This is a genomic window from Pseudarthrobacter sp. C1 (assembly GCF_034720455.1).
Lineage (GTDB): Bacteria > Actinomycetota > Actinomycetes > Actinomycetales > Micrococcaceae > Arthrobacter.
Map to the genome: position 1 here is coordinate 1 of NZ_JAYESK010000015.1, position 55356 is coordinate 55356.

General features: G+C 66.3%; 56 protein-coding genes (1 of these 56 only partly in view). 23 read left to right on the top strand and 33 right to left on the bottom strand.

The features are described 5' to 3' along the window. From U7114_RS18225 to U7114_RS18240, 4 genes are all read left to right on the top strand, one after another. On the top strand, positions 1-588 hold a 588-nt coding region (locus tag U7114_RS18225), incomplete at its 5' end, for a hypothetical protein (RefSeq protein WP_323058139.1). A gap of 140 nt (positions 589-728) precedes the next feature. Continuing rightward, complete coding sequence (locus U7114_RS18230) at positions 729-1928, top strand: YihY/virulence factor BrkB family protein (RefSeq protein ID WP_323058140.1); 1200 nt, start codon at positions 729-731, stop codon at positions 1926-1928. 357 nt (positions 1929-2285) lie between these two features. After that, positions 2286-2543 carry a hypothetical protein gene (locus U7114_RS18235; protein ID WP_323058141.1) on the top strand — a complete coding sequence of 86 codons (258 nt, stop codon included), beginning with the start codon at positions 2286-2288 and terminating at the stop codon, positions 2541-2543. A gap of 134 nt (positions 2544-2677) precedes the next feature. After that, on the top strand, positions 2678-2854 hold the full coding sequence (locus U7114_RS18240) for a CsbD family protein (RefSeq protein WP_157239504.1): 177 nt from the start codon (positions 2678-2680) through the stop codon (positions 2852-2854). A gap of 72 nt (positions 2855-2926) precedes the next feature. Here the strand turns inward: U7114_RS18240 and U7114_RS18245 are convergent, their stop codons facing one another. From U7114_RS18245 to U7114_RS18270, 6 genes are all read right to left on the bottom strand, one after another. Continuing rightward, entirely contained in the window at positions 2927-3646 is a 720-nt protein-coding gene (locus tag U7114_RS18245; RefSeq protein WP_323058142.1) for a glycosyltransferase, read from the bottom strand. A gap of 20 nt (positions 3647-3666) precedes the next feature. Next, a complete protein-coding gene (locus U7114_RS18250; protein ID WP_323058171.1) occupies positions 3667-5079 on the bottom strand; it encodes a bifunctional PIG-L family deacetylase/class I SAM-dependent methyltransferase in 1413 nt (470 codons plus the stop codon). Then, positions 5073-6110 carry an acyl-CoA dehydrogenase family protein gene (locus U7114_RS18255; protein WP_323058143.1) on the bottom strand — a complete coding sequence of 346 codons (1038 nt, stop codon included), beginning with the start codon at positions 6108-6110 and terminating at the stop codon, positions 5073-5075. The genes U7114_RS18250 and U7114_RS18255 overlap by 7 nt, the downstream gene beginning before the upstream one ends. Before the next feature lie 119 nt (positions 6111-6229). Then, a complete protein-coding gene (locus tag U7114_RS18260; protein ID WP_321215176.1) occupies positions 6230-6709 on the bottom strand; it encodes a DNA starvation/stationary phase protection protein in 480 nt (159 codons plus the stop codon). A gap of 105 nt (positions 6710-6814) precedes the next feature. Further along, positions 6815-7492, bottom strand: coding sequence for an O-methyltransferase (locus U7114_RS18265; protein ID WP_157239509.1), 678 nt, complete (start codon positions 7490-7492; stop codon positions 6815-6817). Positions 7493-7563: 71 nt separating this feature from the next. Further along, positions 7564-7887 carry a thiamine-binding protein gene (locus tag U7114_RS18270; RefSeq protein ID WP_157239511.1) on the bottom strand — a complete coding sequence of 108 codons (324 nt, stop codon included), beginning with the start codon at positions 7885-7887 and terminating at the stop codon, positions 7564-7566. 121 nt (positions 7888-8008) lie between these two features. Between U7114_RS18270 and U7114_RS18275 the strand changes: the two genes are divergently transcribed. Both U7114_RS18275 and U7114_RS18280 read left to right on the top strand, forming a co-directional pair. Then, positions 8009-8644: a TetR/AcrR family transcriptional regulator gene (locus tag U7114_RS18275; protein WP_157239512.1), complete on the top strand. Its 636-nt coding sequence runs from the start codon at positions 8009-8011 to the stop codon at positions 8642-8644. A gap of 148 nt (positions 8645-8792) precedes the next feature. Continuing rightward, positions 8793-9017 (top strand): hypothetical protein, encoded by a 225-nt coding sequence (locus U7114_RS18280; protein ID WP_104996592.1) that lies wholly within the window; start codon positions 8793-8795, stop codon positions 9015-9017. Positions 9018-9026: 9 nt separating this feature from the next. Here U7114_RS18280 and U7114_RS18285 read toward each other — a convergent pair whose 3' ends face one another. The 5 genes from U7114_RS18285 to U7114_RS18305 form a co-directional block, all read right to left on the bottom strand. Then, on the bottom strand, positions 9027-9344 hold the full coding sequence (locus U7114_RS18285; RefSeq protein WP_323058144.1) for a hypothetical protein: 318 nt from the start codon (positions 9342-9344) through the stop codon (positions 9027-9029). A gap of 461 nt (positions 9345-9805) precedes the next feature. After that, complete coding sequence (locus U7114_RS18290) at positions 9806-10117, bottom strand: AzlD domain-containing protein (RefSeq protein WP_157239514.1); 312 nt, start codon at positions 10115-10117, stop codon at positions 9806-9808. Next, entirely contained in the window at positions 10114-10914 is an 801-nt protein-coding gene (locus tag U7114_RS18295; RefSeq protein WP_323058145.1) for an AzlC family ABC transporter permease, read from the bottom strand. The genes U7114_RS18290 and U7114_RS18295 overlap by 4 nt, the downstream gene beginning before the upstream one ends. Continuing rightward, positions 10911-11360, bottom strand: a complete 450-nt coding sequence (locus U7114_RS18300; RefSeq protein WP_321215174.1) for a hypothetical protein — start codon at positions 11358-11360, stop codon at positions 10911-10913. Before U7114_RS18300 ends, U7114_RS18295 begins: the two co-directional genes overlap by 4 nt. Positions 11361-11417: 57 nt before the next feature. Continuing rightward, complete coding sequence (locus tag U7114_RS18305; protein WP_157239518.1) at positions 11418-12317, bottom strand: glycerophosphodiester phosphodiesterase; 900 nt, start codon at positions 12315-12317, stop codon at positions 11418-11420. 49 nt (positions 12318-12366) lie between these two features. Here U7114_RS18305 and U7114_RS18310 point away from each other — a divergent pair, with 49 nt between their 5' ends. Then, positions 12367-13725: a DUF445 domain-containing protein gene (locus U7114_RS18310; protein WP_323058146.1), complete on the top strand. Its 1359-nt coding sequence runs from the start codon at positions 12367-12369 to the stop codon at positions 13723-13725. A 97-nt stretch (positions 13726-13822) separates the two neighbouring features. On the opposite strand, the gene U7114_RS18315 is transcribed toward U7114_RS18310, so the two are convergent. Together U7114_RS18315 and U7114_RS18320 are read right to left on the bottom strand one after the other, a co-directional pair. Continuing rightward, complete coding sequence (locus tag U7114_RS18315; protein ID WP_157239522.1) at positions 13823-14572, bottom strand: LamB/YcsF family protein; 750 nt, start codon at positions 14570-14572, stop codon at positions 13823-13825. Further along, complete coding sequence (locus U7114_RS18320) at positions 14556-15368, bottom strand: hypothetical protein (RefSeq protein ID WP_157239524.1); 813 nt, start codon at positions 15366-15368, stop codon at positions 14556-14558. The genes U7114_RS18315 and U7114_RS18320 overlap by 17 nt, the downstream gene beginning before the upstream one ends. A 158-nt stretch (positions 15369-15526) precedes the next feature. Between U7114_RS18320 and U7114_RS18325 the strand changes: the two genes are divergently transcribed. Continuing rightward, the gene (locus tag U7114_RS18325) at positions 15527-16855 is read left to right on the top strand and encodes an MFS transporter (RefSeq protein WP_157239526.1); all 1329 of its coding nucleotides are present in this window, start codon (positions 15527-15529) and stop codon (positions 16853-16855) included. 21 nt (positions 16856-16876) lie between these two features. Here U7114_RS18325 and U7114_RS18330 read toward each other — a convergent pair whose 3' ends face one another. From U7114_RS18330 to U7114_RS18340, 3 genes are all read right to left on the bottom strand, one after another. Next, the gene (locus tag U7114_RS18330; protein WP_323058147.1) at positions 16877-19219 is read right to left on the bottom strand and encodes a glycoside hydrolase family 65 protein; all 2343 of its coding nucleotides are present in this window, start codon (positions 19217-19219) and stop codon (positions 16877-16879) included. Between the two features lie 147 nt (positions 19220-19366). Beyond that, the gene (locus tag U7114_RS18335; protein WP_321215168.1) at positions 19367-20119 is read right to left on the bottom strand and encodes an HAD-IA family hydrolase; all 753 of its coding nucleotides are present in this window, start codon (positions 20117-20119) and stop codon (positions 19367-19369) included. A gap of 394 nt (positions 20120-20513) precedes the next feature. Then, positions 20514-21158, bottom strand: coding sequence for a phospholipase (locus U7114_RS18340; RefSeq protein WP_323058148.1), 645 nt, complete (start codon positions 21156-21158; stop codon positions 20514-20516). Between the two features lie 241 nt (positions 21159-21399). On the opposite strand from U7114_RS18340, the gene U7114_RS18345 reads away from it, so the two are divergent. From U7114_RS18345 to U7114_RS18365, 5 genes are all read left to right on the top strand, one after another. Then, complete coding sequence (locus tag U7114_RS18345; RefSeq protein WP_157239533.1) at positions 21400-21657, top strand: DUF6458 family protein; 258 nt, start codon at positions 21400-21402, stop codon at positions 21655-21657. A 251-nt stretch (positions 21658-21908) separates the two neighbouring features. Continuing rightward, positions 21909-22715, top strand: a complete 807-nt coding sequence (locus U7114_RS18350) for a DeoR/GlpR family DNA-binding transcription regulator (RefSeq protein WP_323058149.1) — start codon at positions 21909-21911, stop codon at positions 22713-22715. Beyond that, a complete protein-coding gene (locus U7114_RS18355) occupies positions 22712-23719 on the top strand; it encodes a hexose kinase (RefSeq protein ID WP_321215165.1) in 1008 nt (335 codons plus the stop codon). Before U7114_RS18350 ends, U7114_RS18355 begins: the two co-directional genes overlap by 4 nt. Before the next feature lie 2 nt (positions 23720-23721). Next, entirely contained in the window at positions 23722-25821 is a 2100-nt protein-coding gene (locus U7114_RS18360) for a fructose-specific PTS transporter subunit EIIC (RefSeq protein ID WP_323058150.1), read from the top strand. 64 nt (positions 25822-25885) lie between these two features. Then, positions 25886-26161: an HPr family phosphocarrier protein gene (locus U7114_RS18365; protein WP_157239538.1), complete on the top strand. Its 276-nt coding sequence runs from the start codon at positions 25886-25888 to the stop codon at positions 26159-26161. Between the two features lie 118 nt (positions 26162-26279). On the opposite strand, the gene U7114_RS18370 is transcribed toward U7114_RS18365, so the two are convergent. The 3 genes from U7114_RS18370 to U7114_RS18380 all read right to left on the bottom strand — a co-directional run bounded on the left by U7114_RS18370 (position 26280) and on the right by U7114_RS18380 (position 28902). Continuing rightward, positions 26280-26708, bottom strand: a complete 429-nt coding sequence (locus tag U7114_RS18370) for an SRPBCC family protein (RefSeq protein WP_321215163.1) — start codon at positions 26706-26708, stop codon at positions 26280-26282. Beyond that, complete coding sequence (locus tag U7114_RS18375; RefSeq protein WP_323058151.1) at positions 26701-27555, bottom strand: class I SAM-dependent methyltransferase; 855 nt, start codon at positions 27553-27555, stop codon at positions 26701-26703. Before U7114_RS18375 ends, U7114_RS18370 begins: the two co-directional genes overlap by 8 nt. A gap of 201 nt (positions 27556-27756) precedes the next feature. Further along, the gene (locus tag U7114_RS18380; protein ID WP_323058152.1) at positions 27757-28902 is read right to left on the bottom strand and encodes a Ku protein; all 1146 of its coding nucleotides are present in this window, start codon (positions 28900-28902) and stop codon (positions 27757-27759) included. 40 nt (positions 28903-28942) lie between these two features. Between U7114_RS18380 and U7114_RS18385 the strand changes: the two genes are divergently transcribed. Further along, a complete protein-coding gene (locus U7114_RS18385; protein ID WP_321215160.1) occupies positions 28943-31351 on the top strand; it encodes an ATP-dependent DNA ligase in 2409 nt (802 codons plus the stop codon). 130 nt (positions 31352-31481) lie between these two features. On the opposite strand, the gene U7114_RS18390 is transcribed toward U7114_RS18385, so the two are convergent. Next, positions 31482-31742: a hypothetical protein gene (locus U7114_RS18390; protein WP_157239545.1), complete on the bottom strand. Its 261-nt coding sequence runs from the start codon at positions 31740-31742 to the stop codon at positions 31482-31484. Between the two features lie 519 nt (positions 31743-32261). Here U7114_RS18390 and U7114_RS18395 point away from each other — a divergent pair. Together U7114_RS18395 and U7114_RS18400 are read left to right on the top strand one after the other, a co-directional pair. Further along, positions 32262-33893, top strand: coding sequence for an MFS transporter (locus tag U7114_RS18395; protein WP_157239547.1), 1632 nt, complete (start codon positions 32262-32264; stop codon positions 33891-33893). 226 nt (positions 33894-34119) lie between these two features. Then, the gene (locus tag U7114_RS18400) at positions 34120-35229 is read left to right on the top strand and encodes an FUSC family protein (RefSeq protein ID WP_323058153.1); all 1110 of its coding nucleotides are present in this window, start codon (positions 34120-34122) and stop codon (positions 35227-35229) included. On the opposite strand, the gene U7114_RS18405 is transcribed toward U7114_RS18400, so the two are convergent. The 5 genes from U7114_RS18405 to U7114_RS18425 all read right to left on the bottom strand — a co-directional run bounded on the left by U7114_RS18405 (position 35179) and on the right by U7114_RS18425 (position 41528). Continuing rightward, the gene (locus tag U7114_RS18405) at positions 35179-35985 is read right to left on the bottom strand and encodes an SDR family NAD(P)-dependent oxidoreductase (RefSeq protein ID WP_157239551.1); all 807 of its coding nucleotides are present in this window, start codon (positions 35983-35985) and stop codon (positions 35179-35181) included. The two genes, U7114_RS18400 and U7114_RS18405, sit on opposite strands and share 51 nt — an antisense overlap. A gap of 68 nt (positions 35986-36053) precedes the next feature. Beyond that, the gene (locus U7114_RS18410; protein WP_323058154.1) at positions 36054-37943 is read right to left on the bottom strand and encodes an IucA/IucC family siderophore biosynthesis protein; all 1890 of its coding nucleotides are present in this window, start codon (positions 37941-37943) and stop codon (positions 36054-36056) included. Next, the gene (locus tag U7114_RS18415; RefSeq protein ID WP_323058155.1) at positions 37940-38509 is read right to left on the bottom strand and encodes a GNAT family N-acetyltransferase; all 570 of its coding nucleotides are present in this window, start codon (positions 38507-38509) and stop codon (positions 37940-37942) included. The genes U7114_RS18410 and U7114_RS18415 overlap by 4 nt, the downstream gene beginning before the upstream one ends. Beyond that, complete coding sequence (locus U7114_RS18420) at positions 38506-39876, bottom strand: lysine N(6)-hydroxylase/L-ornithine N(5)-oxygenase family protein (protein WP_323058156.1); 1371 nt, start codon at positions 39874-39876, stop codon at positions 38506-38508. Before U7114_RS18420 ends, U7114_RS18415 begins: the two co-directional genes overlap by 4 nt. Then, complete coding sequence (locus U7114_RS18425; RefSeq protein WP_323058157.1) at positions 39873-41528, bottom strand: aspartate aminotransferase family protein; 1656 nt, start codon at positions 41526-41528, stop codon at positions 39873-39875. Before U7114_RS18425 ends, U7114_RS18420 begins: the two co-directional genes overlap by 4 nt. Positions 41529-41859: 331 nt before the next feature. Between U7114_RS18425 and U7114_RS18430 the strand changes: the two genes are divergently transcribed. Beyond that, positions 41860-42177 carry a hypothetical protein gene (locus tag U7114_RS18430; RefSeq protein WP_321215154.1) on the top strand — a complete coding sequence of 106 codons (318 nt, stop codon included), beginning with the start codon at positions 41860-41862 and terminating at the stop codon, positions 42175-42177. 89 nt (positions 42178-42266) lie between these two features. On the opposite strand, the gene U7114_RS18435 is transcribed toward U7114_RS18430, so the two are convergent. From U7114_RS18435 to U7114_RS18460, 6 genes are all read right to left on the bottom strand, one after another. Then, positions 42267-42596, bottom strand: coding sequence for a GNAT family N-acetyltransferase (locus U7114_RS18435; protein ID WP_157239560.1), 330 nt, complete (start codon positions 42594-42596; stop codon positions 42267-42269). 236 nt (positions 42597-42832) lie between these two features. Continuing rightward, positions 42833-44146, bottom strand: coding sequence for an acyltransferase (locus U7114_RS18440; protein WP_323058158.1), 1314 nt, complete (start codon positions 44144-44146; stop codon positions 42833-42835). A gap of 152 nt (positions 44147-44298) precedes the next feature. Beyond that, positions 44299-45150: a class II fructose-bisphosphate aldolase gene (locus tag U7114_RS18445; RefSeq protein WP_157239563.1), complete on the bottom strand. Its 852-nt coding sequence runs from the start codon at positions 45148-45150 to the stop codon at positions 44299-44301. Then, positions 45150-46616 carry a GntP family transporter gene (locus U7114_RS18450; RefSeq protein ID WP_321215152.1) on the bottom strand — a complete coding sequence of 489 codons (1467 nt, stop codon included), beginning with the start codon at positions 46614-46616 and terminating at the stop codon, positions 45150-45152. The genes U7114_RS18445 and U7114_RS18450 overlap by 1 nt, the downstream gene beginning before the upstream one ends. A gap of 70 nt (positions 46617-46686) precedes the next feature. Further along, positions 46687-47586, bottom strand: a complete 900-nt coding sequence (locus U7114_RS18455) for an NAD(P)-dependent oxidoreductase (RefSeq protein WP_323058159.1) — start codon at positions 47584-47586, stop codon at positions 46687-46689. Positions 47587-47630: 44 nt separating this feature from the next. Further along, positions 47631-49109 (bottom strand): four-carbon acid sugar kinase family protein, encoded by a 1479-nt coding sequence (locus U7114_RS18460; protein ID WP_323058160.1) that lies wholly within the window; start codon positions 49107-49109, stop codon positions 47631-47633. Between the two features lie 159 nt (positions 49110-49268). On the opposite strand from U7114_RS18460, the gene U7114_RS18465 reads away from it, so the two are divergent. Beyond that, positions 49269-49991 carry a FadR/GntR family transcriptional regulator gene (locus U7114_RS18465; RefSeq protein WP_323058161.1) on the top strand — a complete coding sequence of 241 codons (723 nt, stop codon included), beginning with the start codon at positions 49269-49271 and terminating at the stop codon, positions 49989-49991. Positions 49992-50096: 105 nt separating this feature from the next. Continuing rightward, positions 50097-50309 (top strand): dodecin, encoded by a 213-nt coding sequence (locus U7114_RS18470; RefSeq protein WP_139027623.1) that lies wholly within the window; start codon positions 50097-50099, stop codon positions 50307-50309. Positions 50310-50393: 84 nt separating this feature from the next. Here the strand turns inward: U7114_RS18470 and U7114_RS18475 are convergent, their stop codons facing one another. Then, entirely contained in the window at positions 50394-50609 is a 216-nt protein-coding gene (locus U7114_RS18475; RefSeq protein ID WP_157239572.1) for a hypothetical protein, read from the bottom strand. Positions 50610-50737: 128 nt separating this feature from the next. Beyond that, positions 50738-51640 carry a helix-turn-helix transcriptional regulator gene (locus U7114_RS18480; RefSeq protein WP_323058162.1) on the bottom strand — a complete coding sequence of 301 codons (903 nt, stop codon included), beginning with the start codon at positions 51638-51640 and terminating at the stop codon, positions 50738-50740. Positions 51641-51833: 193 nt separating this feature from the next. On the opposite strand from U7114_RS18480, the gene U7114_RS18485 reads away from it, so the two are divergent. From U7114_RS18485 to U7114_RS18500, 4 genes are all read left to right on the top strand, one after another. Beyond that, positions 51834-52655, top strand: coding sequence for an aldo/keto reductase (locus U7114_RS18485; protein ID WP_157239574.1), 822 nt, complete (start codon positions 51834-51836; stop codon positions 52653-52655). A 26-nt stretch (positions 52656-52681) separates the two neighbouring features. After that, positions 52682-53653 carry an aldo/keto reductase gene (locus U7114_RS18490; RefSeq protein WP_157239576.1) on the top strand — a complete coding sequence of 324 codons (972 nt, stop codon included), beginning with the start codon at positions 52682-52684 and terminating at the stop codon, positions 53651-53653. Continuing rightward, positions 53647-54675, top strand: coding sequence for an NAD-dependent epimerase/dehydratase family protein (locus U7114_RS18495; RefSeq protein ID WP_323058163.1), 1029 nt, complete (start codon positions 53647-53649; stop codon positions 54673-54675). Before U7114_RS18490 ends, U7114_RS18495 begins: the two co-directional genes overlap by 7 nt. An 81-nt stretch (positions 54676-54756) precedes the next feature. Beyond that, positions 54757-55356 carry the 5' portion of an aldo/keto reductase gene (locus U7114_RS18500; RefSeq protein WP_323058164.1) on the top strand. The gene runs 234 nt beyond the window's last position, so only the first 600 of its 834 coding nucleotides appear in the window; its start codon is at positions 54757-54759; the stop codon falls past the right edge of the window.

Below are 55356 nucleotides of genomic sequence, written 5' to 3' on the forward strand. Positions count from 1 at the left end.
GTCGCCGACAAAGTCACCCCGTCCAACATCGTCCACCGCCAAACCGACAAAGTAAAAGACGCGGTCACCGGCGTGAAGGAGAAAATCATGGGCACAGCAGACTCAGCCACCAACACCGTCAACGACCGGATGCACTCCGGCGCCGGGCACACCAGCAACGCGATGCACTCCACCGGGGACACCCTGCACGGGGCCAGGGACAACGTGGCCTCCACGCTGTCCGACGCCGGCACCGCGATCTCCAACGCCCCGGACCAGGTCAAAACCAAAACCCAGGGCAACCCCCTGGCCGCCGGCCTGATCGCGTTCGGCGCCGGGATGCTCATCTCCTCCCTGATCCCCGCCAGCGACAAGGAACGCGAGGCAGCCCAGCAGCTCAAGACCGCCGCCGAGCCCCTCGCCACCCAGGTCACCGACGCCGCCAAGGACATGGCCCAGGACCTCAAGGAACCCGCCCAGCAAGCCATGGAAAACGTCAAAGCCACCGCCACCGACGCCGCCCAAAACGTCAAAACCGAAGGCCAACACGCCGCCACCGACGTCAAAGACCGCGCCACCGACGCCGCGGGGAACGTCAAAAACACCTAGGCCAAACACCCAACGGCCCGCCGTGGCACCCGCATGGCAATAGGCGCGCCGCAAAGGCACATAAGCACCACTGACAGGCCGGCCCCGCCAACCCGCGGAGCCGGCCTGTCAGGTTCAGGCCCCAATCGAGAGGACACCCCATGGCCACTCACGACTCTTCCGAAACCAGCACCGCCAAGGCGGGCCAGGCACCGGATCCGGACGACTCCAGGAAGCCGGATAGCCCCAAGGAATTAGACAAGCCAAACTGGAAATACATCGCCAGGAAGACGCTGCGCGAGTTCACCAAGGACCAGTGCCCTGACCTCGCCGCAGCCCTGACCTACTACGCGGTCTTGTCGCTGTTTCCGGCCATCCTGGCGCTTGTGTCCCTGATAGGGCTCTTTGGCGACCCGCAGAAGACCACCAATGCGCTCCTGCAAATCGTCAGCGGTTTTGTCCCGGCCGAGACTGTTGACACGGTAGGCGGGGTGGTGCAAGACCTGGCAAACGCCCCAGCGGCAGGATTCACCCTGGTCATCGGCCTTGCCACCGCACTGTGGTCGGCTTCCGGGTACGTGGGCGCGTTCGGCCGGGCAATGAACCGGGTCTACGAGGTGGATGAAGGCAGGCCCTTCATCAAGCTGCGCGGCACAATGCTGGTGGTCACGCTCCTGGCTGTGGTTATTGTTGCCGTCCTGGCCGGCATGCTGGTGCTCAGCGGCCCGGTGGCAGAGGCCGTCGGCGGCCTGATCGGCCTCAGCGGCGTTTTCCTCACCATCTGGGATATTGCCAAATGGCCGGTCATGATCGCGCTCATCATCGTGATCATTGCGGTCCTCTACTACGCGACCCCCAACGTCAAGCAGCCCAAGTTCAGGTGGATGAGCATGGGCTCGGGCATCGCACTGTTCGTCTTCCTGCTGGCCTCCCTTGGCTTCGGGTTCTACGTGGGCAACTTTGGAAACTACAACAAGACCTATGGCGCCCTTGGCGGCGTCATCGTCATGCTCCTGTGGCTGTGGATCCTGAACATGTCCCTGCTGTTCGGCGCGGAGTTCGATGCCGAAATGGAGCGCGGACGGCAGCTGCAGGCCGGCATTGAGGCGGAGGAAACCATTCAACTGCCGCCGCGGGACACGAAGAAGAGCGAAAAGCTGCAGAAACAGGAAGAGGAAGACATTAAGCACGGCCGCGAGCTCCGCGAGAAGTACAGCGCCGGCAACGGCCAGGACGAGGGCTCCGATGGGCGTGAAGGCAGCGGCAGGAACGATGCCCAGCCTACGGAGCCGCACAGGGAAAGGGTCCGGGACAAAGTCCGGGACCGCGCCCACGGCGGAGAAAGCACCGAGGAGAACTAACGGCAACCGGGCCCCGGCAGGAGCGCTGCCAGGGCGCGCCCCCGGGGGCTAGGCAGGACCTCCAAGATAGGGGAAAATTGATAGCGGAGGTCCTGTTATCTTCCCGGGTTTGGCAAGGTGGCCCGGGGGCAGGCGGGGCCGGCGGCGAGATGGCCTCTTCTGAGACCGAGGCCAGTCCCCCCAGTCGCCGTCGGCCCCCTCGATTTAGTACGCAATCCCTGGCCTGGGTGGACAGCCTAACTGGACAAAGTGTGCCGCCTGCCATACCTTCATGATTATTCTGCAAGGCCTTTCTGGGCCGGGCAGGGCCGCTGAAGCAGAAACGGCGGCATCACGGTCGAACCCGAATGAGCGAACATGCCTGCTACACATTTTGAAGAATTTCTTGCCGAAGCAGTTGTCGCGGACAGGGAACCGGGCCTTGGCCTCGGACGCGATGAGCTGTACGGCCTCTACACCAGTTGGTGTCTGCTCCACAAAGCTTCGCTCCAGCCGCCGGAAGCACTGTGGGCGGCATTGCAGACACACGGAATCAACCCGGACAGCAACAACCTTTCCATGACCGGACCCGCGGCCGCGGACTACATCGTGGCCAGCGCCCCGGACCTGGTCTGAGCATCCCCCGGCTTTGCGGCCAGCAACTGCCTGGCGGATCCAGCCAGCGACCTGTTGAACAACACCCCCGGCTGGCTAGCATGGGAGCATGGCATGCGCATTGCCGCAGGCCACAAGCCGAAGGGAGAAATGCCATGGGTTTGGACGACAAGATTGACAATGCTGCCGAGAAGATGGGCGGCAAAGCCAAGGAAGCAGCTGGTAAGGCAACTGATGACGAAAGCCTCCGGACTGAGGGCCAGATGGACCAGACCAAAGCTGACCTGAAGCAGGCCGGCGAAAAGGTCAAGGACGCATTCCGAAAGGACTAGTCCTGCTGGAAAGGGTCCGCTGCGGAAACGCAGCGGACCCTTTCCGTTTAAGCCGTCCAGTCCCGCGCTGGCCTAATTCTCCGGCGCCAGTGCGATGTCCATGCCGAGCGTGCGCAGGTAGGCGCCGAACCCCTGCGGGGCCCGTGCCTGTGTCCGGCCCGAGGTCCGCACCCTGACGGTGTCAGTGGCCCTTACGTCAAACCCCTTCTCCCGCAGCCGCGCCGCCAGCACCCGGTCCTCATGTGCGAGGTGCCGCGGGAACCCGCCGGCCTGAAGGTAGGCCGAGCCGCGGATGCCGAAATTTGCTCCGAACACATGCGGATGGTCTTCCGCGAACGGGTGCATGGACTCCCAGCGGCTTAGCACGTCCGGCGTAACACCCGCAGGATCCACTTCCACGGACCCGAGGACCGCATCGGCCCCCGTCGCAGCTATCTCCAGTTGACCCACCAGCCAGTTGCGCGGAACAACCGAATCGGCATCAGTATTGGCCAGCCACAGTCCTGCCGCGGCCTCAGGACTGTCGTCGCTTAAAGCGCCGAGCACCTGCCAGATCCCGGCACGCCTGCTCCGTCCGACGCTGCGGAAGGCGACCGGCACGGCAGAAAAACAGCTGTTCCTGGCAGTGAAGGTGGCTGCAATGGCAGCAGAACCATCGGTGCAGGAGTCAAGGACCACAAGTACCCGCACGCCAGTTCCAGGCTGGGCCAGCTGCAGTCTCGAAGCGGCGGCCTCCACGCCGGTGAGGGCGGCGTCCAGGTGGTCTTCCTCATTGTGAACCGGGACTACCACGGCCACCCTCTCAACCGGCGTCAAGGGGCAGGCACCGAGGCGTTGGGCGCTATCAGGGTTTCCAGCAGGAAGTCGCGTTCCCGGTACAGGCCGGCAGTGGGCCACGCCAAACGGTCCCGTACCCGCGTGTGGACCCTTTCGCCGTCGAGCTCCCAGCCTGAGATGGGATGCCGCCAGTGGCACAGCACCAGGGCGGCGCCCGGCACAACGGATTCCCTGATCCTTTCGAGCAGCACATCGAGCTCATCGGCGGCGAGGTAATACCCCACCTCGGATATCACCACAAGGTCATAGCTTCCGTCGGGCCACTCACCGGGAAGCGTCAGTTGCCTGGCTGCTACTCCCGGGAAAGGGGCCAGGCGTTCAGCTGCCTGTTCCAGGGCGGCGCCGCTGGCATCGACGGCCAGCAGGTTCGTACACCGTGCAGCAAGATCGGCTGTCAGCATCCCGATGGAGCAGCCGAGCTCCAGCCCGGAGGCATAGTGTTCGGCGGGCAGCGCTGCCAACGTCAGCGCGCGTTTCCGCCGCTCGTACCAGCTGGTGGTGTAGTGCCAGGGGTCCGGTTCCCTGGAGTGGACACCGTCAAAGATGCGTTGGGCGTCCTTGCTGGTATGGGGCGCCTTTCCGGTGCCGGGGGCATCCTTCTTTCCGGCCGGAAACTCCTGCGGAGCAGTCCAGGCGAAAGTCTCAAAGGGCCGGGAGAAATGGCGCAGGAAGGACTCATCCAGGAGGACTTCGTCGCCGGGATGCGGCGAAAGGGGCCTCGTCTGGCTGGTGTGCTCCTGCAGGGCCCGCGCCTTTAAGGACTCTTCGCCCGGTTCTAATGGCAGCCGTACCCAGGACTGCCAGTCGGAGTGCCCGGGCCCGGCCCAGTGCCAGTACCAGATGGGGTACTCCAGCAGGGCATAACCGCCGTCGGCAGCAACAGCAGCGGCGGCGGCGCCCAGGGCATCGTGGTCTCCGTGCCCGTCGGCCCGGTAGGGCGCAACAATGGCGAGCCGGCCCGCAGGGCCGGCCAGCCCCGCCGCCGCCTCACTGACACAGCGGGTGATGGCCCCGGCGTGCTCCGCCAGGCCGCTGTCCGGCAGGCCATGGTAGCGCCAGCGGTCTTTGAGTCCCAGGGATTCGAGGGCAGCTGCGAACTCTGCCAGGCGGATGGCGGTCAGATCTGCCCGGGAGACGGTGGTGGAGGCGGGATGTGAGGCCTCCCCTGCCGTGAACAACAGCACCTCCACCTCTGCGCCGAGTGTTTGCAGCCGTGCCAGCAGGCCGCCTGCTCCGAGCGTCTCGTCGTCCGGGTGGGCGGCCAGGACCAGGAACTTCATGGCGGCCAGCTCCTGCGGACCCAGCGGAAGTTCCGCAAGGACCGCGAGTCCCGCGCCCGCCCAGGCTGACTCGTCGGTCCCCTCGTCCGTGTGCAGGAAGGTCACCACCACGCGTCACCCTTCAGGGCCAAGGTGCCCAGCTGGGCGTCGTCGCGCATGCCATGGTGCTGGCGGACGTACAGTGCCAGGTCGGCCGTCCGCTTGGCATACTTCTCGTCGAAGGCCAGCGGGGCCGGGCCCCGGTTGCTGCCGACCACCGACAAGACGCGTTCGACGGCGGCGGCACAGGTTCCGCGCACCCGCAGCGCATCGCTCCACGCCGATGCCTGCCCGGCAGTACCCTGCCCGGCAGTTCCCTGTTCCAGGGAGTCCCGTTCCCGGCGGTCAATGCGCTCCGCCGTTCCTGCCAAATACTGCAGTGTGGAGGTAAGGAGGCGGTCCAGTTCGCCGAGTGAGGCAAGCGCAATCTGGTCAGGCTCCCGGCCTGAAAGAATTCCGGCATGCAGGGAATCCCGGTAATCCCGGGCAATGCCCACAGCTCCGCCAAGCCAGCACGCGGCCACCCCCATGCCGCCCCAGGCAAACCCGGGCCTGCTGAAATACCAGTTGGTTCCCTGCAACGGCTCAGCGTGGACCCTGTCGAACCGCACCGGCCCGCTGGGAATTTCCCGCAAACCCCGTGCCACCCACGCCGGTTCCCCGCAGGTCACGCCGGGGTGGCGCAGGTCCACTGCAAAGGCCGCCCGGCCGCCGTCGTCCGTGTGGGCCGTGACCACCGCGTGGTCAAGCAGCGGGGCCAAAGAGCACCAGGGCTTGGACCCGGTGAGGAAAACCGAGGAACCCTTGGCTTCCGCCTTGAGCCGGAAGCCTTGACCTTCCGCGGCGAATACACCCCACGTCCCCGTGGCATGGGCAGGATCATGGCCCGCCTGCGCAAGGATGGCCAACGCATCCAGGTGCGGCTCGAAGACGCGGGCAGCAGCGACGTCAATGGCGGCCACCGTTGCCAGGAGCTCCCAGAGAAGCCCGGTATTGCCTTCGCCGGGCCGCGGCCATTCCTTCCCGGCGTCGCGGGCCAAAGCAAGCAACGCGGGGACGTCGCCGACGGCCGAGGAGACGGCCTGGAACAAGGCATCCACGCCGCCAGGCCGTACCCCGTTCGCGGACAGCCGGACCAGTGTGTGTGGGCTGGCCGGCGCGTTACCGGCCGGTGATGGGCTGTGTTCTTCGGAGAGTTCCGGCATCGGGGCGGCGGCGCCTACTTGCCTGCCGGCTCGGTGACGGATGCCGTGGCCGCCATGGTCTCGGCGTTGACCATCCACGCAAGCTGCTCCAGCCGCTCGATGGCCGCGTGGAGCAGGTCCGCGCTGGTGGGATCCTCCTCATCCACTTCATCATGGACATCCCGCATGGTCTGGACCGTACGCTCCAGCCTGGCCGTAATGAGCTTGACCGTCTCTTTCGTGGAGGTCAGCCCTGCGGGAAATTCGTCCAGCCGGCTGCCGGCCGAGACAGTGCTGCTGCGGCCATCCGGAAGGGCGTGCAGGGCGCGCATGCGTTCAGCAGCCTGGTCGGCGAAGAGCCGGGCAGCGGCAATAATCTCGTCAAGCTGCAGGTGCAGGTCACGGAAATTCGTGCCCACAACGTTCCAGTGGGCTTGCTTTCCCTGCAGGTGCAGTTCGATGAGATCGGTAAGCACCGTCTGCAGATTGCCGGCCAGGGTGGGTGACGCTTTCATCAGTTTCCTCCGCTGCTGCTCTCTGTCCGGCCGAACTCCAGCCGAAAATTCATTCTAAGCATACTTAGCAGTTCCAGCATCGAGCGCGGCAAAATGAGCACAGCGCTACCGGATGCGGGCCAGCGCGAATCCGTCCCAGCCTTTCGAGCCCACCGTCTGGATAACAGTGGCATCGAGCCGGGGATGCTCGCCGAGGAGTTTCAGCGCGTCGATGATTCCCGGCGCGTTGACCGGGTCCATCCCGGGGTCAAGGATGGCTCCCTCCCACACGGTATTGTCCAGCACCACCGTGGACCCGGGCCGGCCCAGCCGGACGGCCCAGTCCAGGTAACCGCTGTTGTTCTCCTTGTCCGCATCGATGAAGATGAAATCGAATGGTTCCCGGGCTTCTTCCTCAAGTGCGGCCAGCGTTTCCAGCGCGGGTCCCAGCCGGATTTCGACCTTTTCCCCCAGGCCGGCGGCGTCGATGTTGGCCCAGGCAACCTCTGCATGCTTGGGCAGGAACTCGCAGGTGACCAGGCTGCCGCCGTCGGGAAGGCCCCGGCCCATCCAAATCGTGCTGTAGCCGGCGAGGGTGCCGATTTCGAGCACGCGGCGGGCGCCGGAGATCTGGACCAGGAGCTTGAGCAGCTTTCCGGCGTTGGGAGCCACTTCGATGGCGGGCATGCCGGCCTCTTCGGCGGAGCGAATGGCCTGCTGCAGGGCGGAATCCGGACGGACGACGACGTCGGACAGGTATTCTTCAGCCGCAATCCACTCTGGCCGGGGCTTGTGCTCGAACATTGCCACAGTCTGGCACGGGCCCGCGCCGGGGTCCAGAGCAAAAGGCCGACGGCGGATGCGGCCGCCGCGGGTCAGGAACCGTCAGCGAGCGCTTCTTCCAGTCGGTCCACTTTTGCCGTCAGCTCACCGGTGTAGCCGGGCCGGATATCGGCCTTGATGACCAGGGACACCCTGCTTCCGTACCGTCCCACTGCCTCGGTGGCCCGCTTCACTACGTCAAAAACTTCGTCCCATTCGCCTTCGATGGTGGTGAACATCGAATCCGTCTTGTTGGGAAGCCCCGATTCCCGGACGATCCTGACGGCGGCCGCAACGGCGTCGTGCACTGAAGCATCGGAGGGACGGGAACCTTCGCTGGGCGCGCCGGAGGGGGCAACAGAAAACGCAAGCAACATGGTGCCAGTGTGCCATGCATCCTGCAGGGCTGCAGGGGGAAACGGGTGGCCTGGCGCGTCACATAACCCACTACCCTCCAGTAACAGTGAACGCCGAAAGCTCCATTGCTAACCTTTTCGCATGAGCCTCGCAGTCGTCCGCAAGCCGCTCCGCGCCGACGCAGCGCGGAACGTGGACAAGATCATCACAGCGGCGCGCCAGTGCTTCCGCGAGTATGGCCCCGAAGTACCGCTGCAGACCATCGCGGCAACGGCGGGAGTGGGCCCGGCCACCCTCTTCCGGAACTTCGCTGACAAGGAAGAGCTGGTCCTCGCCGCGCTCAACCGGCAGCTGCGCCTGACAGTGGACCCCGTGATCGACGACGCCCTGGCCAATATCGACGCGACCGCCGGACTGCTGCGGGTCCTCGAGGCCCTGATGGCTGCTGCCAGCGCTGATGCCAACCTGCTGGGCGCCGTCGCGGGCCGTCGTGAGCTCCTGACCGGCATTACGGGCTCACTCATGGAATCAATCAGCGTGTTGCTGGTGCGCGGGCAGGGCCAGGGAAGCCTGCGTGCGGACATCTCCATGACCGACATGTTCCGGCTGCTCGCAATGCTCATTGGCGTAGTGGACACCATGGAGCCAGGGTCCGACGCCTGGCGCCGGCCGCTGGCCCTGATCGAGGATGCCATCCGCACGTCCCGGCCGTCCCGGCCGCTTCCGGCGCATGTGCCAGTCCCGCCGTCTCCCCTGGCGGAGACCCAGCCGGGCTAGCAATCCACTGAACGGCAACCCCATTGTGGGCGTCCTGAGGGTGCCACTAGACTTCAGAAAGGGTTACGCAGCCAGCCCTCTGTGTCTTGATTTTGGAGTGACGCATGCAGCAATCCAAGTACCTCCCCCGGGCAACGGCCGCACTAAGATGAACAGCTCAAAGCTGAACCTTTACCTCAATGATCCCCGCGGGCCGGAGGAAATCCTCCCCACGATGACCGCGGAAGAACTGGCACACCTGCTGGATGCCCTCTACCAGAACCTGGACACGCCCGAGCCCGAATTTGGTGTGGAGACCTGGTATGAGATGGCTGTCGAAGAATGCAGCCGCAGGGCCGGCTCGCCTGACGGCGAAGCCCACGGGGTGGCCTGACCCTATGCCTTAGTGGTGCCCGTGGTGTTCGTTGGGAACATGGTCCTTGGCTTCCATCAGGTGCTGCTGCAGCTTTTCCTCCGCGTCCCTGCGGCGCCGTGCAGTATCGCGCATCTCCCTGGAACCTTCGGAACCGCTTGGATCAAGGTAGCCCTGCCGCGGCTTCCCGTGCCGCTCCGGTGCGTGCACGTCGGGTCCTGGTTTTGCGGCCGTCTTCTTCGCGGCCTCCCGGGCATCGGCCTCCCGGGAATCAGTGTCCCGGGCTGCGCCGCCGTCAGCACCTTGGCCATGCTCCGGACGTGACTGATCGTTCATGTCGTCATTCATGTCGGTTCCTCCTTCATGGCCGCCGCAGTGGAATGCGGCCTGGTTCCAGTCCACCATAGACGGGACCCAGGGATCACGGCCTGCTATTCGCCGGGATCCCCCCTGCCCCGAAGCTCCTGGCGCACCAGTGCCTGCAGTGCCGGAATTTGGGATGCGGGATCAAGCTCAAATGACTTCCACAGGCTCCGGGAGAGGGACTCCAGGTCCTCGGCCGGAACATCCGACAGGCCGGAAAAGCGCGTAAAGAAGCGTTTGGCAGGCAGTCCAGCCCGTCGTCGAACGTTTGCCTGGTGAGGACGCCCGGCTCTTTCCCCGGCCGCGTGCAGCTGATTTTCCATGGCCGCCATTCATCTGAAGATCCCATGGCCAACTGCATAGCCGCTTTTATAGTACAACCGGGAAAGCACAACGTGAGTGATCTTCACCACATCGCAACATGGGCTTCCGGAGGGGGCGCCCGCTCAATTCCAGCCGAGGATCCTCAAGAGCGCAGCCGTGCCCGCTCCGGCCAGCACCACCACCAGGAACGGCGCCCGGAGCGCCAGGGCTACGGCGGCAGCCGCGAGTGCTCCCAGCCTTGCGTCAGCAACCAGCGACTGGCCGGTCGCGAAAGTATTCACCACGGTCAGGGATGCCAGCAATCCGATGGTCATGGTGCCGGCCACACGGGACATCCTCGGATCTTCAAGCAGCCGGGCCGGGACAAAGTAGCCCACCAGCTTCCAGGCGTAGGCCAGGGCGCACGCAATCAGGAGCCAGATCCAGAGACTCATTCGGCTGTCCCCTGTCCTGTCTCCTTCGCGCGGGCCCGGCCTTCATGCGGGCCCGCGAGGGGGCTGCTGCCCCTGCCGCCATGCCGGTGGCGTTCCCGGTAGGGGTCGACATCCGGCTCCAGGCCTTCATCACTGCGGCCGTGGCTGAACCAGCCGATCACGGCAGCCACCACCGCCGCCGCGAGGATTGGGACGCCCGCAGGGACAAAGGGAACGGCGATCACGGTGGCCACGGCGCACACAACGGCGATGGCAACGGGCTCGCGTCCCTTGAGCCGCGGCCACAGCAGGCCAAGGAATGCAGCCACCGCTGCGCCGTCCAGTCCCCACTGTTTTGGATCGCCCAGGCCGCTGCCGGCGAGCGCACCGACGGCGGTGAACAGGTTCCACAGCACGTAGATTCCGATGCCCGCAGCCCAGAACCCGCGGCGCTGTTCAGCGGGGTCCGCCTGGCCGGAGCTTGTGGCCGTGGATTCATCGATGGTCAACTGGGCGGCCACATACTTGCGCCAGCCCGTGGGGTGCAGGAGGGCGTTCAACTGCATGCCGTAGATCCCGTTGCGCATTCCCAGGAGCGTGGCAGCGCTCATGGCCGCGATGCCGGAGCCGCCGCCCGCCACCACACCGATGAAAGCGAACTGCGAGCCGCCGCTGAACAGCAGCAGGCTCAAGGCCATGGTTTGCCAGAAGTTGAGCCCTGACGTGACCGAGAGCGCGCCGAAGGAAACGCCGTACAGGCCGGTGGCGATACTGATGGAGATGCCCATCCGCACTGCCGGGGATGCCAGCAGCGTCACAGGCCCGCCCCCACGGCGGGCTTCCGCAGGCTCCAAGCCCACGCAATGAGCGGCGCCTGAAGCGGAAGCCGCACACTGTGCACCTTCCGCTGCGCCCGGGTTCCCCGCGGCCCGTATGCCCGGCGGAGGGCGTCGACATGCCCCGCGAGGAACGCAGCGAACATCATGGTGGTGGCCGTGGCGGTTGCCTTTCGTGTTCCAGGGACCAGGATTCCGACGGCGGCTGCCAGCTCCAGCAGGCCGCTCACCGCGATCCATTCCTCCCTCGAAAGGAGGGCGAAGGGCCGCGAGGGCGCAGCGCCGTCGTCACGGCACAGGTAATCGGGCACCACCTGGCGGTAGAAGCCGGGGTCGCGGAAGTGCTTCATGGCGCTGGCCAGGAGCAGTGCGCTCATGGCTGCAGCAGAAAGGTGTTGGGCGGCCCGGCCGGAGCGGGGAAGAGGCATGGTTCAACTCAATCACAGCACCGCCGGAAGCGCCGAAACCATCCCGCGGCCGGGAACTTACCTGCCCTGGGGCGAGGCAAGCTCCAGTTGGCTGAGGACACGGGCGGGCACATTGGTGGTGATCTCCTGGATGCCCAGTCCTGTGCACAGCGCCACATCCTGTTCCGTGTCCACCGTCCATACCCGGAAGCGCCGGCCGGCGGCGAGCCAGCGTTGGACGGACGCCGGGTGCCGGCGCACGTACTCGATTCCGGGCCCGGCCATACCCACCTCGCCAAGGTCCAGGATCCGCTCACCTTCCAGCTGGGCGGCCTTCATCAGGTTGGCAATTGCACCGCCGGTTATCACGCCGAAGCCCAGGCCCGCGCGGATTACCCGGATGTCCACATCGTCCACCAGCTGGCAGACGAATTCAGGGGGAACCGAGTGGAGCAACTGCCGCACTGAGTCCGGGCTGAAACTCATGAACGTCACTGACACGTTGTCCAGCGAAGAGGTCAGTGGATCCCAGCCCTCGTCCCGCAGTACTTCCAGGACCCTGTCTTCGAGCTTGAGCTGGTACGGGCTGGGGTGCTTGAGTTCGATGGCCAGCTTCACCGGCCGGCCGGCGCCCCGGAGGATCTCGAGCAGTTCGGGCAGGGTCAGGAACTGCTCGGACAGCGCCCCGTACGTTTCGGGAATACGCACGCCCTTCCATGACGAGAAATCCAGGTGCCTCAGTTCCCGCAGCGTGCGTTCGGCGACGGGCCCGGTTCCGTCCGAGGTGCGGTCCAGGTTGGCGTCGTGCAGGAGGACAACGTGCTGGTCACGCGTGAGGTGGACATCGCACTCCACACCGTCGGCGCCGTCTGCCAGCGCCTGCAGATAGGCGGCACGGGTGTGTTCGGCGAAGGCGGCGCTGGAACCGCGGTGGGCAAAGACCGTGGGCCGCTGCGGCCCGGACTCGTCACTGGTCATGGAGACACGGTAGCCGACCCGGCGCGAACCGCGGGGCTAGGCTTGGCACATGCAGGTGAACTCTGAGCCAACTACCCGGGAAGCACCCACCGGGCCAGCGCCTTCCGCCGTGCCCGACCCGAAGGGCCGCCCGAAGGTGCGTGCCGCCGTCGTCCATCACCTCAGCCCTGGCGACGCCGAAAAGGCGGCAGCGCTGCGGAGGATGAAGCTGGTGGCGCTCGGGCTGCTGGTGGTGATGGCGGTGATTTTTGTCTTCGCTTTCGCGCTGCAGAAGGAGTATCCGTGGCTGCAGTACGTGCGGGCCGCAGCCGAGGGCGGCATGGTGGGCGCGCTGGCTGACTGGTTCGCCGTTACCGCACTGTTCAAGTACCCCATGGGCATCAAGATCCCGCACACCGCCATCATCCCGCGCCGGAAGGACCAGATCGGCGCCTCGCTGGGCGAATTCGTGGAGACAAACTTCCTCTCCGAGCAGGTGGTCCAGGAGAAGCTGGCCAGCGTCAACATTGCCCGCCGGGCCGGGGAATGGCTTGCCACGCCGGCCGGCGCAGACAGGGTAGCCAAGGAGGGCGCCGCCCTGATCCGGGGTATTTTCAAGGTTTTGAACGACGACGACGTCCAGGCGGTCATCGAGGGAATGGTGCGCAAGCACCTGCTGGCTCCGCCGTGGGGACCTCCCGTGGGGAAGATGGCGGAGCGGATTTTCCACGACGGGCACCACCACAAGCTGGTGGACCTGCTGGTGGACCGGGCCGCCGACTGGGTGGATGACAACCACGATACTGTCACCCACCTGGTGTCTGACCGCTCCCCCACATGGGTGCCGCAGTTCGTGGACGGACTGGTGGGCGACAAGGTCTACGTGGAGATCCTGAAGTTCGTGCGCGCGGTGCAGGCCGACCCGAACCACCAGGTAAGGCAGTCCATCGACAAGTACCTCAACGACCTCGCGCAGGACCTGCAGCACGATCCGGCAATGATTGCCCGCGCCGAGGACATCAAGGCCCAGGTCCTGGGCGATCCCGAGGTGCGCGAACTCGCCTCCCGCACGTGGGGCACCGTGAAGAGCGCCCTCCTGGGTGCGGTGGATGATCCCGACAGCGAACTGACCATCAAGTTCAAGGCTGCGGTCCGCGACTTCGGCTCCCGGCTGGTCAGCGACCCCGAGCTCGCCGGGAAGGTGAACACCTGGATCGGCGACGCCGCCGGCTACCTCGTGCGGACGTACCGCTCCGACATCGCCGGAGTGATTACCGATACCGTGGCCCGCTGGGATGCGGAGGAAACCTCGCAAAAGATCGAACTCCAGGTGGGCAAGGACCTGCAGTTCATCCGGATCAACGGCACCGTGGTGGGGTCGCTGGCCGGGCTGGCAATTTTTACTGTGGCGCACCTGATATTTGGGTAGGCCACAGACCGTTTCGAAGCAACGCGAGGTCACTTAGTACCCGATAAACGGCCCCGCACCGGCCAAAAGTGACCCCGCGTTGCTTTTAGGACGCAGGCTAGGCGAACGACTCCAGCTCCACGCCGGCCGCTTCGAGCCCGGCCCGGACTGCGGCAGCCATCCCAACGGCTCCCGGAGTATCACCGTGAATGCACAGGGAATCCGGCCGGACCTGCACAACGCTGCCATCCAGGGCCACTACTTCCCCCTTGGTCGCAAGGCGCACGGCCCGCTCGACGATCGCGTCGACGTCGTGCAGCACGGCACCTTCCTGTGAGCGCGGCACCAGCGTTCCGTCGGCAAGGTAGGCTCGGTCCGCAAAGGCCTCGACAAACACCGGGTGGCCGGCCTCCTTCGCCTGCTTCAGCAGCTCAGATCCCGGCAGCCCAAGGATGGGAAGGCCGGGATCGTAGGCGTTCACGGCGGCCACAACAGCGGAAGCCTGTTCCGCGTCGCGCACCAGCCGGTTGTACAGCGCTCCGTGCGGCTTCACATAGTCCACGGACGCACCCACGGCGTGGGCAACGCCGTCGAGCGCCCCCAACTGGTACAGGACGTCGCCGAACAGCTCGTCGAAGCTCATGTCCAGCGAGCGGCGGCCGAAGCCTGCCAGATCCCGGTACCCCACGTGCGCGCCGACCGTGACATCCAGTTCGTAGGCAGCCCTGCAGCTGTCCAGCATGGTGACGGGGTCTCCGGCGTGGAAACCGCAGGCCACATTGGCGCTGGTGACCAGCTGGAACATGGAGGCGTCGTCCCCCATCTTCCATGAACCGAACGATTCGCCAAGGTCAGCGTTGAGATCCAAAAGTGTTGCCTTCCAGCTTTTTGTTGTCCTGTGCCGCGGCCGCAGCGGTGAGCTCTCCGGGGATGGTGTCCGGCATGGGGCCAAACGCCTCCTTGGCGTTGGCCACCACAGCGCGCCCCATGATGAGGTTACCGGCTCCGCCCACCACAGCACCTATGCCAAACGGCAGGGCCCGGCCGAAGAGCGCGGACCCCTGGCGCTTGAGGAGGTTCTTGAGGAAAGCCTTTTGGATCCTGCTCCGGATGCTGCCGAAGCCCGGCACTGCCATCGACTTGGAAAGGACATTGCCCCAGGCCTTGTTGGCGTTCATTTCCCTTCCGGCCGCCTGGCCGCTGAGCGTCCCAAGCAGGGCAGTCCCCTCCTCGCCCAACATGATGGCCATGACCATGGTGCTGGCCTTCTCGGGGTTGGTCAGCCGGATCCCGTGCAGTTCCGCAAGGGAGGTGGAGTAGAGGGCCGTCGCCTCCAGGAACCCCACGGTGGCGGCGGCAGAGAGCCCAAGGGACGCCACCGTCCCGACACCGGGCACCACGGCGGTTGCGCCCACCAGCGCGCCGCCGCCGGTGACGGCGCGGAGGTAGTCGCGCTCCAGGATGTCAGCCAGCTGCGCGGCCGTGGCCCGGGGGTGCTTCCTCTGCAGCCGGCGGATGTACGCCACCACCAGGGGGCGCTGGATCTCCACCGCCCTGAGGAGCATGTTGTGGACACCGGGCTTGGGCTTGCCGTCGGCATCGAATACCGCGTTGTGGGCAGTTTCCTGCGCGATTCGTACTGCGGGGTTGCTGCGCGTAGCCATGGTCACCTCTGTTTGTCTCGCCGGCGGGCCGATGCCGGAATCGCTAATACTAAGGTTGCTTAACATTAGGCTACCGCCAGTGCCATCCCCACCTGCCGCGGCCGGGAGGGCGGTTTGGGCTGGCTCCCCGGCATACGCCCAAAGCCTAGACTTACCCTATGCCCACCCCAAAAGCCCTGCGGCCCTTTGCGCACCGCGAGTACCGGGTGCTCATCGCAGCGTTGGCCATCTCGATTTTCGGTTCCGGCATGTGGGCCGTGGCCATGGTGTACCAGGTGATCCAGTTGGGCGGCGGCCCGCTGGAACTCTCCCTGGTGGCGGCCGCGGGCAGCGCCGGCCTGGTGGCGTTCGTCCTGGCCGGCGGCATCGCAGCGGACCGGGTCCCCCAGCGCCGGCTGATCATTGCCGTGGAGGGCGCCAACCTTGCGGTGATAGCCACCGTCAGCGGACTCGCCATGACGGGCCTGCTCCAGCTGTGGCACGTCGCAGCGGGTTCCTTTGTCCTCGGCGTCGGCGCGGCGTTCTTCTTTCCCGCCTACTCCGCAATCCTGCCGCGCATCCTCCCCGCGCAGGACCTGCTGGCGGCGAACGGGATGGAAGGTTCCATGCGGCCCGTGCTCCAGCAGGCGGCGGGCCCTGCGGTGGCGGGCATGGTGGTGGCTGCCCTGTCGCCGTCGCACGCTGTCACGGCAGTGGCCGCCTGCCACCTGCTGGCCTTCATCGTCCTGAACTTCCTGGGCCAGCATGCACAGGCCGCGCCCACCAACGGGGCGGAGCGGGACGGACGCGGGGCGGCGGCCGGCGAAGGCGCCGGGGCCCCCGGGACATCCTTCCTCCACGACCTGCGCGAGGGAGTCCGCTACACCCGGCAAACACCTTGGCTGCTGTGGACCCTTATCTGGGCGTGCATCTCCGTGCTGTTCCTGATCGGGCCCATCGAGGTACTCCTGCCGTTCGTGGTGCGCGACCAGCTTGCCGGCGACTCCCGCATGTTCGGCTTCCTCCTGGCCGTCATGGGGGTGGGTGCCGCCCTTGGCTCGCTGTTCACGGCGTCCTTCCGGCTGCCGCGCCGCTACCTGACGGTGATGATGGTGTCCTGGGGTGCCGGCAGCCTGCCCCTGGCCGCAGTCGGCGTCATGGACAGCTTCTGGGCCATCGCCGCCGCGCTGTTCGTTTTCGGCGCCACCGGCAGCGTGGGCATGGTCATCTGGGGCACCCTGCTCCAGCGGCGCGTCCCGCCGCACCTGCTGGGCCGGGTGTCCAGCCTGGACTTCTTCGTTTCGCTCGCCCTGATGCCTGTCTCAATGGCGCTGGCCGGTCCGGCCGCCGAGGTCCTGCCTGTCTGGCTGATCTTCCTGGTGGCCGGCGGCGTATGCCCCGTCATGGCAGTGATTGCCATGGCCGCTGCGCGCATGCCCGACGACGAACTGGCCCACCCGCTGGACCGGTTACCCGAGGCGGAGCGCACGACGGCGGCAGGAGACTAGGCTCCCACCGCCGCACCTCACTCAGCTGTTGGCACGCACCACGGGGATGCTCGCCGTCGGATGTCCGCTGGGGAAAACCGTGGGCTCCGGTTCCGGCACCGGTTCGAGCGCCACCTGGACGGGCTCGGCACCTACGGTGACCAGCTGGCCGCGGACGTCCACGGCCAGGGCTTCCCCTTCACGGACCGTGAGGGTGATGGCCCCTGCACGGAGTTCAACCAGCAACAGGCGCCCCTGGATCTTCAGGTGGAAAGTGAGCCCGTCCCACTCCGACGGCAGCCGCGGGTCGAAGTACGGAATGGGGCCCTGGTCACGCAACCCGGCAAAACCGCAGACCAGGGAGCTCCACACCCCGCCGGTGGAGGCGATGTGCACGCCGTCGATGGTGTTGCCGTGCGTGTCATCGAGGTCGATGAACAAGGCGTTGGTGAAGTGGTCCAGCGCTTGCCGTGAGTACCCCACCTCGGCGGCCATGATGCCCTGGACGCAGGCCGAAAGGGTTGAATCGCCCGTTGTCAGGGGGTCGTAGAAGTCGAAGGCGCGGTGTTTTTCCTCAGGCGTGAAATCCTGCCACTGCAGGAACATTGCCAGGACGGTGTCTGCCTGCTTCAGGACCTGGTGGCGGTAGATCACCAGCGGGTGGAAATGCAGGAGCAGGGGGTACTTGGACCGGGGCGTGGTCCAGTCCCACGGTTCCAGGTGCATGAAGTCGTTGTCCTGCGAATGCACCTGCATGCGCTCATCGAACGGCAGTTGCATCCGGTTGGCGGCCGCCTCCCACAGCTCCCGCTCTTCCTGCGTGATGCCCGCATGCTCCAGGGCCGCGGCAGCACGCAGGTTAAAGCGGGCCATCACGTTGGTGTAGAGGTTGTCGTTGACCACGGCGGTGTACTCGTCGGGACCTGTGACGCCGTGGATGTGGAAGAGCCCGTCCTTGCCGAAGAAGCCCAGCGAGATCCACATCCGCGCCGTTTCAATCAGCAGTTCGGCGCCCAACCCGTCGCGGAACGCGGTGTCCCCGGTGGCCCAGAAATACCGGTTGGTGGCAAAGGCGATGGCAGCGGCGATGTGGAACTGTGCCGTGCCGGCGGCGTAGTACGCGCTGGCTTCGAGCCCGTTGATGGTGCGCCACGGGAACAGGGCGCCGTCAACGCTCAGTTCCTTGGCCCGGATCTTGGCCACGGGGAGCATGCCATGGCGGAATTCGAGGACCTGCCGGGCACCGGCGGGGTTTGTGTACGTCAAGTACGGCAGGAGGTACACCTCCTGGTCCCAGAAGTAGTGGCCTTCGTAGCCGGATCCCGTCACGCCCTTGGCGGGGATGCCGGCGACGCCGGCACGCGCCGTCGCCTGGGCGAGCTGGAACAGGTTCCAGCGGATGGCCTGCTGCAGCACGGACTGGCTGTCAACCACAATGTCGGAGGTGGCCCAGTAGCCGCGGTAGTGCGCTTCGCTCTCGGCAAAGATGTCCTCCACCGGGCGGAGGCCTTCCTCCGCGGCCGCGGCGGGGTCGAGCGAAGGGTCCTGGATCGCCGGGCCTGCCGCGTAGCTGACGCTCTTTTCGAGGCGGAACGGCTCTCCCGGGCTGACGGCCAGGACGTAGCGCACGCTGCTGTCGTCCTGGTCCACCAGCGTGTCGAACGGCTGGTGCCCTGCGGAGGTCCAGTGGTCAACCGCAACGCCCACGCGCTGCTTGGATTCGGCAGCCTCCCACGCCAGCCGGAGTGATCCGTCGCCGCCTTCGAGGCGCAGGGGCAGCAGCACGCGTCCGGCGTGCCGGCCCGCCCGCCGGGGATCGTGGACAGAGTGGTCCTCAACGGGCTGGTCCTGGCGGTTAATCACCGACGAGGTGACATCCACGGAAACCTCACGGTCCGTCACCACATCCAGGGAGATCCCCAAGGCTCCGCGGGAGGCGAAACCTACGGCGCGGCGTTCGGTTGTGGTGACGACGGCGCCGGAGCGGCACTGCCAGGTGACGCGGCATTCGTACACTCCGGTGGAGAAGTCCACGGAGCGCCGGTAATCCAGCACCTCGGACTCGGCCAGGCTGAGGGACTCGCCGTCGATAACCACGGTGAAGTTGTTGGCATCTGGAATGTAGAGGATGCGCTGGCCGGTCCGGGCAAACCCGAAGGCGTTTTCCGCATGCTTGATATCCCAGATTTCGTGCAGCCCGTTGATGAAACTGCCGGGCAGGTCGGAGTCGGCGGCGGCCCAGTGGGCGCCGCGGATCCCCAGATGTCCGTTGCCGAGGGCAAAGAGTGTTTCCAGCGTCCCTTCACTGCCCGCTTCGTGGCGTGTTTCCACGAGCTGCCAGGGTGTGTTGGGGAATCTTTCGCGGTCCGCTGAGATCAGGGCCATGGTGTTGGGTCCTTAGGCGTTTGGCCGGGCAACCGGTTTGCTGCCGGCCTGGGGATACTTTTCGGGGGGTGATGCGTTCAGGGGTAATGCGTACTCACGGGAGCTGCCTGGGGTAGCAGCGGGCGGCCTCGGGGAAGGCTGCCGTCTCTAGGGCAGAAGTTCCTTGAGGTCATTGACCACCAGGGTGGCTCCGGCGTCGAGCAACGTTTGCCGCCCGGCGCCGCGGTCCACGCCGATGACCGAGTAGAAGGTTCCGGCCTCGCCGGCCTGGACGCCGGACACGGCATCCTCCACCACCACGCACTCCCCGCTGGGGAGGCCCAGCAGGCGGGCGGCGTACTCGTAGGTGGCGGGACTGGGCTTGCCGGGCAGGCCTTCGCTTGCCGCGACCACGCCATCCACCACCACCGGGAAACGGGCGCTGAGTCCGGCTGCCGCGAGGACGGCCGGAGCGTTTCGGGAGGAAGAGACGACGGCGACCTTCAGTCCGCGTTCCAGCGCGGCTTCGAGGAAGCGCACCGACCCGGGGAAGGGCTCCACCCCCGCGCTCACGATGTCGTTGAAAATCCTGTTCTTCCGGTTGCCCAGGCCCTGCACGGTGGTGTTGGCGGGATCGTCGTCAGTGGGGCCCTCGGGGAGCACAATCCCCCGCGAGGCCAGGAAATCGCGGACACCGTCGAAGCGCGGCTTGCCGTCGATATGGTCGAAGTAGTCACTCTCGCTGTATCCGGGAACCTGGGGCTGCGCCGCCAGGTAGTCCTCGAACAGTTCCTGCCATGCCCGCTCATGGACGGTTGCCGTGGGGGTCAGCACCCCGTCCAGGTCGAAAAGGATGGCAGAGGCACCAGCCCAGGCGGACACCTCGGCTGCTGCGTTGTCTGCTGCGGTGTTTTCAGTCATCAGCGGTGCGTTGTCCTTTCAGGACGGCGGGCAGCCTTGAAGGCTGGATGCTTGGAGTTGGGGAGGCATCGGTGCCCGAACGATCTGCGGCCACGGGCGGCGGTCTGTATGGGGAGCGCCTCGGCTCTGGCATTGCTGATCGGTGTATCCCTACCATGATGGACGCGGCGCCCGTCGTCGGACAAACCGGCGGCACCTCCAGCATCGCTGGCCGGATAAAGGGCATGGGACAGTATCCGGCTGCAGTAAACCCTCGACACCGCGCTGATCTCCTTGTCCGCCCAGTTCAGGGCCGCGATAACGGCCGAAGATGAGTGTAAGCGCTTACAAATTTAGCTGGCAACTGTTTTTTCTAGCGGGCCTTGCGGGAGGCACGTCTCAGCAGGGGAGAGCCTCACGCGTCGATTTTTCCGGACCCGTCCGGGCGGAGCACATAGTGTCGCAGGAAGACGCTCACGTCCACCATCTCCGTCTTCGACATCGCATGGCCCATGCCGGGGTAGGTCCTGGCGGTCAGGAGCGTGTTCTGCTGGAGCCATTCCTCGGTGTAGGCGATCGCGTCCTCGTTGATGACCAGGTCTGCCTTGTCCCGGCCCCAGAAGAAGGGCGGCCTGGTGTCGAAGGATTCCGTGAGGGACAGCAGTTCATTCCGGAGCACAAAACCGGAAAGTCCCACCACCGCCTCATAGTCCTTAGGGTGGAGGCGCAGCAGAGTGCTCGCCATTGCCATGCCTTGCGAGTAGCCGAGCAGGCTTACGCAGCTGTGCCGGGCCTTGACGCTGTTGATCCAGGCCTGGACGGCACTCGAGGCTTTAATGACATCCGCGAAGTCATTGGCCAGGAAGTAGTCCAGCATGAACCAGCCGTAATGGTCACCAATCGGCATCGGCGCGCGGAGCGCCGCACACGTGAACTCGGGCGGCAGGTACTCAAAAAGGCGCACCATGCGGGACTCGTCCGTGCCATAACCGTGCATCATCACAAGTAGTGGGGTGCCCGCCCGCTCGCCTTCAGGTTTGGACCACACAACTGTTTCCATCGGATCAGCCTAGCCAGCAAGCGTGGCTTGATGCCCGAGCCGTGCCGGTCCGCGGGCAACGTCATCGAGTCGCATCAGCCTCTTCCTTCACAGGCGCCACAGCACAACGAATGGGTTACGCGCCGGCCCCCGCCATTGAATACAGCCACCCCGGGCTGTAGCGTGACGCTTAACGGACAGCATGCTTACCAAAAGTCCGCGGCCCAAGAAGGCTTCCATCCGTGACAACAAGGAGCAAAGCATGAGAATCGGATCCTCCATCTTCCTTATCGCCCTCGGCGCCATCCTTGCCTGGGCGGTCGCTCCGGGCCTCATCCCCTTCGTGGACCAGGTGCTCATCGGCTACATCCTGATGGCGGTTGGCGTCATTGGACTCATCGCCTCCCTCATCCTCGCTTCCCCGGGCCGCAGCCGGCGCATCAGCGAGACCCGCTCCGTGGTTGACCCGAATACCGGGGAACGCATTACGCGGAACGAAAGCCGCGACGGCGGGCTGTAGCACCACCGGGGTCCGCGCCGCAGCGCAGGACACGACGTTGACCCGAGGAGCCGGGCCGGACCATCCATGGTCCGGCCCGGCTTTTTGCCGTCCCCGAAAGTGCCATTTTGTTTCATGTGGGTTTCCATTGACAAACCAACACAAGCAAAGATAAAGTCAAGTAACTCAACATCATGTGATGCCAGTCACGCAGGGACGGCAGCCACAGTGAACAATCCACACCACCAGAAGACCTACGCAACGGAGGGTACGTGTTCGCCGAGGAGCGCCAGCAAAAGATTGCCGAGCTTGTTGCCGGCAGCGGCCGGGTCAGCGTGACCCTCCTGGCCGAGCGCTTCCGCATCACCACCGAAACCGTCCGCCGCGACCTTGCCGCCCTCGAGAATGCCGGCACCGTCCGCCGCGTCCACGGCGGAGCCGTTGCCGCAGACCGGTTCAGCACCACCGAGGAAAGCGTGAACGAGCGCGCCATCCAGCGGCCGGACCAGAAAATCCGGATTGCCGAAGCCGCGCTGGCCCTCATTCCACGCAACTCCACCGGCAGCGTCCTGATCGACGGCGGCACCACCACGGAAGTCCTGGCGGACATGCTCTCGCGGCGCGCCGCCGTCGAACCTTCCGACCCAACCGGACCGCGGGCGGAACTGGTGGCCATCACCCACGCCGTTCCCATCGCAGGCAAACTCTCCAGCGTTCCCGGCATCGCCCTCGAGGTACTCGGCGGCCGGGTCCGCGGAATCACCCAGGTTGCCGTGGGTCAGTCAACCGTGGAGGCCGCCGGCAAACTGCGGCCGGACATCGCTTTCATCGGCACCAACGGAATCCACGCAAGCTTTGGGCTGAGCACGCCCGACCCCGAGGAAGCCGCGGTTAAGGCAGCTTTCGTCCACTCGGCCCGCCGGATTGTTGTGCTGGCCGATTCCTCCAAGCTGGACACGGAAACCCTGGTCCAGTTCGCCTCCCTGAAAGATCTGGACACCTTGATTACAGACAGCGAGCCCGGCCCGGAACTGGCGGCCGCCCTTGAAGAAGCCGGCGTTGACGTGGTGATCGCATGATCGTCACTTTCACCGCCAACCCCAGCCTTGACCGGACCGTGGCACTGCCGGGCCCTTTGGTTCGGGGCGAAGTGCAGCGTGCCGTTTCCGTCAGCCAGGAGTCGGGCGGCAAGGGCGTCAACGTGTCCCGTGCACTGGTTGCCTCCGGCCTGGACTCCGTTGCCGTCCTCCCCGGCGCGGACAGCGATCCCGTCCTGGCCGGGCTGCGGGAAAGCGCGGTGCCGTTTGTTTCCCTGCCCATCAGCGAACCGCTCCGCACCAATGTGGCCCTCACGGAACCCGGTGGCGTGACCACCAAGATCAATGAGCCCGGTCCGGTCATGGATGCGGACCAGCAGGAAGCCCTGATCAAACTGCTGCTGGAGAGCTCCCGCGGAGCCAGCTGGGTGGTCCTTGCAGGTTCGCTGCCGCCGGGATTCCCTGCTGATTTCTACGCGACGGCGGCCCGCCGGATCCGCGCAGCCGGAAACGGCAGCGCACCGCTCATTGCCGTGGACTCCTCCGGTGCGCCGCTCGCGGCGGCAATGTCCGGAGGCGATGCCGGTGCTGAACCGGCCGTCAACGGTTCCGGGAAACCGGACCTCCTCAAACCCAACGCCGAAGAACTGGCGGAACTGGCTGCTGCAGCCGGCTTCGCCGCGGCTACCGCTGACGAACTGGAAGCGGATCCGGTGGCGGCCGCGGCCGCCGCGGCCGCCGTCGTACGTTCCGGCGTGGGTGCTGTGCTGGCAACTCTCGGATCCAAGGGAGCTGTCCTGGTAACGGCCGACGGCGCGTGGCTGGCCACGCATCCGCCGGTCGCCGCGGTCAGTACGGTGGGCGCGGGCGATTCCGCGCTGGCCGGCTACCTGCTCGCCCATGGCCGGGGCGCCGCCCCGGCCGACTGCCTTCGCCAGGCTGTGGCCCACGGTGCCGCAGCCGCCTCCCTGCCCGGTTCAACGGTTCCGGCAGTACACCAAACCACCCCGGATGCCGTAACCATCACGGCCCTTCGAAAGGATTGACAGTGACCCAGCTCATCACCACGGACCTGGTCGAGCTCGACCAGAACCTGGGCAACGCGCCCGAGGCGGTGATCCGGCACCTGGCAAGCAAAGTAGCTGCCGCCGGACGCGCAACAGAAGTTGAAGGCCTCTTCGCTGACGCCTTCGCCCGCGAGCAGAAGACCGCCACCGGCATTCCGGGCGGCATCGCCATCCCGCACTGCCGCTCGGCCGCCGTCACGGAACCCACCCTGGCCATGGCCCGCCTCAATCCCAAGGTGGACTTCGGAGCCAAGGACGGCCCGGCGGACCTGGTCTTCTTCATCGCAGCCCCGGACGGAGCCGACCAGGAGCACCTGAAGCTGCTCTCGAAGCTGGCCAGGTCCCTGATCAAAAAGGACTTCACCACGGCCCTGCGCAACGCCTCATCCCGCGAGGAGATCGTGGAACTGGTGGACGGTGCGCTGGCCGACAAGCCTGCAGCCCATGCAGCCGCGGTACCCGCTGAGGCTGTTGCTTCCGGCGCGTCCGCCGGGGCGTCGGCAGGCGCTGCTTCGGCGGGCTCTGGCGCCGCTGCTTCCGGCACGGCTCCGGCCGGCGCGGCTACGGCCGGACCAGCCCCGGCCGGTCCCAAGCGCCTCGTGGCCGTGACCGCCTGCCCCACCGGCATCGCACACACCTACATGGCAGCCGATTCCCTGGTGGCCGCTGCCCAGGAGGCCGGCGTCGACCTGCAGGTGGAAACCCAGGGTTCCTCCGGCGCCAAGCCGCTGGATCCCGCCGTCATTGCCGCCGCCGACGCCGTAATTTTCGCGGTGGACGTGGACGTACGCGGCAAGGAGCGCTTCGCCGGCAAACCGGTCATCAACGCCCCTGTGAAGCGGGGCATCGACGAACCCGCCAAGATGGTCCAGGAGGCGCTGGCCGCAGCCTCGGACCCGAACGCGCGGCGCGTCCCGCACTTCGGTGCCGAGGAACAGGCTGAGCAGGCCGCCGCCGAAAAGGGCGAGCACATCGGCCAGAAGCTGAAGAGGGCCCTGCTCACCGGCGTGAGCTACATGATCCCGTTCGTGGCCGGCGGTGGCCTCCTGATCGCCCTGGGCTTCCTCCTGGGTGGTTACGACATCACCGAAGTCGCGGACAAGGTGGTTGTGGAGAACAACTTCGGCAACCTTCCCGAGGGCGGACTCGCCGCTTACCTGGGCGCAGTCCTGTTCAAGATCGGCGCCCTGTCCATGGGCTTCCTGGTCCCGGCGCTGGCCGGCTACATCGCCTACGCCATTGCTGACAGGCCCGGCATCGCCCCCGGCTTCGTGGCCGGTGCAGTCTCCGGTTTCATGGGTGCCGGCTTCCTCGGCGGCATCGTGGGCGGCCTCCTGGCCGGCTACGTTGCCCACGTGATCGGCACCTGGCAGGTTCCCCGCTGGCTGCGCGGCCTCATGCCCGTGGTCATCATCCCGCTGCTCGCCTCCATCGCGGCGTCCGGACTCATGTTCCTGCTGCTCGGCGGCCCCATCGCCGGCCTCACCACCGCCCTTAACGGCTGGCTCTCCGGCATGACCGGCGCTTCCGCCGTGGTCCTGGGCATCATCCTTGGCCTCATGATGTGCTTCGACCTGGGCGGTCCCGTCAACAAGGTGGCCTACGCCTTCGCCGTTGCGGGACTCAGCGCCGGCAGCGCGGATAACCAGGCGCCGTGGCAGATCATGGCAACGGTCATGGCCGCCGGCATGGTGCCCCCTCTGGCAATGGCCCTGGCCACCGTCCTGGACCGCAAGCTCTTCAGCCTGGCTGAGCGCGAAAACGGCAAGGCTGCCTGGCTGCTGGGTGCATCCTTCATCTCCGAAGGCGCTATCCCGTTCGCTGCTGCTGATCCGCTCCGCGTCATTCCTGCCAGCATGCTGGGCGGCGCGCTGACCGGCGCGCTGACCATGGCCTTCGGGGTCACCTCGCAGGCTCCCCATGGCGGCATCTTCGTGTTCTTCGCGATCGGCAACGTGCTGATGTTCGTCCTCTCGATCGTCGCCGGTGCCATCGTGACCGCCCTGGCCGTGATCGGCCTCAAGCGCTGGGCCGCCCCCAAGAGCGCTGCTACGGTGGAAACCGTCCCAGCAACCGTCTGACCTGCCTCACCCACTACCTCTACCCCGGCATTTCAACCAGCCGCCGGAAGACAAAGGAGCAACAATGCCAGAACGCACAGCAACCGTCGCCAGCCGCGTGGGCCTGCACGCCCGCCCCGCCGCCATCTTTGCCGAGGCAGCAGGAGAGTACGACCTGGACATCACCATCGCCCGCGAGGGCGAGCCGGTGGACGAGGCGATGGACGCTGCCAGCATCCTGTCCCTCATGAGCCTGGGCGCCTCGCACGGCGACGTGGTGGTCCTTCGCGCCGAAGGTGACGGCGCGGACACCGCGCTGGACCGCCTCGTCCAGATCCTGGAAACGGACCACGACGCCTAGCAGCTGACAGGCTGCCCCGGCGGCCAAGCCGCACGGCCGTCGTCGGGCCTTCCCTCCCCGGGAAACGCCCGACGACGGCCGCTTGCGTTAATCCCCCGCCCCATCCCAACCAGGCGGGTTAACTGCCCTCGGAAATCCTCTTCACGTCCGCCACGAGCTTGTCCCACATGCCTTTTGAGTGGTCAGCCGCCTCCGCCGTGGTGTTGTTGTCCTGGGTCAGCGTCAAAAGCGTCCGGCCGCCCTTGTCCTGAAGCGTCCAGGTGAGGGTGTGATAGTTCTCCGGTTTGTCTTCCTGCCCGGCGAGGGGGCTGAAATGCGTGTAGACCAGTTTCCTGGCGGGCACCACCTCGAGGATCGTGCCCCTGTCCTCGTAGTCCTTGCCGTCCCAGTTGCCGCTCCAGGTGATGGGTCCGCCCACGGTCCAGTCCGTGGAGAGCTCGGTGCCAAACATGAACTCCTTCGTGGCCGCCGGGTCCGTGATGACATCCCACACGCGGGTGGGAGGGGCATCAACCGTGACCGAGGACGTGGCCACGTAATCAGGCACTTTCCTTGGCCTTCTTCGCAGTGAACAGCAAGTACTCCCACTCCATCTGGAACGGGGTGTCGCCGTGGGCATCGCCGAAGGAGTCAGCCAGTTCCGTCAGGGCCTGGTCCAGGGCTTTGACCTTGTCCCCGTCCTCCCCGATGTATTTGTAGACGGAGATGGTGGGGCCGTAGTGGGACTTGAAGTAGCGGACGAAGTCGCCGGGTTGATGGAAGCTCCGCACGGCCAGGGTCTGCTTGCGCGCAGCGGTATCCGTGATCCTGTCCCCCAGCAGTTCACGCACGTGCTCCTCGCTTCCCCACAGCGGCGCCGGCTGTGCTCCCGGCGGTGGCGGCGGGGCGAAGGGCTTCATGGTGTCGAACATCCTGCCGATGAACCCCTCCGGGGTCCAGCTCAACAGTCCTATGTTTCCACCCGGTTTGCACACCCTCAGGAGTTCGTCCGCCGCCGCCTGGTGGTGGGGGGCAAACATGACGCCGAGGCAGGACATGACGACGTCGAACTCGGCGTCGGCGAAGGGCAGGGCCTCCGCGTCGGCTTCCTTCCAGTCCAGGCTGACTCCCCGGTTCGCGGCCTCACGGCGGCCGGCCTCGAAAAGCTCGGGGGTGAGGTCGCTGGCCACCACCTTGGCTCCCATCATGGCCGCGGGAATGGCCGCGTTGCCTGATCCGGCGGCGATATCCAGCACATTGTGGCGGGAGGTAATGCCGCAGGCTTCAACCAGGATGGCGCCGAGGTCCAGGAGCATCTCGTCAGCGAGGGCCGGATAATCACCGGATGCCCACATGGCCCGGTGTTTCTGTTTGAGTTCCCGGTCCGCCTCGGCTGCATCTGTCTGATCGTTCATGTTCAGCGCTCCTCACAGGGCCGTTGGAGTGTCAGCACGCTGTGGGCACAGCGGTGGCTGCGATGCGACTCATTGTGGACGCACCTGACCCGGCTGTAAAGAGCACCCCGCTACCGGAACGCAAGCAAGCTTAGTAGTTTCATGTACATGGCATCGGGCACCGGATCAGGATCCGCAGGCGGCAGGCCATCACAGGGGCCGTCACGCAGGCTTGCGCGCCCGGGTTCCCGTCGCCTTGCTGGTGGACGCCTTGGCGGCGGGTTTTTCGGCGGACTTGGCCGCTGTCGACTTGGCGGCGGCGGATTTTGCCGGGGTGGACTTGGCCGTGCCGGATTTGGCTGCGCCGGACTTGGCCGTGCCGGATGTGGCTGCGCCGGACTGCGTTCCCGTGGACTTTGCTGCCGCGGACCTCGCCGTGGTGCCGGTCTTTTCGGCACTGGTCTTAGCCGCGGTAGACCGCTTGCGCGCCGGTTTGGCGGCTGCTTCGTCTTCGCCGGCTTCGCTGCCGGAGTCCCCGCCGGCTTCGCCACCCGCCCGTCCTGCCGCGGCATCGGACCCGCCGCCCCGTTTCCGGTCCAGGCTTCGCTTCAGCGCCTCCATCAGGTCGATGACTTCACCCTTGCTGCCCTCGCCGGCCTCCACGCCGAAGGTTTCCTCGGTGTCCAGCGATTCACCCTGCTCCAGCTTGGCCTCAATAAGCTGGCGGAGCTGGACCTGGTAGTCGTCCGTGAAGGAAGCGGGATCGAAATCGGCCGCCATGGACTCCACCAGGGCCGCGGACATATCGCGCTCCTGCGGGGAGATCTTGACGGATGCATCAAGGGAAGGGAATTTCGCTTCCCGCACCTCGTCCGGCCACAGGAGGGACTGGAGCACCAGGACATCGTCCTTGATCCGCAAAGCGCCCAGCCGGGTCTTCTCCCGCAGCGCGAACTGGACAATGGCCACCCTGTCCGTGTCTTCCAGCGCACTGCGCAGCAGCACGTAGGCCTTGGGAGTCTTGGAGTCCGGCTCAAGGTAGTAGCTCTTCTCGAACATCATGGGCTCAAGCTGCTCGGACGGGACGAACTGCACCACTTCGATCTCATGGTTGTTCTCCGCCGGAATGGCCTTGAGTTCGTCCTTGGACAGGACCACCGTCCGGCCGTCCTCCTCGTAGGCCTTCTCGATGTCCGAATAATCGATGACCTGGCTGCAGACCTCGCACCGCCGCTGGTAGCGGATCCGGCCGCCGTCGGCGTTGTGGACCTGGTGCAGACTGATGTCATGATCCTCAGTGGCGCTGTAGACCTTCACGGGCACGTTGACCAGGCCGAACGCGATGGCACCTTTCCAGATGGCTCTCATTCCTCAAGTGAACATCACGCAACGCCGGAGGTGAAGCCCCGTGCCCGCCGCTAAGGAGCGTGTCAGGGTGGCAGGGCGGGAACTGACCCTCACCAACCTGGACAAGATCATCTATCCGGAGACGGGCACCACCAAGGCGGACGTCCTGGCCTACTACGCCGCTGTGGCCCACGTCCTGATCCCGGCGGCGTACAACAGGCCGGCCACCAGGAAGCGTTGGGTGAACGGCGTCGGGACCGCCGATAAGCCCGGCGAGGTGTTCTTCCAGAAGAACCTTGAGGACTCGGCTCCGGGCTGGCTCCCCCGGGCAGCCATCACCCACAAGGACCGCACCATCTACTACCCGATGGTCAACGACCCCGCCACCCTTACCTGGTTCGGGCAGATCAATTCCCTGGAAATCCACGTTCCGCAGTGGCAGGTGGACTCCCACGGCAACCAACTGAACCCCGACCGGCTGGTCCTGGACCTGGACCCCGGCGAAGGCGCCGGCCTGGAGGCGTGCGTTGAAGTAGCCCTCCTGGCGCGCGCCATCCTCCAGGACGTGGGCCTGGACCCCGTCCCAGTGACCAGCGGCAGCAAGGGCATCCACCTGTACGCCGCCCTGGACCGGAGCCAGACCTCTGACCAGGTCTCCGGCTTCGCCCGCGAACTTGCCAGGGCCCTTGAGGCCGACCACCCGGTCCTGGCCGTCAGCGACATGAAAAAGACCCTGCGCAAGGGCAAGGTCCTGGTGGACTGGAGCCAGAACAATGCAGCCAAGACGACTATCGTGCCGTACTCGCTGCGTGGCCGCCCCACCCCCATGGTGGCTGCGCCCCGGACCTGGGAGGAGCTCGGCTCCCCCGGCCTCAGCCACCTGGACCATAAGGCGGTGATCCGGCGCGTGCAGGAAGGCAAGGACCCGTTCGCCGCCGTCGATAACGCCGGCAACGACCCCCGGCTGGAGAAGTACCGCTCCATGCGTGATCCCGGGAAGACTCCGGAACCCTTCACGGGCACGGCCGGCAGGGGGAATACCTTTGTGATCCAGGAGCACCACGCCAGCCGCCTGCACTATGACTTCCGCCTGGAGCATGAAGGAGTGCTGGTGTCCTGGGCACTGCCGAAGGGGGTGCCTGAGTCCGGCGGCAAGAACCACCTGGCAGTGCAGACCGAGGACCATCCCCTGGACTACGCGGGCTTCGAGGGGACTATTCCCAAAGGGGAATACGGCGCCGGCGAGGTAACCATCTGGGACCACGGGACGTATGAGCTGGACAAGTGGATCAACGGCAGGGAAGTCATTGCCACCCTCACCGGTTCGGAAGGAGGAGGGCTGGGCGGGACCAGGAAGTTCGCGCTTATCCACACAGGGCGGGGGCAGGGAAGGGATTCCGAGGGCCAGTGGCTTATCCACCTCATGGAGCCCGGGCGGCCTGGCGGACGACGGCGGCACGCACCGCCGCGGGAAGGACAGGAGGAGGCACGGGATAAAGACGTTGCGGTGCGGCCCGGGGACTACAGGCCCATGATGGCCACCTCCGGAGACGCCGCCGACCTGCAGGGCAGCAACTGGCAGTTCGAACTCAAGTGGGACGGGGTCCGCGCCATCCTCGTGGGAGACGAAAGGACGGTACGGATATTCAGCCGCAACGGCAACGATGTCACCAGCACCTACCCCGAGCTCGTGGACCGGGCCTGCTGGCCGGCCCGGCCGTTCGTTGCCGATGGTGAGATCGTGGCCATCGGCGCGGCGGGAAGGCCCGACTTCGGGCTCCTGCAGGGAAGGATGAAGCTCACCCGGCCCGCCGACGTCGCACGGGCCCGGGTTGCCATTCCCGTGCAGCTGATGCTTTTCGACCTGCTGCACGACGACGGAACGGACCTCCGGAGGCTGCCGCTCGCCGAGCGCCGGCAACGGCTGGAGGACTTCTTCACCGCATCGGGCTGCCCCGCGGGGCTTTCTCCGGTCCTCGAGGACCGGGTGGACCACATCCTGGAGAGTGCCCGGGAGCTGGGCCTCGAAGGGGTGATGGCCAAGCGGACCGACAGCCGGTACGTGAGCGGGCAGCGGACCCGTACCTGGATCAAGCTGAAGGTGGAACAGACGCAGGAGGTTGTGGTGGGCGGCTGGCGCCCGGGCAAAGGCGGGCGGGAAGACACCGTGGGCTCACTGCTGGTGGGCATTCCGGACGGGACGAAGCTGCAGTACGCGGGGCGGGTGGGCAGCGGTTTCAGCGGGAGGGAACTTGCCGAACTGCGGCAAACCGTGGAACGGCTGGCCCGGAAGACTTCGCCGTTCCTGGACGTTCCGCGCCCGGATGCCGCCGACGCGCATTGGATTGCCCCCGAACTTGTCGGCGAAGTGACCTACAGCGAGTGGACGGGAACCGGGAGGCTGCGGCATCCCGTGTGGCGGGGCTGGCGGCTGGACAAGGACCCGGCGGAGGTTGTGCGCGAAGGCTGAGCCGGCCGGCCACTCGCAGAGAAGGCCAGATTGATCCGGGACACGCAAAAGGCCTGGCGCACCGGATTTCGGTGTCGCCAGGCCATGTACGCGTTGCCAGGCAGGATGCGCGTCCTAAAGTGTCCGGGGCCTAGGACGAGTGCGGCATCTGCGGCCGGCTGGTGCGGTGGATCGCCGTCACTGCGGCTCCCTGCCCTATCCGGCCGTGGCCCGCATCCCGCTCTTTCGGGTGCCGGCGCTTTCCGTATCCATCCGGCCAGGTGCGCTGCCCGGTTCCCCCCAGGGGGGCAAGGGGCGCTTCGGCACCCGGCATGTCCGGAGTGTCCATTGCCGCGGCGAGGTGGTCCGCAACCTCCGGATTGATGGGGAATTCACGCTTTTCGTCAGCCATTTGTTCTTCCCTTCCACAGATGAAGTGCTATCGAGAGTGGCCAAAACCGGGCCCCGGCAAAAACTTTCGAAGCGGCCCGCGGTGGCTTGGCCGCAGGCGTCCCCTACCTGAAAGAAAGTGTTTCCATGGAACAACCTTAGGGACGCACACGGCACCTGTGAACCCCCTCCGCCTGGGCCGGCAAAAGTGCCCCTGGACCGCGGCCCGGTGTGCGCCCGGGAGGTCCGGCCCGGCGTGGTCCCGGTCACTTTCAGCGCCATCTTGGGACAGATTCACGGGGGTGTGGCGCATAAAACGAAAAAGATTGGGTAACGATGGGCCTGGTCCCGCCGCATGCCAGTGATGGCGCGGGAAAAGCCGGGAAAAGAATTCGGGTAAACCTGCCGGATACGGCTGCCAAACGGGTGATCCTACGGCATAAACCACGCAGGCGCTACGGCATTCGCGTAAAATTGAAGGCCTGCCCGGAGCGGCGCAGCTACAAGTCGCAAGCAAATGACCTCCACAGGAGTTGCCCAAATGCCCACAGACCGAAGCACGACAGACTCTTCCGCAGGCGTCAACAGCGCCTCTGGAACCAACCCAGCTACACCCCCTGGCGCCCCGTCGTCGGCTCTTACCAAAAGCCCGCGCAAGCCTAAGCTGCTCGCGCGGCGCCGGCTCAAGGAATCGGACGTCAACGTCGTCAACCAGCCCATGCTGAAGAAAGCCCTCGGCGGCACCATCGTGGGCAACACCATGGAATGGTACGACGTCGGCGTGTTCGGCTACCTCATCACCACCATGGGTCCGGTCTTCCTGCCGGAGTCGGACCCCACCACCCAGACGCTGTTCCTGCTGGGCACCTTCGCCGCCACGTTCATTGCCCGCCCCCTGGGCGGTGTGATCTTCGGCTGGATGGGCGACAAGATGGGCCGGCAGAAGATCCTCGCCGCCACGCTGATGCTGATGGCAGCGAGCACGTTCGCCATCGGCCTCCTGCCCGGCTACGCCCAGATCGGGCTGTGGGCCGCAGGCCTGCTGGTGCTGCTGAAGATCGTCCAGGGCTTCTCCACCGGCGGTGAATACGCCGGTGCCACCACGTTCGTCAGCGAATACGCCCCGGACAAGCGCCGCGGGTTCTTCGCCAGCTTCCTGGACCTGGGCAGCTACATGGGCTTCGCCATCGGGGCCGCCCTGGTCTCGGTCCTGCAGCTGACGCTCGGCCAGGCAGCCATGGAGGAGTGGGGCTGGCGTATTCCGTTCCTGGTGGCCGGGCCCCTGGGCCTGATCGCGGTCTACTTCCGGAGCAAGATCGAGGAGTCCCCCCAGTTCCAGGCCACCCTGGATGCCCAGGAGGATCTCGCGAAGCATGCGGCGTCATCCGACCAGGCAACGGCGAAGGGCCCGGTGGGCATCGTCAAGGCCTACTGGCGCTCCATCATTGTTGCCATGATCCTGGTGGCCGCAGCAAACACCGCCGGCTACGCGCTGACGTCCTACATGCCCACCTACCTCACGGAGTCCAAGGGTTACGATCCGGTGCACGGCACCCTCCTGACCATCCCCGTGCTGGTGGTCATGAGCCTCTGCATTCCGCTGACCGGAAAGTTGTCGGACCGAATCGGCCGCCGGCCCGTCCTGTGGATCGGCGCAGTCAGCACAGTGGTCCTGGCCACTCCGGCTTTCCTGCTGATCGGCATCGGCGAGATCTGGTCCACCCTGGCCGGCCTGGCGCTGATCGCATTCCCGGTGACGTTCTACGTCGCCAACCTGGCCTCCGCCCTCCCGGCGCAGTTCCCCACCTCCAGCCGGTACGGGGCGATGGGCATCGCGTACAACTTCTCGGTGGCCATTTTCGGCGGCACCACTCCGTTCATCGTGGCAGCCCTCATCAGCGCCACAGGCAACGACATGATGCCCGCGTACTACCTGATGGGAACCTCCCTGGTGGGTGCCGTGGCCATCTACTTCCTCAAGGAGTCGGCCCAGCGCCCGCTGCCAGGGTCCATGCCCAGCGTGGATACCCAGGCCGAGGCACGCGAACTGGTTGCCACGCAGGACGAGAACCCGCTGCTCAACCTGGACGAACTCCCGTTCGAGACCCAGGACATCACCGATGCGCGCGACGCCGATGCACGCGAGGCCGACAAGGTTCCTGCCGGCGCCTAGTCGCACTCCGGCGGAACCGGTCCTGCCGGTCCGGAGCCCCGTCTTGCGGCCCACGCCCAGAAGGCCCGCCCTCGTGTTTCCTTGGAGGAAGCACGAAGGGGCGGGCCTTTGGCGTACCGGCCGGAATGACGTTCCGAGTCCTGCGCCGGGCAGTGGAAATGACGGGCCCTGCCCCACGGTGATAACTTCCAAAAGGCCGTACTGGAACAGCAAGAGGTGATAAGTCATGGAACGCGTCCTCGTGCAGGTGCGCGCGCTCCATCGGCTGGAACCGGCCAACAATGACCATTTGGCGGCGTTGCGCGTTGCCCTCAGCGTTGCGGTTCCGTCACTCCTGCTCCTGGCCACAGGTCGTTCAGACCTCATGATTTATGCCGTCTTTGGTGCCCTGATCGGCATGTACGGGCGCTCAGAGCCGCACCAGCTCCGGCTCCGGCACCAGTCCCAGGCCGCCGTCGTCCTGCTGGGCGGTGTGGCGGTGGGCGTGTTCCTGTCCGTCAACCATCTCCACTCATGGTGGCTCGTGGGAGTGGAGGCTGTCCTCGCCGGCGTCGGATCCCACTTCGCGGACCGCGTGCGGCTCAAGCCCAACGGACCGTTCTTTGGGATCCTCGCGCTGGGAGCCTGCGCCTCAGTGCCCACTGTGGTTCCGTGGCAGGTGGCCATGCTGATCGCCGCAGGGTCTGCCGCGTTCTCCATGCTGGTGGGCTTCGGCGGCTGGATCCGCCGCAGGTCCTGGCAGCGCGGCGCCGTCCGGGCTGCTCCGGCCGTGAGCCCCGCCGGGCACCGGGAGATGCTGGTGCATGCCTCCCGGTACGTCCTGGCAGTGGGTGCGGCCGGCACTGTGGGCGTCCTGACGGGCAGCGGGCATCCGCACTGGGCCATGGCCGCGGCTGCGGTGCCGCTGGCCGGGGCCGACCTTCCGAGCAGCGTCCGGCGGGGCATCCACCGGATCGTGGGGACGTTCGTGGGACTGGGGGTCACCGCCGCCGCCATTCTTCCGGTGCCATGGTCCTTGGCGGGCCTGTTCCCGGGCCGGCAGGCCGTGGTGCTGGCGCTCCTGGTGATCCTCTTCCAGTTCACCACCGAGCTGTTCATGACCCGCCACTACGGCCTGGCCATGGTTTCCTTCACGCCGGTCATTTTGCTGATGACCCAGCTCGCAGCCCCCGCCGACCCGGCGGTCCTGATCCTGGAGCGCGCTGTGGAGACCATGGTGGGGGCGCTGGTGGGAATCGGCGTGGTGGTGGCTGTCCGGCGGGCGGGGTCGCGCCCGCCGTCAGCATTATTCGGGTTTCCGTCCCTGTTTCGGCTTCCGCGGCGGCCCCGCCATTAGCTTTGCCGGCGCCACCCGGGCAACGGCCGCCACCACCTTGTACCTCTTGGAGGGGATGGACACCGCCTTGCCCCGGGCATTGTCCGCCAGGCCTTCCCGCACCACCCGCTCGGCATGCAGCCAGGCCCAGGACGGCGCCACCGACTTGTCCATGCCCATCCGGTCGTGGAACTCCGTGTGGGTGAAGCCCGGGCACACCGCGGTGACCTTGATGCCCTGTTTGCCGTAGGCCAGGTTTGCCCAGCGGCTGAAACTCACCAGCCAGGCCTTCGCCGCGGAGTAGGTGCCCCGCGGCAGAAAAGCGGCGATGCTGGCCACGTTGATGATCCGGCCCTCGCCCCGCTCCAGCATGCCTTTGAGCGCGGCATGGGTAAGCTCCATGGCGGTTTCCCCGTGCAGCTTGAGGTGTTTCTTCTCCTCCGAGATGTGGTTGTCCTCGAAGTTGTGCAGCAGGCCGATTCCGGCGTTGTTGACAAGGATCCCCACCGGACGCCGCGCATCGGACAGACGTTCGACGACGGCGGCCACGCCGGCGTCGTCCGTCAGGTCTGCGGGAAGCACCTCGGCAGTGGTTCCGTAGCGCCGTTCCAGGCCCGCCGCTGCTTCCTCGAGGCGGGCCCGGTTCCGCGCAACCAGCACCAGGTTGCAGCCCTGGGCGGCCAGCTGGCGCGCGAACTCGGACCCCAGCCCCGCGCTGGCCCCCGTGACGAGGGCTGTTGTCCCGGAAAGATCCTGCTGGGGGTGCGGCGTGGTCATACTGCAAGCCTAGCGAGGCGCCGATCTCCCGTCCCGGTCCACTGTCCGTGTGGTGCCAGGCGTGGTCCTCAGGCGAACCTCGCCAGCGGATTGGCCAGGCGTCCTGCCATCTGCAGCCCGCCGGACGGGTCTGCCAGGTCCAGCATCTGCTGGTTGTTGCGCAGCTGCAGCCGGTTCAGGCAGGACAGCTCGAAGTCGGCGGCAAAGAGGTCATGCCGGGCGAACTGGCCGGCAAGTTCCGGGTGCTGCCCCTGGTAGTCCTTGACCGCAGCGGCGGCAATCCGCCAGAAGTCGTCCTGGCCCAGCCTTCCGTCCCCGTCCAGGAGCGCGGCCAGGAAACGGAAAATGCAGTCGAAGATGTCCGTGAAGACGGCCAGCACCTTCTGGCCGTCCGGGATCTCCGCCCGGATCCGGGATACATCCTCCGGCAGGTCCAGCCGGTCCCCCATCACCACGATTTCCTCGGCGATGTCCTTCATGACGGCCCTGACGGGTACGCCGTTTTCCAGCACCAGGATCACGTTCTCGCCGTGCGGCATGAACGCCATCTCATACCGGAAGAGGCAATGAACCAGTGGAACCAGGTAGGCCTCGAAATACCGCCGCAGCCAGTCCCCTGCCGGCAGGCCGGAGCGCTCGATGAGCGCCGAAACCATGGGCCTACCGCTCGCGTCAACGTGCAGGAGCGAGGCCATGGTGGCCAGCTGCTGCCCGTCCTGCAGCAGCGGCAGGGGGCTTTCGCGCCATAGGGCGGAGAGCATCTTCCGGTACGGCGAACCGCCCGCAGCGCCTGCCTCGTAGTAGCCGTTGTGGTAGCCGATGGCGGCGACCTCGCCGATCATGGTGAACCCGCGGCGCTGAAGTGCATCGTCCGCCTCGATCAGGTTCCGCAGCCAGTCGTTGATGGCCGGGGTGGCCTTCATGTACTCCGGCGACAGCCCGCGCATGAAGCCCATGTTCAGCACGGACATGGCCGTCTTGACGTAGTGGCGGACGGGGTCGCTGGTGTTGAAGAAGGTCCGGATCGACTGCTGCGCCTGGTAGCTGTCCGTCCCGGCGCCCAGGTGGACGATGCGCTGCCGGGCGATGTCCGCCGCGAACGTGACCGTGAGCTTGTTCTCCCACTGCCAGGGATGTACCGGCATGAGGAAGTACTGGTCCGGATCGAGACCCTGCAGCTGCAGTTCAGCGGTGAAGGTGCCCAGCAGGGATCCGAGTTCGGCCTGCAGGTGCGCCCGGTAGTCCAGCCTTTCCGATGCAGTGAAGACGGCGCGGGTGCGGTGCACGGCGATCCACTCCAGCTGCACCGGGGCGCCCGTTTCCGGTGCGAAGGCGTGGTAGTCGCTGATGCCGAAGCCCAGGCGGCCGTTATTGGCAACAAAGCAGGGGTGGCCCTCGGTCATGCTGCGCTCAATGGCCTGGAAGTCGGCCGCCGGGTCCTCGCCGCCGGTGATCCCTGCCGCGAGTTCAGCCGCCGTCGGCTGGCCGGCCCACTGCTTGTAGGCGTGGCTCGCCAGGGTGCTGCCGACCTCCTCGAGGTACACGGGGAGCATCTGGAGGTTGATGCCCAGCATTCCGTGGAACCCGGTGATGAACTCCAGCACGTCCAGCGGCGCCTCGGTGCCGCCCCGGAAGTGCCGGATGGAGCCGGGATCGATGGCCCAGTGGTCCATGCTTAGGATCCGGGCGCTGAACTGGTACTCGGAGGTGCCGTCATCGCTGCGGACCCGGTAGCAGCCGCGCCCGTCCGCCCCGGCCCCGCCAGGCTTACCTCCCACCGGTTCCGGGGTGAGGATCCGTTCGTGGGAGAACTCGGCGAGTGCCTTGCGGAGCAGGTGCCGGTTGGCGTTGTCCCACCTTTCGCCGGTGAGATGCGGTACAGGGCCTGGATGCGGTGCAGGGCCGGCGGAGGGCTGCCCGGGGGTGGTTGTGGCGGCGGGATCGAGATCGATAGTCATAGTGGTGCTCCCTGGGTTACGGGCGTAAGGGCGGGCAGAAGGGACGTTCGGGCGGCCAGGTAATCGTCGCGGCTGCAGAAACTCAGCAGCGCGTCCTTGTCCGGAAGGGTGACCGCCCCGGCGGGCTGGAAGCCCAGGCGTTGATTCAGGGCGTGGATCCTGGTGTTCCGGATATCCGGCTCCACCACGATGCGGGCCACTCCCGGCGTGCTGAAGAGTCGTGCCAGGACGGCGTCCATCACCGCGGCGGTGTAGCCGCGCACGGGTGCGGCCGACGGCGGGGCCACCAGCAGGTGCATCCCCACGTCCCCGGGAAGGACGGGGTACACACCGGCCAGCGGCGAGGACGCGGGAAGGTACTCCTCCATCAGGAAGGCAGGGACGCCGCCGTCGAGCCCCAGCACCGCGTGGTGGTGGCCGCTCGCTTGGATGTTCCTGTATTCCTGCACCACGTCCTCCACGCTGGCGGACGGCATGCCCCAGAACGAGGCGTAGGGCTGGGTCACCCAGCTGTGAAGGAGCGGCGCGTCGGCTTCGGCGTCGAGGCAGCGGAAGGTGAATGTCATGCCGGCACCGGTCCGCAATCCAGCGGAGAGCCAACCGCAGCCGGCGACCCGAACTGCTGGAACGCAATGCTGCGCTCCACGGGGTACACCTCGCGGCCGGTCATTTCGCGCAGGATGCAGGAGTTGCGGTAGGCGCCCATGCCCAGGTCCGGGGTGGCGAACCCGTGGGTGTGCAGCTCGGCATTCTGGACGAAGATCTCGCCGGGTTGGACGCCGGTGCTGTAGTTCCGGTCCACGGCGAACCTGCCCGCGCTGTCCCGGTCGATGCGGTCCCGGATGCCGGCGAGGAAACCTGGTTCCTGGTAGCCGTAGCCGGTGGCCAGCACCACCGCTTCGCTGTCCAGCGTGTAGGACGTGCCCTGCTCCGCGTGTTCCAGGTGCAGGGTGTGCGTCCCGGCCCCGGGGTTCCAGTAGGCAGCGGTCAGGCTCGAGTGGGTCAGCAGCCGGGTGTCCACCATTCCGGAGATGCTCTTGGTGTAGAGCAGGTCGTAGATAGCGTCGATCAGGTCCGAATTGATGCCTTTGTAGAGGTTTTTCTGGGCCTTGTTCAGGTAATCGCGCTGGTGTTGCGGGAGGGCGTGGAAGTAGTCCACGTACTCGGGCGAAGTCATCTCAAGCGTCAGCTTGGTGTATTCAAGCGGGAAGAACCTGCCGGAGCGGGTCACCCAGTTCAGCTGGTACCCGTGGGCGTCCGATTCCTGGAGCAGTTCGTAGTAGATCTCGGCGGCGCTCTGGCCGCTGCCCAGGATGGTGATGCTGCGCTGCTGCTGCAGTTCTGCCTTCCGCGCCAGGTAGTCGGCGGTGTGGAGGACCACTCCCCCGGCTCCCGCACGTGAATCGGCCACGATCCCTGCCGCAGCCCCGGGCACGTACGGGGAGGTGCCCGTGCCCAGCACCAGCCGCCGCGCCAGCAGCACCTCAGGCCCTCCCGGACCGGAGACGGAAAGCCGGTACACTCCGTCGTCGTACGTTACATCCAGCACAGCTGTGCCAAATCGGACGCCGGGCAACTGCCCGGCCACCCACTGGCAGTACTGGTTGTACTCCGCCCGCAGCGGGTAGAAATTTTCCCGGATGTAGAACCGGTAGAGCCTGCCGGCCTGCTTGAGGAAGTTCAGGAATGAGTATGGCGAGGTGGGATCGGCCAGGGTGACGAGGTCGGCCATGAAGGGCACTTGCAGGTGGGCGGGCGCCAGCATCATCCCGGGGTGCCAGTCAAAGGATTCCCTGCGTTCCAGGAAGATGCCGTCCAGCCCTTCCACCGGTTCAGCCAGCGCCGCGAGGCCCAGGTTGAAGGGCCCGACGCCGACCGCGGCGAAGTCGTAGATCCTGCGCCTGCCTGCCTTTTGGGTGGCGGTGTTGCTCATGCGGTCGCCTCGCTGCGCAGCAGCCCGGCGCCCGTGCGGCGCAGGAAGTTGATGATGCCGGAAATGTCCTCCAGCGTGGCCTCGGCGTTGAGGAGCGTGAACTTCAGGTAGTGCCGGCCGCCCACCGTGGTTCCGGCAACCACCGCTTCCCCGGAGGCGAAGACCGCCGCCCGGATGGCCGGGTTGAGGGCATCCGCCGCGTCCTCGCTGATCCGGTCGCCGCTGTCCAGGCGGGGCCGGTACCTGAAAACCAGGGTGCTGAGCCGGGGCGGGGCGGCGAGTTCGAAGGCGTCGTCGGCGGCGAGGAGCTTGCCCACGCGTGCGGCGAGGTCGATGGCTTCGTCGAACAGGGCGCCAATGGCGTCCGCGCCCATGATGCGCAGGGTGAGCCACAGCTTCAGGGCGTCGAACCGGCGGGTGGTCTGGATGCTCTTGTCCACCTGGTTGGGGATGGCTGCCAGCGCGGCGCTGTGCGGGTTCAGGTAGTCCGCATAGTAGGTGACGTGGCGCAGCATGGTCCGTTCGCGCACCAGCAGGGCGCTGGAGCTGACCGGCTGGAAGAAGGTTTTGTGGAAGTCGACGGTGACCGAGTCGGCAAGCCCTGTGCCGTCAAGGAGGTGCCGGTAGCGGCCGGAGACAATGAGGCCGCCGCCGTAGGCAGCGTCCACGTGGAACCATGCCCCGTAGGCCCGGGCCAGTGCGGCGAGCTCCGGGAGCGGATCGACAGCGCCGAAGTCCGTGGTGCCCGCGGTGGCCACCACCGCCATCGGGGTCAAACCGGCGTCCCGTGCGCCGGCCAGGGCCTCGGCGAGGGCGGCAGGATCCATCCGGTGGTCCGGCGTGCAGGGGACGGTGACGACGGCGTCGAACCCCAGGCCCAGCATTGATGACGACTTCTGGATACTGAAGTGGCTGTCCTCGGACGTGAAGATCCGCAGCGTGTCCAGCAGCGCCGGAAGCCGGAGCCCGGCGCGGGCAGGGTCCTGCCGCAGGCCGGCAACGGCATGGTTGCGGGCGATCAGCAGGGCCTGCAGGTTGGACTGGCTGCCGCCGGAGGTGAAGATGCCGTCCGAGGCGTCACCAAGGTCCAGCCGTTTTGCGGTCCAGTCAATAAGCCGGCGTTCGATCATGGTGGCGCCTGCACTCTGGTCCCACGTGTCCATGGAGGAGTTCACCGCGGACAGGACCGCTTCGCCCACCAGCGCCGGGATGACCACGGGGCAGTTGAGGTGGGCGGCGTACCTGGCGTCGTGGAAGTACACGGCATCGCGCAGGTACACATCCTCGAGTTCCTGGAGGGCGGCGGCCGTGTCCGGCAGGGGTCTTTCGAGGTCCACGGCGCCTACGCGGGCCTCCAGTTCGGAGGGTCCGACGCCGGTGAACGGCCGGGCGGTCCGCTCAAGTTTCGTGGCAACGGCCGTTACGCCCTGCAGCACCTGGGCCACATACCGCGGCGAGTTGCGTGCGTTGAGGAGGTGGTTGCTGGCCGCCAGCGCGAGTTCCACACGCGAGCCGAAGTCCCTGCCGCCAGGTTCCTGAACTGGGGTCTGATGGTTTGGCCGGTCATGGTTTGGCCGGTCATGGCTCGTCGCTCCATTGGTGTTGGGCGGATCATCCATTTCCAGCTCGTCAAGGCGGGGCAGCAGCGGCACTGGTTTTCCTTCGGTCGGCATTACATCGAACAAAGGCAAGCCTTACTTAGGTAACCCTTTTAATCAAACTTTTGTGATGTATTTAGCGAAGGAGTCGTGAAACTGCCCTGCGCGGGCCCTTTTCGGCGTCATTGACTGGCAGCCGGGGCAGTCCTGCTGCAAAATAACCGGCCGGCCGGAAGCGGGCAAGATGCACTGAGGGCGCAAGCGTCAATTTGGCGAACAATTAGTAAGCATGCTTTGCTTATGGGGTAAATGAACCTCCGCAAGCAGTTCGCGGCGGGGCTGCCAACGCCGGCAGCTTCGTGAAAGAAGCCCAAGGATGAACATCATGACCAGCGTTATTGAAGACCAGCTTACGGTGCCCGGGGAGCCTGACGCAGGAGCAGAATCTTCTTTGGGCGTCACCCGGCCCGCGGATATGGGCTTGCTGGTCACACTCAATTCACGGATGCACTGCCGCGCCCCGATGCAGCTGGTGGACCCGGAGGCACTCCCTGTTCGCATGCCCGTTTATGTGGACGGAACCTCGGTGGTCCCGGTGGGCATGGGCCTGGGAGCTGCTTCGGAGCACGTGGAGACGTACCGCTGTGCCTGCGGCTTCACCATCGACGTCCCGGTCCTCGCCGAACACGCACTCGCCAGCTGACTGCTGGGAAACGCCCCTCGGCGGGCTCCCCGACGGCGCTGGATCGGCTGGTCCCCCTCAGCCGTCCGGCTCAAGTGTTCAGGAGCGGATCAGCTGTCCGGCCAATCCACGTATTGCTCGTACCCCTCGTGCTTACGAAGGTAGCCGGCGATGAACGGGCAATGCGGAATGATCCGCTTTCCTGACGCCACCACGTCGTCGAGCGCAAAGTGGGCCAGGACACGTCCCAGTCCCTGCCCTTCGAATTCCTCGCCGGTCTCCGTGTGGGAGAAGTCTATGTGGCCCGGCAGGTCCCGGTAGAAGGACTGGACGGCGAGGACATCACCCACGTGAAGCTCATAACGGTGCTGCGCATCGTTGCGCCGCACAGAGACGTCGGGGGCGAACTTATCCTCGCTGGACATCGTGTTCTCGGTCATGGTTCGACACTGGCACTACTTCACTCCGCTGGCAATGCCTCCGCCCCGGTGTCCTGCCCGGCCGGAAGGAGTCCGGTGCGTTGGAGCCAGGACTGGATGTCAGCTCCCGCTTCGCGGACGGTGGTTCCGAGCCCGCTCTCAGTTGTTCCGCCGCCGCCATGACGGGCATGCAGCCCGGCGAAGCCGCCCGGGCCGCGATTCCTCCGGCCAAGTAGTTTGGCTAGCGGGAAGTTTGGCTAGCGGGACATTTCCGTTGCCGTGGGAGCGGATCCGGTCCGCAGCGGGCGCCGCACCCCGTGAAGCAGCACCAGTGCCAGGAGGAAGCAGGCTGCCCCGGCCCCCAGCAATCCCAGCGTCAGCCCATTGATTGCGGCCCCTACCGCGGCGGGGGTGAAGACCACCACGACGGCGGCCGCCACCGCCATGGCGGGCGGACGGCGGCCCTGAAGTGCCGCCGTCGGCCGATCCTCCAGGCGGCCGAACGCCGCCACCGCCGGAAGCAGCAGCAGGAGCAGTGACAGCAGGACCACGGGGCGCGACCACCACCACTCCGCGGTTCCGGCGGCGGGCTTGGGGACGGAGGTGAGGAGGAGCAGGCCTGACATTGCCACCAGCAGGGGAAGGTGCCACAGGTACACGGTCAGCGAACGGCCGCCCGCCACCCGAAGCAGCGTCCGTACCCATCCGAGGGAGCAGAGCGGAACCAGCGCAGGCCGGGCAAGTTCGATCAGGGCGGCCTGCGAAATACCCAGGAGGAAGAGGGTCAGGTTCGGCGGGTTGAGGTTCACCAGCATGTTCCCGGAGTACAGGCCCAGGGCAGCGACGAGGCCGAGCAGGAGGTTCGCGGCGAGGATGAGCGCCAGCAGGCCGGACTTGGAGAGCCTGGCGAAGCGGCCGTCGGCGGCCAGGAACCCCAGCTGCTGCACCGCACACCAGAGGAATACCAGGTTGGCATATGCGAGCAAGGGCAGCGTTCCGCGAAGGCAGTCCACGGCCACCACGAGGGCAGCAAGGACCCCAATTGCCAGCCAGGGGCTCCGCGCATGGAAGGCGGCCAGGAGCGGAATGGAAAGCTGCGCCGCCAGGTACGCCGCGAGGAACCAGAGCGGCATCCCGGCCCCGGCTGCCATCAGCTCCACCACCTGCGGATGCACGCCAAGCAGCCCGGCCGTCCAGAGCCCAAGGAACATTACCGCCAGCAGGGCAGCGGCGGGGCGCACCATCCGCAGGAGCCGTGCCTGGAGGAACTCAGCGGCGGTGCCGCCCCCGGCCTTGAGCCGTTGCCAGGACTGCAGGCCCGTGGTGCCGCCGGCAACAAAAAACAGCGGCATGACCATGAACACCCAGATCACGGGTTCAAACCAGTCCTGCTCGGCCAGGGTGTTGTGGGTAGTGACCGTTCCGTCCGGATGCAGGACGGGGCTACCCATCATGGAGTGGCCGACCACCACCAGTGCCAGGCAAAAGAACCGGACGAGGTCAAGCACCTCGTCGCGGGTGCCCGCCGGACCGGGCTGCGAAGATGTCCCCTGCTCCTGTGCGCCGCCCATGTTCATTCCTTTGCGGTAACTGCTCGTTACAGCTCCATTGTGCGCCCGGAAGCAGGCTCAGGTTAAGGGTGAGCTTGAGGAGGGCGCCAGGACACAAGAAGGAGGGAGGCCAGGATCATGGTTGATCCCGGCCTCCCTCCCCTGCGGAAATCTCAACGCGTGAGCGTCGCCAGCGTGGTGGTTGCGAAGTCGCGGGCGGAGCTGTTCCAGTGGCCCAGGAGCGCCTGCAGGTTCTCGCCGTCGGCGCGGTGGCCCGGTAGCTGCTCCTCCAGTGTGGCCAGGACGCCGGTGCGGAGCTCCGTGTTGAAATTGACCTTGCCAACGTTCATGGAGGCCGCCTTCACCAGCTCCTCCGCCGGGATTCCGGAAGCGCCGTGCAGGACCAGCGGAAGGTGCGTGCGCACCGCAATGTCCTGCAGCACGTCCCAGCGCAGCTGCGGCTCGCCCTTGTATTTACCGTGGACGTTTCCGACGGCGACAGCCAGCAGTTCCGCGCCGGTACGGGCCACAAAGTCCTCCACCAGGGCGGAGTCGGTGAGGCCGGCCACGGCGACGCCGGACTGGTCCGCGCTGAAGGCGCGGTCCTCGTCGCCGGCGAGCCCGCCAAGCTCGGCTTCAAGTACCACGTCCGGCCCCAGCAGCGCACGGGCCGCCCGGACCAGCGCAATGTTGTCCTCGTAAGGGAGGGAGGAACCGTCGGCGAGGACGGAATCCGCCCCTGCCGCAACGGCGTCGGCCATCACCCGAAGGTCCGTTGCGTGGTCAAGCTGCACCGCCACCGGGACGGACGCAGCGTCAGCGAGGCCACGGAGGGCACCGACGAGGCGCAGGCCGTTCGACGTGGCGGCAGTCTTCGGGGCCACCAGCAGGATGACGCCGCGGCCGGATTCCTCCGCCGCTGCCACCACGGCCAGCGCCGTCGTGAAGTCGTAGCAGGTGAAGGCCGGGATGGCGGAACCCTGCTGGAGGGCGGCGGTCACCAGGCGGTCGAGTCGGGTACGCATCAGACGCCCAGGCCTCCCACCAGGATCCAGGCCATGAAGGTCAGGACGAAGCCGGCCAGGCCCAGGATGGTGGTCAGGACGGTCCACGTCTTCAGGCCGTCCGAAACAGTGAGTCCGTAGTAGCGCACCACGGTCCAGAACCCGGCGTCGGTGACATGGGACAGGCCGAGCGAACCGAAGCCGATGGCGATGACGATCACGGCGATCTGGGCCGGGGTGTAGCCGCCTTCCATCACGGCGGACGTCAGCAGGCCGGTGGTGGTCACGATGGCAACGGTGGCCGAACCCTGCGCGGCGCGAAGGGCCAGGGAGATGACGAAGCCAAGGGCGATGACGGGCAGGCCCAGGTGGTCCAGGGTCTGGGAGAGGGCGGCGCCGATCCCGGAGGTGCGGAGGACTTCACCGAACACGCCGCCGGCGGCAACCACCATCAGGATGGAGGCGATGGGGGGCAGGGCGCCCTCGAAGATTTCGCCGGTTTCCTTCAGCGACCAGTTGCGGCGGACGGCCAGCAGGAAGAAGGACAGCGCAACGGCCACCAGCAGCGCGAAGAACGGGTTGCCGATGAACGCGGCCAGGCCGTACCAGGAGTTGTCCTTGGGGATGGAGAGGGTGCCCAGGGTGCCAAGGAGGATCTGCACAATCGGGGCGGCGATGAGGAAGATGATCAGGCCGGGACGGGGCGGGGCAACAGCCATGGCGCCGGGGCCGTCGTGGCCTACCTTGACCAGCGAGTCGGAGCCGAATTCTTCAACCTGTGCCTTGACGGACGGGAGGAGCTCGTACTCCTTGCGGTTCATGATGCTGGCAACCCAGTAGGACAGGAAGCCCAGGGGAATGCAGATGGCCAGGGAGATCAGGGTGATGAGTCCGATGTCGGCACCGAAGACGCCGGCACCTGCCACGATGCCGGGGTGCGGCGGAACGGCCACGTGGATGGCGAGCATGATGCCGGCCATGGGCAGGCCGAACTTGACCGGGTGCACCTTGGCGATCTTGGCGAAGGCGTAGACGATGGGGACCAGCACAATGACGCCGACTTCGAAGAAGACCGGAATGGCCACCAGGAAGCCGACGGCGGTGAGGGCCACGGCAACCCGCTTGGCGCCGAGCTTTGCGGTGAAGTGGGCAGCGAGGGACTGGACGCCGCCGGACACCTCGATCATGCGGCCCAGGACGGCGCCGAGTGCGATCAGCAATGCCACCTTGCCCATGGTGCTGCCGACACCGTTGGCGACAACGGTGAAGACGTCCTTGAGCGGGATCTGGGCAGCGACGGCAACCAGGATGCTGACGGTGAGCAGGGCAACGAAGGCCTGGATCTTGAAGCGGATGATCATGACCAGCAGCACGGCAATGCCGAGGGCTGCGATGGTCAGGAGCAGCGGAGTGCCAAGCTCCACTGCGGGTTTGATGGCTGGAGTTTCAGCCGCCCGCGCGATCAGCGGGTGCATCAGGTGGTTCATTTCGGGGTGTCTCCTTTGACAGGCCGGTCTTCCGGAAGACCGGCCATCAGGCGCTGGTTGAGGAAAGTGGCTACGCGGTGCGCTTTGTGGGCGCAACGACCTTGATGACGGCGGAGTCGTCGGCGGCGGCGAGGCCCTGGGCCTGGCCCAGCAGGTAGAGCTGCTCGGCAGCAGCGGCAACCGGGGCTGCCAGGCCGGCGGCACGGGTGGCCTTGCCCACGATGCCCATGTCCTTGACGAAGATGTCCAGGCGGGAGAGGACCTCGGCGCCTTCCTCGTTGTAGGCCTCAAGGATGCGCGGCCCGCGGTTGGACAGCATGAACGAGCCCGCGGCGCCGGCCTCGAGGGCGGCGAGGGTCTTGGCCTGGTCCAGTCCGAGGGCGTCGGCGAGGGCCATGGCTTCGGCCGCTGCGGCGATGTGCACGCCGCAGAGGAGCTGGTTGACGGTTTTGAGGGCCTGTCCGTCGCCGGGCTTGTCGCCCACAACGGTCAGGGTGGAAGCCAGCAGGTCCAGCGCGGGGGCTGCCTTTTCGCGGGCTTCGGGGGAAGCGCCGACCACGATCAGCAGGTCGCCTTCGCCGGCGCGCTTGGGGCCTCCGGACAGCGGTGCGTCAACGAGGTCCACGCCGTATTCGGCGAGCTTGGCCACCGTGGCGGGGATGGCTTCGGTGCCCACGGTGCTGCCAAGGATGACGACGGCGCCGGGCTCAAGCACGGAGGCCACGCCGTTCTCGCCGAAGAGGACGTCGTTGAGCTGCTCGCCGTTGCGGACGGCCAGGAGCACGGCGTCGGCACCCTTGGCGGCTTCGCGGGCAGAGGCGAAGGTGGCGATGCCGGCTTCTTCGGCGAGCTTCAGGCGCGGTTCGGCGATGTCGAAGCCGTGGACTGTCAGCTGGGACGCGAGGCGGGTGGCCATGGGCAGGCCCATGGCGCCGAGGCCCAGGACTGTGACGGTGTAGTTGCTGGTCATGGTGTTCTCCATTGAATGTGTGCGGAATCGGGAGCCGGTGGGGGTTAGAAGGTGTTGCTGAGCTTGCGGGTGACGTCGGCCAGTGACTGGTCGTCGCCCACGTTGCCGGCGAAGACGATGTACGGGATGCCCTTGGCGGGGCCGTCCACCGGTTCCCAGAGCGAGACGATGCCGGGAAGCATGGGGCCGCGGACAATGGCGTGCCGGATTTCCAGGCCGTGGGCGGCCACGTCGGAGGAGGTGATTCCGCCCTTGGCGATGACGAACCGCGGCGGGAAGGTCTTCAGTGTCCGGTTCACCACGGCGACGACGGCGGCGGACACGGTGCGTGCGATCCGCAGGCTTTCTGCCGGGTCGTCTGTCTTGATGAGCAGGCGGCTGGTGTGGACGATGACGTCCCCGCCGTGGAGGGCCTCGACGACGGCGTCCACCGTCTGGTCCAAGTGGCTGGCGGATTCCGGGCCGAGGAGCTTTTCGACGTCGATCTCCACGATGCGTGCGGCGCTGTGCTGCTCCGTCAGGGCCTTGAGCTGGCGGGTGGTGACGCCGACGTGGGAGCCGACGACGATCAGGCCGCCTGCTTCCGACGGTGTGTTTCCGGCGTAGGCTTCCGCACCGCTGAGTTCGGCGCGGATTTCCTGGCCGATCCGGGCACGGCCGAAGGGAGGGCCTACGCGGTAAAGGAGCTTCTTGCCGCGCCGTTCGGCTTCTTCCAGGCCGAGGGACAGGGCACGGAGGTCGTTTTCGGTCACGATGTCCGCCACGATGGGGGTGGAATCGGTGGCCCGTTCGATTGCGTCGGCGATGGCGTTGGCAGAGATGGCAGGGTCCTGGGCTGCCGCGCCGGCGCGGATGATGTTCAGGTCCAGGACGATGACCGTGTCCGCGGCGAAGCGGCCCTTGGACTTCTCTTCGACGTAGTCAGCCATTACGGAGGTGGAAAAGCCGAAGGTGGCGTCCTTGGCGAACTCTGTTTCGGACACCGGGATGAGGGTGCCGGCCGCGTCTGCGGTGCCGCGCATGTAATGGACGCCGCCGATGGTGACCCGCCCGGCGTCGGGGAAGGCTGGAACCAGCACAACGCCGTCGGTTTTTTCCCCGCTGACGTCCGATACTGTGGCGGCGATGACGTCCGGCTCCAGGGGGTAGTGGCCGCGGAGGGTGGAATCGCTGCGGCTGACGAAGCCAAGGCGCAGTTCTTCCGGGGAACCCGCTGCTGCGAGGGCATTGCGGACCACCTCCTCATTGCGGGCGGCAGCCTCGGCAGGGTCCAGGCTGCGGGTGTTCGTGAGGACGTAGACGGCAGGCTTCGACTGGCTGAAAGCCCAAATGAAGTCTTCCACGTCCCAGCGGGTGAGCACGGGCAGGTCTGCCACGGACTGCGTTCCGGTGGGGTCGTCGTCGAGCACGACCAGGACACGCGGGGTCTCCGCGTTGGAGGCAGCCAGGGTGCTGGCTACCAGTTCGGCGGGAATCCGGACCTCGGCCGGATACGCGGCCAGGACGTCTGCTTCAAGCGTCACAGTGCACTCCGTTGTGTATGGATCCTCTGACGGATCCTGATGTAAAAGGCAGGTGTAAGATGTCAGACATCTTGCATTTGGTTTTTAGTGTGGCACAGGACATAACGACGCGCAAGTAGACTTGTCTGACATATCCAATGAGGGAATAACGGGGGCAGCATGGCGAGGCAATCACTGGTGGGCCAGGTGGCCGACGAGCTCCTGGACCGCATCATCGCCGGTGAGTTCCCGCCCGGCGCCACCGTCCCCGGCGAGCATGAGCTCAGCGCCCGGCATGAGGTCAGCCGGATGACGGTCCGCGAGGCCATGAAAACGCTCCAGGCGCAGCGGATCCTGAGCGTCGAGCGGGGCCGGGGCACGTTCGTGAACCCCCTCAACCGCTGGGCATCGCTGGAGGCCGTGCTGCGCGCCGCTTCCGAGGGCAAGAACGAGGCTGACGCTTCCATCCAGCTCATCGAACTGCGGCGCATGCTGGAAGCCGGCGCCTGTGAACTGGCGGCGGGAAGGATCAGCGACGCTGAGATCCAGGCCCTGCACGGCTATGTGGCGGCCATGCGTGCCGCCCACGAAGTCAATGACGTGGCCGCGTTCGTGGCCGCGGACCTGGCTTTCCACGACCTGATCCTGCATGCCTCGGAGAACGTCTTCGTGGCTGTGCTGTTCGAGCCGCTGCACCGGGTGCTGGAAAAGCGGCGCACTGAAACCTCGGCCGTCCGTGAGATCCAGGAGCATGCGATCCGGCACCACCAGAACATTGCCGAAGCGCTGGAGTCGCGGGATGCCACCCGTTCTCGGCAGGCCATGGACGCGCACATGCAGCAGACCCTGGACGACCTGAAAAACCTGGTGCTCGAGGCGAAGCAGGCCGCGGGTTCGGCCTGACGGCGGTGCGGAACATCGGATAAGGGCTGGTCAACGTTCTGGAAGTGCCACTAGTCTTCAAGGACCGCCCGCAACCGGGAGCACCGTTGATCACGAGGAGCGAAGTTGTCCAACCACACGTACAGCATTTCTGAAATCGTCGGCACGTCGGACCAGGGAGTGGACGACGCCGTCCGCAACGGGATCGCCAAGGCTTCCCAGACCCTCCGCAACCTTGACTGGTTCGAGGTCAAGGAGATCCGGGGCCACCTCGAAGAAGGCAAGATCGCCGACTGGCAGGTCACCATCAAGATCGGCTTCCGGCTGGAAGAGCACTAACTCCCGCCCAACTGACTCGCAGCAGACGTCGCGAAACCGTGTTTTGACGACGTCTGCTGCGAGTCAGTTGGCGTTTAAGCGGGCCTAGTTCGCCGAGACGGTGCCGGCCGAGCGGCGCCGCCAAACGGTTGGAATGCCGTCGAACGCGGGAAAAACCTGTCCTTCGAAGAAGGACAGGACGGTGTGCGGATCGTGGTCCGGGCTCCACAGGCCCGACGCCGGGCAGTGCGAACCGGTGGCGGTGGAGGGGGCGTCGGCGGCGGCAGCCTGGCGTTCCTTGAGCAGTGCGATGCGTTTCATCGTTGAGACCATCCTTGGTGGAGAAACCTTGCTCCTCCAGCCTAGGAAAAGTGCAATCTTTCCCCAATGGGCTCGTGGCCAGAAACACCCGCCTCAACTGGCCAAAAGTACAACGGCTCCGGCCGCCGTCACTCCCCGCTTTCCGCCGTGGCCGGAGCGGTGTTGCGGTCGGATTCACGTTCGGCCGCCGGCTGGGGTGCTCCCAGGCTGCCGAGCAGTGCAAGGGCGTCGGCCGACGGCGAAGCGGCCCGGGCCGAATACACCCGAAGCGTCTGGTCGGGATCGTCCGGGAGGACAAGGTTTTCAAAGTTCAGTTCCAGGTCCCCGACGGCGGGGTGGTGCAGGCGCACGCTTCCTGCCGACCGGGTGGCCACCCGGTGCCCGGCCCACCATTGGCGGAAGTGCTCGCTATGGACAGCGAGTTCGCCCACCAGCTGGTTGGCCTGGGCATCGTTGGGGTGGCGGCCTACATCCAGCCTCAACGCTCCGGCCGCTTCCGCCGCCACGGTTTTCCAGTCACGGAAGAGCTCGCGGGCTGACGGGTCAAGAATGAGCCAGCGGGTCAGGTTGCGTTCGGCAGCCGGCAGCGCGGGGAAATCCGCGAACAGCAGGAAGGCCATCCTGTTGCCGGCGAGGACGTCACTGCGCCGGCCCAGCACCATGGCCGGAACGTCGCCCATCGCCTCCAGGAGCTGCCGCAGCGCCGGACGGACAGCCTGGGCGGCCGTTGTGCTGAACCTCGCGGACCCGGCACAGTTTTCCAGCAGGTCCATCATGTGCGCATGCTCGCTGCCGTCCAGCCGCAAGGCCCTCGACACTGCCTCAAGGACCGTCCGCGACGGATGGATGTTCCGGCCCTGCTCCAGCCTGACGTAGTAGTCGGTACTCACCCCTGCCAGCCGGGCGACTTCTTCGCGGCGGAGGCCGGGAACCCGGCGGGCACCGGAGGTGGGTCCCGCACCGGCGTCCTCAGGGCTCAGGCGGGACCGCATGGCTTTGAGGAATTTTCCGAACTCCGCGCTTTGACCCATGCAGACCATTGTGCCCGCCATGGTGGCTCTCTCCTACAACGAAGGTAGGACTGGGAGTCCTAGGAAAAACAGAATCAGGTTCCCCTGCTGACTTCCCGGCCAAAAGTGCATAGGCTCAAAAGCGAGCCAGCGGAAACCGCTTTCTCCCGTCGAGTCAACGGCACCCCACCCCCGCATGTTTCAAGGAGCCCCAATGTCAGAGCTGACACTGAACAACGGCGTCACCATCCCCCAGCTTGGTTTCGGCGTCTTCCAGGTACCGCCGGAGGACACGCAGCGGACCGTGGAGGACGCCTTCGAGGCCGGATACCGCCACATAGACACGGCCGCCGCCTACCGGAACGAGGCGGGCGTGGGTGCCGCGATCGCGGCTACCGGCATTCCGCGCGAGGACATCTTTGTAACCACCAAGCTTCGGAACGGCGAGCAGGACCGCGCGCAGGAAGCGTTCCAGAACAGCCGCAAAGCCTTGGGCCTCGACTACGTTGACCTCTACCTCATCCATTGGCCCGTCCCGTCGCAGGACTTGTACGTCCAGGCATGGAAGGAGATGGAACGGCTCTACGAGAACAACCAGATCCGCGCCATAGGCGTTTCCAACTTCCTCGCCGAGCACCTGGACACCCTGCTGGAGTCCTCGGAGATCGTCCCGGCCGTCAACCAGATCGAACTGCACCCCAGCTACCAGCAGGCAGACCTTGCGGCCAAGTGCCGGGGCCTTGGCATCGCCGTGGAGGCCTACAGCCCGCTGGGACAGGGCGGAGACCTGAACGGCAATGCGGTGACCGGCATCGCCAACGCCCACAATGCCACCCCGGCGCAGGTGGTGCTCGCCTGGCATCTGGCCGCGGGAAACATCGTGATTCCCAAGTCCAGCCAGGCCGCCCGGATCCGGGAGAACTTCGCTGCCTCCGCCCTCACCCTCTCCGACGAGGAGCTTGCCGCCATCAGCGCCCTTGAGTCCGGGGCCCGCATCGGCTCCGATCCCGCCGTCGCCGCCTTCACGCAGCTGTAGAACCACCAAACCCAAAGGATTCAGCCATGCAGTACACCCACCTGGGCCGCTCCGGCCTGAAAGTCTCCCGCCTTTGCCTCGGCACCATGAACTTCGGCCCGCAGACCGAGGAAGCGGACGCCCACTCCATCATGGACTCGGCCCGCGAGCAGGGCATCAACTTCTTCGACACTGCCAACGTCTATGGCGGCGCCGGCCACCGCGGCTGGACCGAAGAAATCATTGGCCGCTGGTTCGCCAAGGGCGGCGAGCGCCGCGAGCACACGGTCCTGGCCACCAAGCTTTACGGCACCATGACGGACCGCCCCAACGAGTCCAAGCTCTCCGCCCTGAACATCCGCCGCGCCCTCGACGCCAGCCTGAAGCGCCTGCAGACGGACTACATCGACGTCTACCAGTTCCACCACATCGACCGGGACACCCCGTGGGACGAAATCTGGCAGGCCATCGAGGTGGCGGTCCAGCAAGGGAAGATCCTCTACTCGGGCAGCAGCAACTTCGCCGGCTGGCATATTGCCCAGGCCCAGGAGGCGGCCAGGCGGCGCAACTACACCGGCCTGGTGAGCGAGCAGTCCATCTACAACCTGTTCATGCGCCAGGTGGAGCTGGAAGTGATCCCGGCGGCCCAGCAGTACGGGCTGGGGCTCATCCCCTGGTCGCCGCTGCAGGGCGGGCTCCTGGGCGGGGTATTGAAGAAGGAGCGCGACGGCGTCCGGCGCACCGAGGGCCGTGCAGCCGAAACACTCAAGAAGCATGAAGACCAGATCCGGCAGTACGAGGATTTCGCCGATGAGCTGGGCCACGAACCGGGCGACATCGCCCTTTCCTGGCTCCTGCACCAGCCTGCCGTCACGGCACCCATCGTGGGACCGCGCACCCAGGAACAGCTCGACGCCGCCGTCAGGGCATTGGACGTAACCCTGGACGCCGACACCCTCAAACGATTGGACGACATCTTCCCGGGGCACCGTACGGCACCGGAAGACTACGCGTGGTGAACCCCTCCACCCCTGACGCCGGTACGGTGGCGCCGAGGAACATCCTGTTCCTCGGCGGCACCGGCGTCATCAGTGCGGCGGCCGCAGAACGCGCCGTCGCACTGGGGCACCGGCTGACCATCCTCAACCGGGGCCGGTCCACAAGGCCGGTTCCCGAAGGGGCTGAAACCCTCACCGCGGACGTGCGGGACGCCTCCGCGGTTCGTGACGCGCTGGGCGGGCGCGATTTCGATGCCGTCGCGGACTTCATCACGTACACCCCCGACCACGCCAAGGCCAGCCTGGACCTGTTCACAGGCCGCACCGGGCAGTACGTGTTCTTCAGCTCCGCCTCTGCGTACCAAAAGCCGCCCACCCGGCTTCCAATCCGCGAGTCCACGCCGCTGAAGAACCCGTTCTGGCAGTACTCCCGGGACAAGATCGCCTGCGAGGAACTGTTTTACCAGGCCTACAGAGAGCAGGATTTCCCGCTCACCGTGGTGCGCCCTTCCCACACGTACGACCGCACCAAAATCGCCATGGTGGGCGGCTGGACGGACCTCCACCGGATGCGGGCGGGGCTGCCGGTCATGGTGCACGGGGACGGGACCTCGCTGTGGACACTGACGCACAGCATGGACTTTGCCAAGGCTTTTGTGGGGCTGCTCGGCCTGCCGCAAGCGGTAGGCGAGAGCTACACCATCACATCCGACGAGTACCTGCCCTGGAACCAGATCTACCGGCTGTTCGCCCGTGCAGCCGGTGTTGCGGACCCGGAACTGGTCCACGTTGCCTCCGAAACCATCGCCGCCCACAGCCCGGAGCTGGGACCCAACCTCCTGGGCGACCGCTCCCACTCGGTGGTCTTCGACAACACCAAGATCAAGTCCCTGGTCCCCGGCTACTGCGCCACCATTCCCTTCGCCGACGGCGCACGCGAAATCGTGGACTGGCACGACGCGAACCCTGTCCTCCAGGTGGTTGACCGGGAATTCATGGACCTCAGCGACCGGTTGACCGGCTGGGCCAGGCGGGGTGCCTAACGCCGGGCGGGCAGCGCCGCCTTCCAATATTCCCCGGGCATTCAAGGGCCCGGGGAAGCCGATCCGGGAGAGACTGGTGAAATGACACTTGCACCGCTGATCAAACTCAATGACGGCTACTCCATCCCCCAGGTGGGCCTTGGCACCTGGCCGCTGGACGACGACCAGGCGGCCACCGCCGTCGTGCAGGCCCTGGAAGCCGGCTACCGGCACATCGATACCGCCGTGAAGTACGGCAACGAGCAGGGCGTGGGCAACGGTATCCGGGCCAGCGGCGTGGACCGTGGCGAGCTGTTCATCACCACCAAACTGGACGGCCAATACCAGGGGAACGACAGGGCGGTGGAAGGGCTGGAAGGGTCACTGAAGCGGCTGGGGCTGGATTACATGGACTTGCTGCTTATTCACTGGCCCCTGCCCGCGCGGGACGAGTACATCTCCACGTGGAAGACCTTCGAGCGGCTCCAGGCGGAAGGAAAAGTGCGCTCCATCGGCGTCTCCAACTTCAAACCCTCCCACCTGGAACGGCTGATGGCCGTTACTGACGTGGTCCCCGCCGTCAACCAGATCCAGCTGACGCCGGCGGTCACGCGCGCGGCCGAGCGGGAATTCCATGCAAAGCACGGAATCGTCACCGAGTCCTACAGCCCGCTGGGAGGCGCCGGGGCCAGCCTGCTCGGT

Excerpts from the sequence above, each read along its gene's own strand:
- U7114_RS18230 (WP_323058140.1), top strand. The coding sequence starts at position 729 with ATGGCCACTCACGACTCTTCCGAAACCAGCACCGCCAAGGCGGGCCAG.
- U7114_RS18235 (WP_323058141.1), top strand. The coding sequence starts at position 2,286 with ATGCCTGCTACACATTTTGAAGAATTTCTTGCCGAAGCAGTTGTCGCG.
- U7114_RS18240 (WP_157239504.1), top strand. The coding sequence starts at position 2,678 with ATGGGTTTGGACGACAAGATTGACAATGCTGCCGAGAAGATGGGCGGC.
- U7114_RS18260 (WP_321215176.1), bottom strand. The coding sequence starts at position 6,709 with ATGAAAGCGTCACCCACCCTGGCCGGCAATCTGCAGACGGTGCTTACC.
- U7114_RS18265 (WP_157239509.1), bottom strand. The coding sequence starts at position 7,492 with ATGTTCGAGCACAAGCCCCGGCCAGAGTGGATTGCGGCTGAAGAATAC.
- U7114_RS18270 (WP_157239511.1), bottom strand. The coding sequence starts at position 7,887 with ATGTTGCTTGCGTTTTCTGTTGCCCCCTCCGGCGCGCCCAGCGAAGGT.
- U7114_RS18275 (WP_157239512.1), top strand. The coding sequence starts at position 8,009 with ATGAGCCTCGCAGTCGTCCGCAAGCCGCTCCGCGCCGACGCAGCGCGG.
- U7114_RS18280 (WP_104996592.1), top strand. The coding sequence starts at position 8,793 with ATGAACAGCTCAAAGCTGAACCTTTACCTCAATGATCCCCGCGGGCCG.
- U7114_RS18285 (WP_323058144.1), bottom strand. The coding sequence starts at position 9,344 with ATGAATGACGACATGAACGATCAGTCACGTCCGGAGCATGGCCAAGGT.
- U7114_RS18290 (WP_157239514.1), bottom strand. The coding sequence starts at position 10,117 with ATGAGTCTCTGGATCTGGCTCCTGATTGCGTGCGCCCTGGCCTACGCC.
- U7114_RS18300 (WP_321215174.1), bottom strand. The coding sequence starts at position 11,360 with ATGCCTCTTCCCCGCTCCGGCCGGGCCGCCCAACACCTTTCTGCTGCA.
- U7114_RS18305 (WP_157239518.1), bottom strand. The coding sequence starts at position 12,317 with ATGACCAGTGACGAGTCCGGGCCGCAGCGGCCCACGGTCTTTGCCCAC.
- U7114_RS18310 (WP_323058146.1), top strand. The coding sequence starts at position 12,367 with ATGCAGGTGAACTCTGAGCCAACTACCCGGGAAGCACCCACCGGGCCA.
- U7114_RS18320 (WP_157239524.1), bottom strand. The coding sequence starts at position 15,368 with ATGGCTACGCGCAGCAACCCCGCAGTACGAATCGCGCAGGAAACTGCC.
- U7114_RS18325 (WP_157239526.1), top strand. The coding sequence starts at position 15,527 with ATGCCCACCCCAAAAGCCCTGCGGCCCTTTGCGCACCGCGAGTACCGG.
- U7114_RS18330 (WP_323058147.1), bottom strand. The coding sequence starts at position 19,219 with ATGGCCCTGATCTCAGCGGACCGCGAAAGATTCCCCAACACACCCTGG.
- U7114_RS18335 (WP_321215168.1), bottom strand. The coding sequence starts at position 20,119 with ATGACTGAAAACACCGCAGCAGACAACGCAGCAGCCGAGGTGTCCGCC.
- U7114_RS18340 (WP_323058148.1), bottom strand. The coding sequence starts at position 21,158 with ATGGAAACAGTTGTGTGGTCCAAACCTGAAGGCGAGCGGGCGGGCACC.
- U7114_RS18345 (WP_157239533.1), top strand. The coding sequence starts at position 21,400 with ATGAGAATCGGATCCTCCATCTTCCTTATCGCCCTCGGCGCCATCCTT.
- U7114_RS18355 (WP_321215165.1), top strand. The coding sequence starts at position 22,712 with ATGATCGTCACTTTCACCGCCAACCCCAGCCTTGACCGGACCGTGGCA.
- U7114_RS18365 (WP_157239538.1), top strand. The coding sequence starts at position 25,886 with ATGCCAGAACGCACAGCAACCGTCGCCAGCCGCGTGGGCCTGCACGCC.
- U7114_RS18375 (WP_323058151.1), bottom strand. The coding sequence starts at position 27,555 with ATGAACGATCAGACAGATGCAGCCGAGGCGGACCGGGAACTCAAACAG.
- U7114_RS18380 (WP_323058152.1), bottom strand. The coding sequence starts at position 28,902 with ATGAGAGCCATCTGGAAAGGTGCCATCGCGTTCGGCCTGGTCAACGTG.
- U7114_RS18390 (WP_157239545.1), bottom strand. The coding sequence starts at position 31,742 with ATGGCTGACGAAAAGCGTGAATTCCCCATCAATCCGGAGGTTGCGGAC.
- U7114_RS18395 (WP_157239547.1), top strand. The coding sequence starts at position 32,262 with ATGCCCACAGACCGAAGCACGACAGACTCTTCCGCAGGCGTCAACAGC.
- U7114_RS18400 (WP_323058153.1), top strand. The coding sequence starts at position 34,120 with ATGGAACGCGTCCTCGTGCAGGTGCGCGCGCTCCATCGGCTGGAACCG.
- U7114_RS18405 (WP_157239551.1), bottom strand. The coding sequence starts at position 35,985 with ATGACCACGCCGCACCCCCAGCAGGATCTTTCCGGGACAACAGCCCTC.
- U7114_RS18410 (WP_323058154.1), bottom strand. The coding sequence starts at position 37,943 with ATGACTATCGATCTCGATCCCGCCGCCACAACCACCCCCGGGCAGCCC.
- U7114_RS18415 (WP_323058155.1), bottom strand. The coding sequence starts at position 38,509 with ATGACATTCACCTTCCGCTGCCTCGACGCCGAAGCCGACGCGCCGCTC.
- U7114_RS18420 (WP_323058156.1), bottom strand. The coding sequence starts at position 39,876 with ATGAGCAACACCGCCACCCAAAAGGCAGGCAGGCGCAGGATCTACGAC.
- U7114_RS18430 (WP_321215154.1), top strand. The coding sequence starts at position 41,860 with ATGACCAGCGTTATTGAAGACCAGCTTACGGTGCCCGGGGAGCCTGAC.
- U7114_RS18435 (WP_157239560.1), bottom strand. The coding sequence starts at position 42,596 with ATGACCGAGAACACGATGTCCAGCGAGGATAAGTTCGCCCCCGACGTC.
- U7114_RS18440 (WP_323058158.1), bottom strand. The coding sequence starts at position 44,146 with ATGGGCGGCGCACAGGAGCAGGGGACATCTTCGCAGCCCGGTCCGGCG.
- U7114_RS18445 (WP_157239563.1), bottom strand. The coding sequence starts at position 45,150 with ATGCGTACCCGACTCGACCGCCTGGTGACCGCCGCCCTCCAGCAGGGT.
- U7114_RS18450 (WP_321215152.1), bottom strand. The coding sequence starts at position 46,616 with ATGAACCACCTGATGCACCCGCTGATCGCGCGGGCGGCTGAAACTCCA.
- U7114_RS18455 (WP_323058159.1), bottom strand. The coding sequence starts at position 47,586 with ATGACCAGCAACTACACCGTCACAGTCCTGGGCCTCGGCGCCATGGGC.
- U7114_RS18465 (WP_323058161.1), top strand. The coding sequence starts at position 49,269 with ATGGCGAGGCAATCACTGGTGGGCCAGGTGGCCGACGAGCTCCTGGAC.
- U7114_RS18475 (WP_157239572.1), bottom strand. The coding sequence starts at position 50,609 with ATGAAACGCATCGCACTGCTCAAGGAACGCCAGGCTGCCGCCGCCGAC.
- U7114_RS18480 (WP_323058162.1), bottom strand. The coding sequence starts at position 51,640 with ATGGGTCAAAGCGCGGAGTTCGGAAAATTCCTCAAAGCCATGCGGTCC.
- U7114_RS18485 (WP_157239574.1), top strand. The coding sequence starts at position 51,834 with ATGTCAGAGCTGACACTGAACAACGGCGTCACCATCCCCCAGCTTGGT.
- U7114_RS18490 (WP_157239576.1), top strand. The coding sequence starts at position 52,682 with ATGCAGTACACCCACCTGGGCCGCTCCGGCCTGAAAGTCTCCCGCCTT.